Annotated in this window: 50 protein-coding genes and 1 pseudogene (2 of these 51 running past the window's edge); 34 read left to right on the top strand and 17 right to left on the bottom strand. The window is 64.5% G+C overall.

The genetic code is table 11. The features are described 5' to 3' along the window. The 4 genes from ABIA42_RS20810 to ABIA42_RS20795 form a co-directional block, all read right to left on the bottom strand. Positions 1–779: the 5' portion of a branched-chain amino acid ABC transporter permease gene (locus ABIA42_RS20810; RefSeq protein WP_194392925.1), read on the bottom strand. The gene continues 295 nt to the left of window position 1, outside the view; the window shows 779 of its 1,074 coding nt (coding positions 1–779); its start codon is at positions 777–779; its stop codon lies off the left edge, out of view. Positions 780–782: 3 nt separating this feature from the next. After that, on the bottom strand, positions 783–1,676 hold the full coding sequence (locus ABIA42_RS20805; protein ID WP_028181436.1) for a branched-chain amino acid ABC transporter permease: 894 nt from the start codon (positions 1,674–1,676) through the stop codon (positions 783–785). A gap of 220 nt (positions 1,677–1,896) precedes the next feature. Then, complete coding sequence (locus ABIA42_RS20800) at positions 1,897–3,828, bottom strand: long-chain fatty acid--CoA ligase (protein ID WP_370121748.1); 1,932 nt, start codon at positions 3,826–3,828, stop codon at positions 1,897–1,899. Then, a complete protein-coding gene (locus tag ABIA42_RS20795; protein ID WP_370121751.1) occupies positions 3,825–4,646 on the bottom strand; it encodes an ABC transporter ATP-binding protein in 822 nt (273 codons plus the stop codon). The genes ABIA42_RS20800 and ABIA42_RS20795 overlap by 4 nt, the downstream gene beginning before the upstream one ends. A 335-nt stretch (positions 4,647–4,981) precedes the next feature. Here ABIA42_RS20795 and ABIA42_RS20790 point away from each other — a divergent pair, with 335 nt between their 5' ends. Further along, positions 4,982–5,656, top strand: coding sequence for a Crp/Fnr family transcriptional regulator (locus tag ABIA42_RS20790; protein WP_028181433.1), 675 nt, complete (start codon positions 4,982–4,984; stop codon positions 5,654–5,656). 12 nt (positions 5,657–5,668) lie between these two features. Here the strand turns inward: ABIA42_RS20790 and ABIA42_RS20785 are convergent, their stop codons facing one another. Together ABIA42_RS20785 and ABIA42_RS20780 are read right to left on the bottom strand one after the other, a co-directional pair. Continuing rightward, positions 5,669–6,931 (bottom strand): MFS transporter, encoded by a 1,263-nt coding sequence (locus ABIA42_RS20785; protein ID WP_370121755.1) that lies wholly within the window; start codon positions 6,929–6,931, stop codon positions 5,669–5,671. 124 nt (positions 6,932–7,055) lie between these two features. Beyond that, positions 7,056–7,898 (bottom strand): uroporphyrinogen-III synthase, encoded by an 843-nt coding sequence (locus tag ABIA42_RS20780; protein WP_370121758.1) that lies wholly within the window; start codon positions 7,896–7,898, stop codon positions 7,056–7,058. A 137-nt stretch (positions 7,899–8,035) separates the two neighbouring features. Here ABIA42_RS20780 and purU point away from each other — a divergent pair, with 137 nt between their 5' ends. Then, the gene (gene purU / locus ABIA42_RS20775) at positions 8,036–8,899 is read left to right on the top strand and encodes a formyltetrahydrofolate deformylase (protein ID WP_172785327.1); all 864 of its coding nucleotides are present in this window, start codon (positions 8,036–8,038) and stop codon (positions 8,897–8,899) included. 70 nt (positions 8,900–8,969) lie between these two features. Here the strand turns inward: purU and ABIA42_RS20770 are convergent, their stop codons facing one another. Then, positions 8,970–9,254, bottom strand: coding sequence for a hypothetical protein (locus ABIA42_RS20770; RefSeq protein WP_370121761.1), 285 nt, complete (start codon positions 9,252–9,254; stop codon positions 8,970–8,972). Positions 9,255–9,774: 520 nt separating this feature from the next. Between ABIA42_RS20770 and ABIA42_RS20765 the strand changes: the two genes are divergently transcribed. The 6 genes from ABIA42_RS20765 to ABIA42_RS20740 all read left to right on the top strand — a co-directional run bounded on the left by ABIA42_RS20765 (position 9,775) and on the right by ABIA42_RS20740 (position 15,735). Next, complete coding sequence (locus ABIA42_RS20765) at positions 9,775–10,965, top strand: ABC transporter substrate-binding protein (RefSeq protein ID WP_370121764.1); 1,191 nt, start codon at positions 9,775–9,777, stop codon at positions 10,963–10,965. A 211-nt stretch (positions 10,966–11,176) separates the two neighbouring features. Further along, complete coding sequence (locus ABIA42_RS20760; protein ID WP_370121767.1) at positions 11,177–12,046, top strand: branched-chain amino acid ABC transporter permease; 870 nt, start codon at positions 11,177–11,179, stop codon at positions 12,044–12,046. An 8-nt stretch (positions 12,047–12,054) separates the two neighbouring features. Further along, positions 12,055–13,083 (top strand): branched-chain amino acid ABC transporter permease, encoded by a 1,029-nt coding sequence (locus tag ABIA42_RS20755; RefSeq protein WP_370121770.1) that lies wholly within the window; start codon positions 12,055–12,057, stop codon positions 13,081–13,083. Next, the gene (locus ABIA42_RS20750) at positions 13,080–13,835 is read left to right on the top strand and encodes an ABC transporter ATP-binding protein (RefSeq protein ID WP_271533302.1); all 756 of its coding nucleotides are present in this window, start codon (positions 13,080–13,082) and stop codon (positions 13,833–13,835) included. The genes ABIA42_RS20755 and ABIA42_RS20750 overlap by 4 nt, the downstream gene beginning before the upstream one ends. Next, positions 13,828–14,544 carry an ABC transporter ATP-binding protein gene (locus ABIA42_RS20745; RefSeq protein ID WP_035674426.1) on the top strand — a complete coding sequence of 239 codons (717 nt, stop codon included), beginning with the start codon at positions 13,828–13,830 and terminating at the stop codon, positions 14,542–14,544. Before ABIA42_RS20750 ends, ABIA42_RS20745 begins: the two co-directional genes overlap by 8 nt. A gap of 72 nt (positions 14,545–14,616) precedes the next feature. Further along, on the top strand, positions 14,617–15,735 hold the full coding sequence (locus tag ABIA42_RS20740; RefSeq protein ID WP_028180559.1) for a cobalamin-independent methionine synthase II family protein: 1,119 nt from the start codon (positions 14,617–14,619) through the stop codon (positions 15,733–15,735). Positions 15,736–15,913: 178 nt separating this feature from the next. Here the strand turns inward: ABIA42_RS20740 and ABIA42_RS20735 are convergent. Further along, positions 15,914–16,104: pseudogene (locus ABIA42_RS20735) on the bottom strand (caspase family protein); the annotation flags it as partial. Positions 16,105–16,221: 117 nt separating this feature from the next. Here ABIA42_RS20735 and ABIA42_RS20730 point away from each other — a divergent pair. The 4 genes from ABIA42_RS20730 to ABIA42_RS20715 all read left to right on the top strand — a co-directional run bounded on the left by ABIA42_RS20730 (position 16,222) and on the right by ABIA42_RS20715 (position 21,951). Continuing rightward, the gene (locus ABIA42_RS20730) at positions 16,222–17,577 is read left to right on the top strand and encodes a hypothetical protein (protein WP_271533725.1); all 1,356 of its coding nucleotides are present in this window, start codon (positions 16,222–16,224) and stop codon (positions 17,575–17,577) included. Between the two features lie 60 nt (positions 17,578–17,637). After that, on the top strand, positions 17,638–18,834 hold the full coding sequence (metK, locus tag ABIA42_RS20725) for a methionine adenosyltransferase (RefSeq protein ID WP_271533296.1): 1,197 nt from the start codon (positions 17,638–17,640) through the stop codon (positions 18,832–18,834). A 74-nt stretch (positions 18,835–18,908) separates the two neighbouring features. Continuing rightward, entirely contained in the window at positions 18,909–20,330 is a 1,422-nt protein-coding gene (ahcY, locus tag ABIA42_RS20720) for an adenosylhomocysteinase (protein WP_370121776.1), read from the top strand. A gap of 160 nt (positions 20,331–20,490) precedes the next feature. After that, positions 20,491–21,951, top strand: coding sequence for a flavin-containing monooxygenase (locus tag ABIA42_RS20715; protein ID WP_370121779.1), 1,461 nt, complete (start codon positions 20,491–20,493; stop codon positions 21,949–21,951). Positions 21,952–21,969: 18 nt separating this feature from the next. Here the strand turns inward: ABIA42_RS20715 and ABIA42_RS20710 are convergent, their stop codons facing one another. Genes ABIA42_RS20710 through ABIA42_RS20700 form a run of 3 tightly spaced genes read right to left on the bottom strand, consistent with a single transcriptional unit; the run spans position 21,970 to position 24,193 of the window. Further along, positions 21,970–23,199: a YbfB/YjiJ family MFS transporter gene (locus ABIA42_RS20710; RefSeq protein WP_370121782.1), complete on the bottom strand. Its 1,230-nt coding sequence runs from the start codon at positions 23,197–23,199 to the stop codon at positions 21,970–21,972. Positions 23,200–23,229: 30 nt separating this feature from the next. Beyond that, complete coding sequence (locus ABIA42_RS20705; RefSeq protein ID WP_370121785.1) at positions 23,230–23,466, bottom strand: 4-oxalocrotonate tautomerase family protein; 237 nt, start codon at positions 23,464–23,466, stop codon at positions 23,230–23,232. Positions 23,467–23,482: 16 nt separating this feature from the next. After that, entirely contained in the window at positions 23,483–24,193 is a 711-nt protein-coding gene (locus tag ABIA42_RS20700; RefSeq protein WP_370121788.1) for an SDR family NAD(P)-dependent oxidoreductase, read from the bottom strand. Between the two features lie 213 nt (positions 24,194–24,406). Here ABIA42_RS20700 and ABIA42_RS20695 point away from each other — a divergent pair, with 213 nt between their 5' ends. The 4 genes from ABIA42_RS20695 (at position 24,407) to ABIA42_RS20680 (ending at position 27,176) form a co-directional block, all read left to right on the top strand. After that, positions 24,407–25,330, top strand: coding sequence for a LysR family transcriptional regulator (locus ABIA42_RS20695; RefSeq protein WP_370121791.1), 924 nt, complete (start codon positions 24,407–24,409; stop codon positions 25,328–25,330). Between the two features lie 146 nt (positions 25,331–25,476). After that, positions 25,477–25,632: a hypothetical protein gene (locus tag ABIA42_RS20690; RefSeq protein ID WP_014493894.1), complete on the top strand. Its 156-nt coding sequence runs from the start codon at positions 25,477–25,479 to the stop codon at positions 25,630–25,632. A 143-nt stretch (positions 25,633–25,775) separates the two neighbouring features. After that, positions 25,776–26,705 carry an aspartyl/asparaginyl beta-hydroxylase domain-containing protein gene (locus ABIA42_RS20685; protein WP_271533284.1) on the top strand — a complete coding sequence of 310 codons (930 nt, stop codon included), beginning with the start codon at positions 25,776–25,778 and terminating at the stop codon, positions 26,703–26,705. A 12-nt stretch (positions 26,706–26,717) separates the two neighbouring features. Beyond that, complete coding sequence (locus ABIA42_RS20680) at positions 26,718–27,176, top strand: nuclear transport factor 2 family protein (RefSeq protein ID WP_370121795.1); 459 nt, start codon at positions 26,718–26,720, stop codon at positions 27,174–27,176. A 55-nt stretch (positions 27,177–27,231) separates the two neighbouring features. On the opposite strand, the gene ABIA42_RS20675 is transcribed toward ABIA42_RS20680, so the two are convergent. Further along, positions 27,232–27,933 (bottom strand): fumarylacetoacetate hydrolase family protein, encoded by a 702-nt coding sequence (locus ABIA42_RS20675; RefSeq protein ID WP_370121798.1) that lies wholly within the window; start codon positions 27,931–27,933, stop codon positions 27,232–27,234. Between the two features lie 167 nt (positions 27,934–28,100). Between ABIA42_RS20675 and ABIA42_RS20670 the strand changes: the two genes are divergently transcribed. Continuing rightward, the gene (locus ABIA42_RS20670) at positions 28,101–29,246 is read left to right on the top strand and encodes a dipeptidase (protein WP_370121801.1); all 1,146 of its coding nucleotides are present in this window, start codon (positions 28,101–28,103) and stop codon (positions 29,244–29,246) included. 6 nt (positions 29,247–29,252) lie between these two features. On the opposite strand, the gene ABIA42_RS20665 is transcribed toward ABIA42_RS20670, so the two are convergent. Both ABIA42_RS20665 and galE read right to left on the bottom strand, forming a co-directional pair. Then, a complete protein-coding gene (locus ABIA42_RS20665; protein ID WP_370121804.1) occupies positions 29,253–31,061 on the bottom strand; it encodes an ABC transporter ATP-binding protein in 1,809 nt (602 codons plus the stop codon). Positions 31,062–31,179: 118 nt separating this feature from the next. Beyond that, entirely contained in the window at positions 31,180–32,193 is a 1,014-nt protein-coding gene (gene galE / locus ABIA42_RS20660; protein ID WP_370121806.1) for a UDP-glucose 4-epimerase GalE, read from the bottom strand. A gap of 126 nt (positions 32,194–32,319) precedes the next feature. Between galE and ABIA42_RS20655 the strand changes: the two genes are divergently transcribed. Further along, the gene (locus ABIA42_RS20655; protein WP_370121808.1) at positions 32,320–33,357 is read left to right on the top strand and encodes a glycosyltransferase family 4 protein; all 1,038 of its coding nucleotides are present in this window, start codon (positions 32,320–32,322) and stop codon (positions 33,355–33,357) included. Between the two features lie 495 nt (positions 33,358–33,852). Next, on the top strand, positions 33,853–35,403 hold the full coding sequence (locus ABIA42_RS20650; RefSeq protein ID WP_370121811.1) for a hypothetical protein: 1,551 nt from the start codon (positions 33,853–33,855) through the stop codon (positions 35,401–35,403). Positions 35,404–35,488: 85 nt separating this feature from the next. Here ABIA42_RS20650 and waaF read toward each other — a convergent pair whose 3' ends face one another. Continuing rightward, the gene (gene waaF / locus ABIA42_RS20645) at positions 35,489–36,562 is read right to left on the bottom strand and encodes a lipopolysaccharide heptosyltransferase II (RefSeq protein ID WP_370121813.1); all 1,074 of its coding nucleotides are present in this window, start codon (positions 36,560–36,562) and stop codon (positions 35,489–35,491) included. A gap of 161 nt (positions 36,563–36,723) precedes the next feature. Here waaF and rfaD point away from each other — a divergent pair, with 161 nt between their 5' ends. The 5 genes from rfaD (at position 36,724) to ABIA42_RS20620 (ending at position 43,511) form a co-directional block, all read left to right on the top strand. Further along, positions 36,724–37,704, top strand: coding sequence for an ADP-glyceromanno-heptose 6-epimerase (gene rfaD, locus ABIA42_RS20640; RefSeq protein ID WP_370121815.1), 981 nt, complete (start codon positions 36,724–36,726; stop codon positions 37,702–37,704). A gap of 11 nt (positions 37,705–37,715) precedes the next feature. Next, positions 37,716–39,200 carry a D-glycero-beta-D-manno-heptose-7-phosphate kinase gene (gene rfaE1 / locus ABIA42_RS20635; protein ID WP_370121818.1) on the top strand — a complete coding sequence of 495 codons (1,485 nt, stop codon included), beginning with the start codon at positions 37,716–37,718 and terminating at the stop codon, positions 39,198–39,200. After that, on the top strand, positions 39,197–40,483 hold the full coding sequence (locus ABIA42_RS20630) for an O-antigen ligase family protein (RefSeq protein ID WP_370121821.1): 1,287 nt from the start codon (positions 39,197–39,199) through the stop codon (positions 40,481–40,483). Before rfaE1 ends, ABIA42_RS20630 begins: the two co-directional genes overlap by 4 nt. An 84-nt stretch (positions 40,484–40,567) precedes the next feature. Further along, positions 40,568–42,481, top strand: a complete 1,914-nt coding sequence (locus ABIA42_RS20625; protein ID WP_370121824.1) for an SDR family NAD(P)-dependent oxidoreductase — start codon at positions 40,568–40,570, stop codon at positions 42,479–42,481. 82 nt (positions 42,482–42,563) lie between these two features. Then, positions 42,564–43,511, top strand: coding sequence for an NAD-dependent epimerase/dehydratase family protein (locus ABIA42_RS20620; RefSeq protein WP_370121826.1), 948 nt, complete (start codon positions 42,564–42,566; stop codon positions 43,509–43,511). Here the strand turns inward: ABIA42_RS20620 and ABIA42_RS20615 are convergent. Together ABIA42_RS20615 and ABIA42_RS20610 are read right to left on the bottom strand one after the other, a co-directional pair. Continuing rightward, positions 43,499–44,518, bottom strand: a complete 1,020-nt coding sequence (locus ABIA42_RS20615) for a glycosyltransferase family 4 protein (RefSeq protein WP_370121829.1) — start codon at positions 44,516–44,518, stop codon at positions 43,499–43,501. The genes ABIA42_RS20620 and ABIA42_RS20615 overlap by 13 nt on opposite strands. After that, a complete protein-coding gene (locus tag ABIA42_RS20610) occupies positions 44,515–45,474 on the bottom strand; it encodes a lysylphosphatidylglycerol synthase transmembrane domain-containing protein (protein WP_370121832.1) in 960 nt (319 codons plus the stop codon). Before ABIA42_RS20610 ends, ABIA42_RS20615 begins: the two co-directional genes overlap by 4 nt. Before the next feature lie 197 nt (positions 45,475–45,671). Between ABIA42_RS20610 and ABIA42_RS20605 the strand changes: the two genes are divergently transcribed. The 10 genes from ABIA42_RS20605 to ABIA42_RS20560 form a co-directional block, all read left to right on the top strand. After that, positions 45,672–46,661, top strand: a complete 990-nt coding sequence (locus ABIA42_RS20605; RefSeq protein ID WP_271533259.1) for an SDR family NAD(P)-dependent oxidoreductase — start codon at positions 45,672–45,674, stop codon at positions 46,659–46,661. Between the two features lie 7 nt (positions 46,662–46,668). After that, positions 46,669–48,081 carry a mannose-1-phosphate guanylyltransferase/mannose-6-phosphate isomerase gene (locus tag ABIA42_RS20600; RefSeq protein WP_271533257.1) on the top strand — a complete coding sequence of 471 codons (1,413 nt, stop codon included), beginning with the start codon at positions 46,669–46,671 and terminating at the stop codon, positions 48,079–48,081. Positions 48,082–48,264: 183 nt separating this feature from the next. After that, on the top strand, positions 48,265–49,269 hold the full coding sequence (locus ABIA42_RS20595) for a Gfo/Idh/MocA family oxidoreductase (RefSeq protein ID WP_370121836.1): 1,005 nt from the start codon (positions 48,265–48,267) through the stop codon (positions 49,267–49,269). Positions 49,270–49,320: 51 nt separating this feature from the next. After that, positions 49,321–50,472, top strand: coding sequence for a DegT/DnrJ/EryC1/StrS aminotransferase family protein (locus tag ABIA42_RS20590; protein WP_035718037.1), 1,152 nt, complete (start codon positions 49,321–49,323; stop codon positions 50,470–50,472). A gap of 85 nt (positions 50,473–50,557) precedes the next feature. Further along, a complete protein-coding gene (locus tag ABIA42_RS20585; RefSeq protein ID WP_370113545.1) occupies positions 50,558–51,571 on the top strand; it encodes an IS5 family transposase in 1,014 nt (337 codons plus the stop codon). Between the two features lie 299 nt (positions 51,572–51,870). Then, entirely contained in the window at positions 51,871–53,397 is a 1,527-nt protein-coding gene (murJ, locus tag ABIA42_RS20580; protein ID WP_370121838.1) for a murein biosynthesis integral membrane protein MurJ, read from the top strand. Between the two features lie 359 nt (positions 53,398–53,756). Then, a complete protein-coding gene (locus tag ABIA42_RS20575; RefSeq protein WP_370121841.1) occupies positions 53,757–54,032 on the top strand; it encodes a DUF1127 domain-containing protein in 276 nt (91 codons plus the stop codon). A gap of 52 nt (positions 54,033–54,084) precedes the next feature. Beyond that, positions 54,085–54,456, top strand: coding sequence for an N-acetyltransferase family protein (locus tag ABIA42_RS20570; protein ID WP_370121843.1), 372 nt, complete (start codon positions 54,085–54,087; stop codon positions 54,454–54,456). A 48-nt stretch (positions 54,457–54,504) separates the two neighbouring features. Next, entirely contained in the window at positions 54,505–55,731 is a 1,227-nt protein-coding gene (locus ABIA42_RS20565) for an IS256 family transposase (RefSeq protein ID WP_370112649.1), read from the top strand. Positions 55,732–56,139: 408 nt separating this feature from the next. Then, positions 56,140–56,593, top strand: the start of a protein-coding gene (locus ABIA42_RS20560; RefSeq protein ID WP_370121846.1) for a xanthine dehydrogenase family protein molybdopterin-binding subunit. Its footprint extends 1,856 nt past the window's final position; 454 of the gene's 2,310 nt are visible here — the first part of the coding sequence; it begins with the start codon at positions 56,140–56,142; its stop codon lies off the right edge, out of view.

Genomic DNA, 56,593 nt, shown 5'->3' with positions numbered 1-56,593 from the left:
TCGATGCCGAAGCCCTCCTGCGACACCACGAGCTGGTAGTGCGCATAGAGCGCGCCGGCGATGCCGGCGAAGAAGGCGGCAAGCCCGAACGACAGCGTCCGGTACTTGGTGAGGTTGATGCCCATGATCTCGGCGGAGAGATAATGGTCGCGGATCGCTACCAGCGCGCGGCCGTCACGGGTGCGCATCAGATTGGTGACGAGGACGTAGCTCACGAGCACATAGGCCAGCACGACGTAGAAGTACTGTCGGTCGCCGCGCAGCGTATAGCCGAAGATCGAGAAAGGCGCGGCGCTCGCCGGCACCGAGCCGCCGGAGAACCATTCGGCGCGCGAGAAGAAGTCGAGCAGGATGTACTGCGCAGCCAGCGTCGCGATGACGAGGTAAAGACCTTTCAGTCGCGCCGCCGGAATGCCGAAGATCAGCCCGACCAGCGCAGTGACGATGCCGGCGAGCGGGATTGCGAAGAATACCGGGATCTGCGCGTTGTTGGAGATGTAGGCGGAGGTAAATGCGCCGAGCAGGAAGAAGGCGGCATGGCCGATCGAGATCTGGCCGGTGAAGCCGACCAGGATATTGAGCCCGAGCGCCGCGATCGAGAAGATGCCGATCTGGATCAGGATGCTGAGCCAATACCCGCTGAAGAATTGCGGCGCCAGACACAGCAGCAGCACGCCTGCGATGGCGAAGTTGCGGCTCGTCGCGGTCGGGAAGATCGTGGTGTCGGCCGCGTAGGAGGTGCGGAAGTCACCAGCGGGAATGAGGGCAGGGCCGGCCATGGGTCAGATCCGCTCGATGTCGTGGGTGCCGAACAGCCCGTAGGGCTTGATCATCAGCACGATGATGAGGACGTAGAACGGCGCGATCTCGTAGAGATTGCCCCAGTGCAGATACTCGCTGTCGACATATTGGGCGACGTTCTCGAGCAGTCCGATGATGATGCCGCCAAGCACGGCGCCGCCAACTGAATCCAGCCCGCCGAGGATCGCCGCCGGGAACACCTTGATGCCGTAGGCGGCAAGGCCCGAGGACACGCCGTTCACGACCGCGACGACGACGCCGGCGACCGCCGAGACCGTCGCCGAGATCGCCCAGGCCATCGCGAACACGCTCTTGACGGAGATGCCGAGCGACTGCGCGACCTGCTGGTTGAATGCGGTGGCGCGCATCGCCAGGCCATATTTGGAGGCGCGGAAGAACCAGGCCATGCCGATCATCATCGCGACCGAGACGACGAGGCTCATGACATAGACGGTCTGGATCTGGAGCCCGAACAGGCTGACGGATTGACTCTCGAACACGCGCGGGAACGGCTGCGGGTTGACGCCGAACATCCACTTCAGCGTTGCCTGCAACACCGTCGACAGGCCGATCGTCACCATGATCACCGAGATGATGGGCTCGCCGATCATCGGACGCAGGATGAGCACCTGGATCGCGATGCCGAACACGAACATGAACACCAGCGTGATCGGCATGCCGATCCAGAAGGGCACCTGGTATTTCGCCAGCAGCGCCCAGCACACCCAGGCGCCGACCAGCAGCAATTCCCCTTGCGCGAAATTGACGACCTGTGTCGCCTTGTAGATCAGGACAAACGACATCGCGACTACGCCGTAGAGTGTGCCGACGACGAGGCCGTTGACCAGGAGCTGGATGAGGAAGGCGGTGTTCATGCAGTGGTGCTCGCTGACAAATCCGGCGCGCGCTCACCCTCTCCCCTTGTGGGAGAGGGTGGCTTCGCGAAGCGAAGCCGGGTGAGGGGTTGTCTCGGCAGTGACGGTGTGGAGAGAGAACCCCTCACCCCAGTGAGGGTGTGGTTGATAGCGGCGATGCCCTCTCCCACAAGGGGGGAGGGCACAGCAACGCGCGTCGCGCTCGTGGCGGACAGGACGCTCACTCCGCCGCCTCCGCCATGTGGCCGTGGCCGCCGAGATCCACCACACGCAACGTGGTGCGCACCCGCTGCGTGGTGCCGTCCTGGAAGCGGATCACGGTGTCGACGGGAATATCCGAGACGCCGCGGTAGATGGCGTCGATGATGCCTTCGTATTTCTCGTTGATGACGCTGCGGCGGACCTTTCTGGTCCTCGTAAGCTCGCCATCGTCGGCATCGAGCTCCTTGTAGAGCAGCAGGAAGCGCGAGATGCGCTGGGCCGGCGGCAGCGTGGCGTTGACGGTCTCGACCTCCTTCTGCAGCAGCGCGTAAACCTCGGGACGCGAGGCGAGATCGCTGTAGGTCGTGAACGAGAGCCGGTTCTTTTCCGCCCATTTCGAGATGATGGAATAGCGGATGCAGATCATCGCCGCGAGTGCGTCGCGACCGGCGCCCAGCACCACGGCCTCCGCGATATAGGGCGAGAATTTCAGCTTGTTCTCGATGAATTGCGGCGAGAAGCGTTCGCCGCGCGAGGTCTCGGCGAGATCCTTGATGCGGTCGATGACGACGAGCTGCTGGTCGGCATTGAAATATCCGGCGTCGCCGGAGCACATCCAGCCGTCCTTGATGTCGGCGACGCTGGCCTCGGGATTCTTGTAGTAGCCGAGGAACATGTTGGGATGCCGCACCACGATCTCACCGACGCCGTGGACGTCGGCATTGTCGATGCGGATCTCGATGCTGTCGGCCATCGGCACGCCCGTCGTGTCGGGATCGACCTTGCCGTCGGGATGCAGCGTATAGGCCCCCAGCAGCTCGGTCTGGCCGTACAGCGTGCGCAGCGGCACGCCCATGGCTTGGAAGAATTTGAAGGTTTCGGGGCCGAGCGCTGCGCCGCCGGTCGCGGCCGACCGCAGGCGGGTGAAGCCGAGGCGGTCGCGCAGCGCTCGGAACAGGATCGCGTCGGCAAAGGCCGAGCGCTTGCCCTGTTCGAGCGCGGCGAGACCCGACTTCATGCCGATGTCGAACAGGCGCTGCTTGAAGGGCGTCGCATCCATCACCTTGGCGCGGACGTCGGCAGCGATCGATTCCCAAACACGTGGGGCAAAGAGCACGAAGGTCGGCGCGATCTCGCGCAGATCGTTCATCATCGTGTCGGGCTCTTCGACGAAGTTGATCTTCATCCGGCACAAGAGGCCTTTGCCGAGCACGTAGACCTGCTCCATGATCCAGGGCAGCGGCAGCACCGAGACGTATTCGTCATCGGGTCCCTTCGGATCGAAGGCGAGATACGTCGCGCAATGGCCCAGCACGCGCCCGGCCGCGAGCATCGCGAGTTTCGGATGCGAGGTAGTACCTGACGTCGTGCAGAGGATCGCGACGTCCTCGCCCTTGGTGGCATCGACCAGCCTGTCGTAGAGCTCCGGCTCCCGCGCAGCACGTGCCCGGCCGAGCTCGGCAAACTTCTCCGCCGACATCAGCCTCGGGTCGTCATATTTCCGCATCCCGCGCGGGTCGGAATAGATGATGTGCTTCAGCTTGGGCGCGCGCTCGGCAAGGGTGAGAAGCTTGTCGACCTGCTCCTCGTCCTCGGCAAAGACGAGCTGCGCCTCGCCATAGTTGAGAAGATAGGAGGCCTCCTCGTCCAGCACGTCGCGATAGAGCCCGAGGCTCAGTCCACCGATCGCGTGGGTCGCGACTTCCGCCGCGATCCAGTCCGGCCGGTTGTCGCCGATGATGCCGATGACATCACCGCGAGCAAGGCCGAGCTCGACCAGGCCAAGCGCGAAATCGCGCACCCGTGCCTGGTAGTCGTTCCAGGTAAAAATGCGCCAGAGCCCGAGATCCTTCTCGCGCAATGCGATCTCGTTGCCGTGCTCCTTCGCGTTGAGCCGGAGCATTTTCGGATAAGTGTCGGCCTGCGCGACGCGGCCAGCATAATCCATCATGCCGCGCTCTCCTGCGCCGGCGGTGCGTCGTCGGGATCGACCAGCACCTCGTCCTCCTCGCCGAGATAGGCGCGCCTGACGTGGGGATCGGCGAGCACGGTGGCCGGATCGCCTTCGGCGATCTTCTTGCCGAAATCCAGCACCATGACGCGATGGGAGATGTCCATCACCACGCCCATGTCGTGCTCGATCATCACCACCGTCATCCCGAACTCCTCGTTGAGATCGACGATGTAGCGGGCCATGTCCTCCTTCTCCTCGAAGTTCATGCCGGCCATGGGTTCGTCGAGGAGGATGAGACGCGGCTCCAGCGCCATGGCTCGGGCGAGCTCGACGCGCTTGCGCAGGCCGTAGGAGAGCGTGCCCGCGGTCGCCTTGCGCACCGACTGCAGGTCGAGGAAGTCGATGATCTCCTCGACCTTGCGGCGGTGCTCGAGCTCCTCCTTGCGCGCGCCGGTGAGCCAATACAGCGAGCCCGTGAGGAAGTTGTTCTTCAGGAGGTGATGGCGGCCGACCATGATGTTGTCGAGCACGCTCATATGGTGGAACAGCGCCAGGTTCTGGAAGGTGCGACCGATGCCTAGCGAGGCGCGGGCGTTCGGCGTCAAACCGGTGATGTCGCGGCCTTGGTAGAAGAGCTGGCCTTCGGTCGGCTTGTAGCGACCGGAAATACAGTTCACGATCGAGGTCTTGCCGGCGCCGTTGGGGCCGATGATCGAGAACAGCTCGCCCTCCCTGATGGCGAAGCCGACGTCGGTCAGCGCTCGAACACCGCCGAATCGCAAGGACACGCCGCGCACTTCAAGACTGGTAGCCACCAAACGAATCCCTCCCGGTCATGGCGCATTCTAGCGGCGCTCTTCGTCCGTTCTGTCGAGCGATCCTAGTACGGCGGTGACGGTGAGGCCATGCATCAGATGGTCTCGACCGGAGCCGCGCACTCTCGTTCCCGTTTGGGATCGAAAGCCGTATCGCCCGAGGTGGTTCTCAATAGGGGAAAGCGCTATTTTGAAATGTCTCCCGGCTGACAATTCTGCGACAAAGTTTGCGGGCCGGCAGCGACGTTCCTCTTTGGTCGAATGGCGGTCGATACCATCATGTTGCAATGCAGCAGAAAGTGGAGTGACGAAATCGTGCGGCTGGCCGCCAGATCATGATTTCAGAAGATCATCTGAAGCGCGTCGCCGCCTGGTCGCGCGAGCTCACGCAAGCGGAGATCGAGGTCGCGCGTGCCGGAATCACGGAGCGGTCCTACGGCACCGGCGAAACCGTGTTCATGCGCGGTGACATTTTTGCCTATTGGGCCGGCATGGTGAGCGGCCTGGCCCGCATGGGCGGGGTCTCGCGCGACGGCAAGGAGACCAGCCTTGCCGGTCTGACGGCAGGGGCCTGGTTCGGCGAGGGCAGCGTGCTCAAGAACGAGCCGCGCCGCTATGACGTGGTCGCGCTGCGCGACAGCCGCGTCGCACTGATGGAGCGCAGTGCCTTCATGTGGCTGTTCGAGAACAGCGTCGGCTTCAACCGCTTTCTGGTGCGCCAGCTCAACGAGCGGCTCGGCCAGTTCATCGGCATGCTCGAGGTCAACCGCACCCTGGATGCCACCGCGCGCCTCGCCCGCAGCATTGCTTCGCTGTTCAACCCGATCCTCTATCCCGAATCGACCACGCATCTGGAGATCACGCAGGAGGAGATCGGGGCGCTTTCCGGCATGTCCCGCCAGAACGCCAACCGCGCGCTGAACCGGCTTGAGAAAGAGGGGCTGCTGCGGCTGGAATATGGCGGCGTCACCATCCTCGATATCGAGCGGCTGCGCGGGTACGGGGATTAGGGCGGATATTCGTCACCGCGCATTGGCGGGGGCGTGGACAGGCCAGAGGTCGGCGCGCCAACGCACAGCGATCGCCAGCATCGCGAAGAAGCCCGCGGCGGCATAGAGCGAGCCCGTCGCGGAATAGCCGATGATATCGATCAGGCTGCCGGCTGCGAGCAGTCCGATCGGCAAGCCATAGATGACCATCATGCGCACGCCCATGACGCGGCCTCGCAGATGCGCGCTCGCGGTGCGCATCAGAATGACGGCGGCCGAGATCATCGACATGCTCTGGGCGATGCCGGCGAGAACGAGGCAGGCCATCGCCACCGGCATGGTCCTGACCTCGACGAATACCAGCAGCATGGCGTACCAGGCCAGCGTCGCTCCGATCAGAAGCCGGGCAATGCGCACGCCGCTGACCAGGCTGAGCGTGATGGAGCCGATCAGCGAGCCGACGGCGAAGCTCGCCGAGAGATAACCGAGGCCGGTCTGGTCGGTATGAAAGATCTCCCGCGCGATGTAGGGCAACAATCCGCCCGTGAAGGGAAATGCGGTGAGATTGGCCAGGAAGGCGACGCACAGCGCCGCGCGCATTCCCGGGCCGTTCCAGGCATAGACGATGCCTTCCTTCAGGTCGCCCAGCAACCTCGAAACGGCGTGGCCGTTCGCCGGGAGATTGCTCGTGGTGACCGACCTTTCCGGCCGTGTCAGGCAGAGCATCAGAAGCGCAGCCACGAGGTAGAGTCCGGCAATTGCCACGTACACGAGCCCAATGCCAAGGACGGCGAACAGCCCGGCGCCAGTCAACGCCCCGGCGATGCGGGCGCTGTCCTGGGTCGTGCGCGCAACGCTGATGGCGCCGACCAGCTGCTCAGCCGGCATGATCTCGGCAAGCAGCGCGCCGCGGACGCCGAGATCCGAAGGGCGGATCAGGCCCATGATCGCGACGATCATCATGACGCTCAGCGGCGACAGGTGACCGGTCAGCGCCAGGACCATGATGGTCGACGACAGCGCCGTATAGGCAAGACGCATTGCGACCAGGAGATCGCAATGGCCCACGCGGTCGCCGATCATGCCGAACACGGGCGCGACCAGTGTTCCGACGAACTGGAGTGAAGCAAGCACGGTGAGCAACAGCACCGAGCCGGTTTCGACGATGATGTACCAGCCGAGCACCAGCGTCTCGACCTCGAAGGCCCAGGAGGTGAGCAGGTCGGACGGCCACTGGAAACGATAATTGCGGATGCGGAATGGCGCGAGCGCCGAAGGTCGTGCGGTGGCGCTCACGACGCGATGACGCGTGTCACGGCGATTCCCTTGCCCTTGTTGCTTCTTCTTGCGGTCGCGCAAGCTAGCGCTGGCGATGCCGGTGTCAATCGCGGCTGCCGCAGGCCGCCCCCGCGCTCGGCTCTTAGCTCGCTGAGGCTCTCGGCTTCCGCTCCGCCAGCGCCGCGGCCATCGCCGAGATCAGCGGACGCATGAAATACGCTTCATCCGCCGGCGAGACGTCCGTGCGCAGACCGTGCGCGGCGAGTTCACCGGAGACCGCCGGCCCCACCGAGGCGATCAACGTCCGTTCGAGGCCTGTACGCAGTTTCGCTTCGGCGCCATGCGCTTTCGCGGCCTCCATCAGGCGGCGGACCTGGCCGAGATTGGTCAGCGCGATGGAATCGATCCGCCCGGAGGCCATGTCGTCGATGGCGGCGACGATGTTCGCATCCGCTGCCTTGGAATCGTAGACATAGGGCAGCACGGTATCGACGGCGGCGCCTTGCGCGGCCAGCGCGCCGGTCAGCGCGCCATGGTCCTTGTCCGGATAGAGCTGGAGACCGAGGCGTCGTCCTTTCAGGTCGAGCCTGGCCAGCATCTCGATCACGCCCTCGGTGGTCGGCTTCTCCGTGGTCTGCTGTGCCTCGAGACCGATCTCGCGCAGCGCCTTGCCGGGCTTCGGGCCCCGGGTGAATTTTCGCGCTTTGGCGAGTGCCGCGACAAGGGCGGTGTCGAGCCCGCGGGCGCCGGCGAGTTTCATGATCCGACGCAGGCCTTCGCCCGTCATCAGCACGAGATCGTCGAAGGGCCCGTCGATGGCACGGCGGATCCAGGCCTCCACCGGAGCCGGGTCCGGCGCGTCATGGATGGTGAACATCGGGCACTGCACGACCTCGGCGCCTTGCTCGACCAGAAGCTTCGAAAACTGCGCCTCCTCCCGCGTTTCCAGAATTAAGATGCGGTAGCCGTTCAAGCGGTCGGCCATGGATATGCTCCGGTCATGGATTGCAATCGTCCGTTCATCCTGACTCTGCGCCCGGGATTGGCGCAAGGGCGGGGTCGGTGCTAGAGCAGGGCGCAAATTGCGGATAGTTCCGCTGCACAAACCTTCATCAAGAGCCAATGCCCGACCATCAATATGTCCTGACCCTGTCCTGTCCGGATCGCCCCGGCATCGTCTCGGCGGTGTCGACGTTCCTTGCCCACAACGGACAGAACATCCTCGACGCCCAGCAGTTCGACGACGTCGAGACCAAGAAGTTCTTCATGCGAGTGGTGTTCACCGCGGCCGATCTCGCTGTGGAATTGTCGGCGCTGCAGACCGGCTTTGCCGCGATCGCGGAGCGTTTCGGCATGGAGTGGCAGATGCGCGACCGCGCCGCACATCGCAAGGTGATGCTGCTGGTCTCCAAGTCCGACCATTGCCTGGTCGACATCCTCTACCGCTGGCGCACCGGCGAATTGCCGATGGTCCCGACCGCGATCGTCTCCAACCATCCGCGCGAGGTCTATGCCGGGCTCGATTTCGGCGGCATCCCGTTCCACCATCTGCCTGTCACCAAGGAGACCAAGCGCGAGCAGGAAGCGCAGATCATGGACCTCGTCGGCAAGACGAAGACCGATCTGGTGGTGCTCGCCCGCTACATGCAGATTTTGTCGGACGATCTGTCGGCAAAGCTGTCGGGGCGCTGCATCAACATCCACCACTCGTTCCTGCCGGGCTTCAAGGGCGCCAAGCCCTATCACCAGGCCCATGAGCGCGGCGTCAAGCTGATCGGCGCGACCGCGCATTACGTGACGCGCGACCTCGACGAGGGCCCGATCATCGATCAGGACGTCGAGCGCATCAGTCATCGCGACACGCCGGAAGATCTGGTCCGGAAGGGCCGCGACATCGAGCGCCGCGTGCTGGCACGGGCCATCCGCTACCATCTCGACGATCGCGTCATCCTCAACGGCCGCAAGACGGTGGTGTTCGTGGATTAGCGAATGGGGAGTGGCGAGTAGCGAATGGACAAGGGGAATATTCGCCACTCCCTATTCGCCATTCGCCCCGTTAGCGCACCGCGCTCCCCGATGTCGTCCCCGTTGCACCCTTCTGGGCCTGCTCTTCCTTCTCGCGATCCGCGGCCGGCAGCAGGCGCTTGCGTTCGCGTTCCTTCATGTAGGCATCGTATTGCGGCGTGCCCGGTCGCGGCGGAGCATCGGCGGGCAGGCCGCCGGCCCATTGCGGGACGTAGTCGCCCATGCCGGCGGAGAGTTTTTCGTTGACCGTCCCGCAGCCGGACAGCCCCGCGGCGAGCGCAACGAGGACGAGGACGGAACGAAAAGTCTTGGGCATGGCGTGCGCGTTCGGTCATTGGACGCCAGCTCGGGCCGGCGCGAATAGGAGTAGCCTTCAACAAGGTAAAATAGACTTATTCGAGGTAGGTAATTTGCTACCGAATTTTGCTTGGGCGAGGCGCGGGGATGTACAGATTCTGCAAAAGAAAGACGAAATCCTCCATGCACGCGATCCATTGCATTTCTAGACTTGGTGCGAGGCTCGCGACAACATGGCTTGGTCCGCGGGCAGGGGTTTTCGTTGACAAGTCCATTTTGTTTGTACATTCGTACAAATGAAAGCGGTTAGAAGCGGGTGGCTCGAGCTGCTCCGACGCAACCGTAGCACCGCGTCCGGTCGATCGGTCTTCGGAACACTCGGGTTGCGCCGAAGGGCCGCCGAACGTCCGATTGACAAGCAGGGCGCGAAAGACGCCCATGTGGCGCCCGAGAGCGCTCGCGCGCGGTCTATGATCAAGGCAAGGGCCGGGCACTCGGTCCAGGGCACAAGAGTCAGGAATGAAGGGGAGGGACATCTGATGTTCGAACGCAAACAACTGTCGCGCAAGGCGACTTGGGCCGCTGCCGTTGCGGCCATTGCAGGCCTTGCCGGCCTCGCGCCAGCCAAGGCCACGGATAGCGTCAAGATCGGTCTGATCCTGCCGATGACCGGCGGCCAGGCCTCGACCGGCAAGCAGATCGAGAACGCGATCAAGCTCTACATGCAGCAGAAGGGCGATACCGTCGCCGGCAAGAAGATCGAGATCATCCTCAAGGACGATGCTGCGATCCCGGACAAGACCAAGACCGCCGCGCAGGAGCTGATCGTCAACGACAAGGTCAATTTCATCGCCGGCTTCGGCGTGACGCCGGCCGCGCTTGCTGCCGCGCCGCTCGCCACGCAGGCCAAGATTCCGGAAGTCGTGATGGCAGCCGGCACTTCCATCATCACCGAGCGCTCGCCCTATATCGTGCGTACCAGCTTCACGCTGGCGCAGTCCTCGACCATCATCGGCGATTGGGCGGTGAAGAACGGCATCAAGAAGGTCGCGACGCTGACTTCGGACTACGCGCCGGGCAACGACGCGCTCAACTTCTTCAAGCAGCATTTCACGGCCGGCGGCGGTGAGGTGGTCGAAGAGGTCAAGGTGCCGCTGCAAAACCCTGACTTCGCGCCGTTCCTCCAGCGCATGAAGGACGCCAAGCCCGACGCGATCTTCGTATTCGTGCCGGCGGGCCAGGGCGGCAACTTCATGAAACAGTATGCCGAGCGCGGCCTCGACAAGGCCGGCATCAAGGTGATCGGGCCCGGCGACGTCACCGACGACGACCTGCTCAACAACATGGGCGATGCCGTGCTCGGCACCGTCACCGCGCACCTCTATTCCGCGGCGCATCCCTCGCAGATGAACAAGGATTTCGTCGCAGCCTACAAGAAGGCCTTCGGCAACCGTCCGGGCTTCATGGCCGTGGGCGGCTATGACGGTATCCACCTGATCTACGAGGCGCTCAAGAAGACCGGCGGCGACACCGACGGCACCAAGCTTGTCGAGGCCATGAAGGGGATGAAGTGGGAAAGCCCGCGCGGCCCGATCTCGATCGATCCGGAGACCCGTGACATCGTGCAGAACATCTACATCCGCAAGGTCGAGAAGGTCGACGGCGAGCTCTACAACGTCGAGTTCGCGACCTTCGAAGCCGTCAAGGACCTCGGCAAGACCAAGAAGTGACGCGCGAAAGCGCGTCATCCCGGGCCTCTCTCGGCATGCTCGCCTTACCTCTCCCGTTTGCGGGAGAGGTCGGCGCGAAGCGCCGGGTGAGGGCTCTCTCCTCTGGGGGAGTCTTCGTTGTTGAAGCACCCTCTCCCCAACCCTCTCCCGCAAGCGGGAGAGGGAGTGCAGCACGGCCCTTGGCCACACTTGAGATGACCCTCGACTGCTGATGACCGCAATCCTCACCAACCTGTTCGACGGCGTTGCCTACGGCATGCTGCTGTTCGTGCTCGCCTGCGGGCTCGCGGTCACGCTGGGCCTGATGAACTTCGTCAATCTCGCCCACGGCGCCTTCGCCATGGCCGGCGGCTATGTCTGCATGGTGCTGGTCAACCGGATGGGCTGGCCGTTCTTCGCCGCCCTGCCGCTCGCTTTCGTTTCTTCGGCTGCAATCGGCATCGCGCTCGAGCGCACGCTGTACCGCCACCTCTATGCGCGCAGCCATCTCGACCAGGTTCTGTTCACGATCGGCCTGACCTTCATGTCGGTGGCGGCCGTGGACTACATCCAGGGCTCCTCGCGCGTCTTCATCAATTTGCCGGCCGCGCTCCAGGGCCAGTTCGACCTGTTTGGCGTCGGCATCGGCCGCTACCGGCTGATGATCATCGTGATCTGCGGCCTGCTCACCATCGCGCTTCAGATGGTGCTGGCCAAGACGCGCTTCGGCAGCCGGCTGCGCGCCGCGGTCGATGACCCGCGCGCCGCCAGCGGCCTCGGCATCAACGTGCCGCAGGTGTTCGCCTTCACGTTCGCATTCGGATGCGGGCTCGCTGGCCTCGGCGGCGCGCTCAGCGCCGAGATCCTCGGCCTCGACCCGTATTTTCCGCTGAAGTTCATGATCTACTTCCTGATCGTGGTCACCGTGGGCGGCTCCTCTTCGATCACCGGCCCGTTCCTGGCCTCGCTCCTGCTCGGCATCGGCGACGTCGCCGGCAAATATTACGTGCCGAAGATGGGACCGTTCGTGATCTACACCATGATGATCGTGATCCTGATCTGGCGCCCGAACGGCCTGTTCGGCCGCACGGCTGCGCGTTGAGTTCGCCGATGAGCGCCGCCTCCGACGTCGGTTATCACGCCCAGCGCCAGGCGCGTTGGCACTATGGCGAAATCGCCTTCTGGCTGATCGTGCTGGCCTGCGGTTTCGCCTTTCCCTCGCGCTATCTGATCATGACCGACATCCTGCGGCTGGCGCTGTTCACGATGTCGCTCGATCTCATCCTCGGCTACGCCGGCATCGTCTCGCTCGGCCACGCCGCCTTCTTCGGGGTCGGCGCCTATGCCGCGGGACTGCTTGCCTTGCACGGCATCGTCACCGAGCCCGTGCTGGCACTGATCGTCGCCGGCCTTGCCGCGATGGTGCTCGGCTTTGCCACCAGCTTCCTGGTGATCCGCGGCGTCGATCTGACGCGCCTGATGGTCACGCTCGGAATCGCGCTGCTGCTGGAAGCGCTCGCCGAGCGCTTCTCCAACATCACCGGCGGCACCGACGGCCTGCAGGGCATCGAGATGCAGCCGATCTTCGGCGAGATCCCGTTCGACATGTTCGGCAAGACCGGCTTCTTCTATTCGCTGGCTGTCCTTTTTCTGCTGTTCCTATTCGCCCGCCGCGTCGTGCACTCGCCGTTCGGCCTGTCGCTGCGGGCGATCAAGAACAATCCGCTTCGGGCGGCCGCCATCGGCATTCCGGTCAACCGCCGCCTGATCGCGATCTACACACTGGCTGCGTTCTATGCCGGCATCGCGGGCGCACTGTTCACCCAGACCACCGCGATCGCCTCGCTCGATGTGTTCGCCTTCGAGCGCTCGGCCGATCTGATGCTGGTGCTCGTCATCGGTGGCACCGGCTATCTCTATGGCGGGCTGATCGGCGCGGTGGTGTTCCGCATGCTCCAGGAATTGTTCTCCACCATCACGCCGCAATACTGGCAGTTCTGGATCGGCCTCGTGCTGGTCGTGATCGTGCTGGTCGGCCGCCAGCGGCTGCATCGCTGGGTGCTGTATGTGCCGAATCTGGTGATCAAGCAGATCGCCGGGCGCAAGGCCGTGGTCGCCGTGCCGGAGAGCGACGCATGACCATTGCGCTCGAAACGAAGAATCTCGAAAAGCAGTTCGGCGGCCTGCGCGTCACCCGCGATTTGTCCTTGAGGATCGAGCAGGGCGCCCGCCACGCGCTGATCGGCCCGAACGGTGCCGGCAAGACCACCGTCATCAACCAGCTCACCGGGGTGCTCAAGCCGAACTCCGGCCGCATCCTGCTCGAAGGCCAGGACATCACTGATCTGCCGGTGCACAAGCGCGTGCTGCGCGGCCTGTCGCGCACCTTCCAGATCAACCAGCTCTATCCCGACCTGACTCCGCTCGAGACCATTGGCCTTGCCGTTTCCGAACGTCTCGGCCATGGCGGCGACTGGTGGCGACGGATGGGCACGCGCAATGACGTCAACGACGAGATCGCCGAACTGCTGGCGCGCTTCCACCTGCTCGACGTCATGAACGAGCAGACCGTGACGCTGCCCTACGGCAAGCAGCGCCTGCTCGAGATCGCGGTGGCGATCGCCGCCAAACCCCGCGTGCTGCTGCTCGATGAGCCCGCCGCCGGCGTGCCCGAGAGCGAGCGCCATGACATTCTCGCCGTCGTCGGCGCGCTGCCGCGCGACGTCACCGTGCTTCTGATCGAGCACGACATGGATCTCGTGTTCTCCTTTGCCGACCGCATCTCGGTGCTGGTCTCGGGCGCGCTGCTCACCGAGGGGCCGCCCGAGCAGGTCGCGCGCGATCCGCAGGTGAAGGCTGTCTATCTCGGCGAGGAGGCGGTCAATGTCTGACCTGCTCGCGATCGATTCCCTGCGCGCCGGCTATGGCGAGGCGGTGGTCCTGCCCAACATGTCCCTGCGCCTCGCCGAGGGCCAGGTACTTGCGCTGCTCGGCCGCAACGGCACCGGCAAGACCACGCTGATCAACTCCATCGTCGGCGTCACCCGCCGCTTCTCCGGCTCGATCGCGCTCGCCGGCGCCGACGTCACGACGCTGCGTCCCGACCAGCGGGCCCGTGCCGGCATCGGCTGGGTGCCGCAGGAGCGCAACATCTTCCGCTCGCTGACGGTGGAAGAGAACATGACGGCGGTGGCGCAGCCCGGCCCCTGGACCGTCGAGAAGGTCTACGAGATGTTCCCGCGGCTGAAGGAGCGGCGAAGCAATTTCGGCAACCAGCTCTCCGGCGGCGAGCAGCAGATGCTGGCGATCGGCCGCGCGCTGACCCTCAATCCGAAGGTCCTGCTGCTGGACGAGCCGACCGAGGGCCTCGCCCCCATCATCGTCGAGGAGCTGCTCAAGGCGATCGGGACCATCACCCGGGCGGGCGGCATCTGCTCGATCATCGTCGAGCAAAATGCCCAAAAGATTCTGGGGCTCGCCGATCGCGTTGTGATATTGGAACGCGGAACGATCGTCCACGACGCCCCGAGTGCCGCGCTGAAGGCCGACCCCTCGGTCCTGGAACGCCACCTCGGCGTCGCAGGGGCGGCGGTCCACTGATTTCTTCGCTTCTCCCCTCTTGCGGGGAGCAGGAGTACAACGAGCGCTGACTGAATTTCGGGAGAAACAAAAATGCAGCGAACCAGAGCCCCCTTCCGCGCCGACGAGGTCGGCAGTCTCCTGCGTCCGGCCAAGATCAAGGAGGCGCGCGCCAGGCTCGAGAAGGGCGAGATCTCGGCCGACGATCTGCGCAAGATCGAGGATTTGGAGATCGAGAAGGTCGTGCACAAGCAGGCCTCGATCGGCCTGAAGCTCGCGACCGACGGCGAATTCCGCCGCTCCTGGTGGCATTTCGACTTCCTGGCCAAGCTCACCGGCTGCGAGCTGTTCCACCCCGACACCGGCATCCAGTTCGCGGGCGTGCAGACCCGCCACGATGCGGTCCGCGTCATCGGCAAACTCGACTTCCCCGACAACCACCCGATGCTGGATCACTTCCGCTTCCTGAAGAAGTACGCCGACCAGGCCCACGTCACCGCCAAGATGACGATCCCTTCGCCTGCGGTGCTCCACTTCCGCGGCGGCCGCAAGTCGATCTCCAAGGACGTCTATCCCGATCTCGATGCGTTCTACGAGGATCTCGGCAAGACCTACCGCAAGGCGGTGAAAGCCTTCTATGACGCCGGCTGCCGCTATCTCCAGTTCGACGATACTGTCTGGGCCTATCTCTGCTCGCAGGACGAACTGCAGAAGGCGCGTGAGCGCGGCGACAATCCCGACGGTCTCCAGCAGATCTATGCGCGGATCATCAACTACGCGCTGGCCGAGAAGCCAGCCGACATGGTGGTGACGACGCATGTCTGCCGCGGTAATTTCCGCTCCACCTGGATCTCCTCGGGCGGCTACGAGCCGGTCGCCGAGACCATGCTCGCCGGCACCAATTACGACGGCTACTTCCTCGAATACGACAGCGACCGCGCCGGCGGCTTCGAGCCGCTGCGCTTCCTCCCCAAGGGCAACAAGGTCGTCGTGGTCGGCGTCATCACCTCGAAGTTCGGTGAGCTCGAGAAGAAGGACGACATCAAGCGCCGCCTGGAGGAAGCCGCCAAGTTCGCCCCGCTGGAGCAACTCGCACTCTCGCCCCAATGCGGCTTTGCCTCGACGGAAGAGGGCAACGTCCTCTCCGAGGAGGAGCAATGGGCCAAGCTCAGCCTTGCGGTCGAGATCGCGAAGGAAGTGTGGGGCCAGTAAGTCTCCGCAGCTAAGGCTCACGCGTGTCCCGTACGCGCAGCAACGCTCTTGCGTTGCTGCGCGTACGGGACCCATGCTGCTCGACTTGCTCTTTCGGAGATATGGGCCCCGGCTCTGCAGCGCACCGCTGAAGAAGCGCTGCGCTGCGTCCGGGGCACGAGAGCATCTCACCTCTCCGCCCCAGCAGCGGCAAGTTCGACCACGGCACCTGATTGTGCTTCGTGGCCGACACCAACCTCAGCCCGCACCCGCCTCAGCATCTCCTGCGCCTCCACGCCCGGCGTGCCGACATGGCGCGAGAGCGGCGGAGCACCGCGAGCTCGCGCCTTCGCCGTCGGGTGGGACCTCGCCTGGCGCGGTCGCGTAGCCCATCAGCGGCGGCTCGCCGCGGACGGATCGAGGCGCCGGACGTATGCGCTATTCCCCGAGTGGGCAGAATTTGCTAAGACACGGAACCCAACCTGCCTGCCCACTGTGTCCCACCCCATGAAGAACGACGAAATCCTGAGCCAGATCACGGAGTTCTGCCGCAAGGCGGACATGGCGGAATCGACGTTCGGCCGGCGCGCGGTGAATGATGGGAAGCTCGTGCATCGCCTGCGCGAGGGAAAACGCATCACCATCGACACGCTGGAGCGGATCCAGGCCTATATGGCCGCATCGATCGTCGGCGGCATGCCGCCGCCGCGGGGACTTCAGGTCCCGCCCGAAAAGCGCGATCCACGCGGCAATTTCCGGTTCTTCGAGAACCGCCAGAAATACCTGCTGTTCGTCCACACCTGCAGCGAAAAGCGAGTGATCGCAGACAGGGTCGCGCTGGAACTGGCCTCCATCCATCCGCGCCCGCCGGCCTTGCGCCTGTTCGATGCCGGCGTCGGCGACGGCACGGTGCTGGCGCGGGTGTTGCGCGCAACGCATCAGCGCTTTCCGCACATGCCGTTCTATGTCGCCGGCAAGGAGCTCAGTCTGGAGGACCTGCGCCTGACGCTGGAAAAGGTGCCGGATCGCATTTTCGAGCATCCGGCATCGGTATTCGTCTTCACCAACATGTTTTACGCGGAGGCGCCCTGGCTCACGCCGGCATCGCCGGCTGCAGCGGCCGCTACCGTCTGGCACGAGGTGCCGCTCCGCGGCGCTTCGTCGGGCGAGTTCGAGCAGCAGATCGCGGAGCTGAGGCCGTTCCTGGAGCAGAACTGGCGCGCCGCGATCAGCCCCCGCACCGCCATGCCGCTCTACGAGCGGCCCGTCGTCCTCGTGCTCTATCGCGAGGACCACAGGTTTCTTCTGGATGCGACCATTCCGCGGCCGGGCCAGGCCGAGGCCAATTTCGACCTCGTCATCGCTTCCCAGCCCTACCGGGCCCTGTCCTCGGTCAATTTCCGGGCCAAACGCATCATTGCCCCCCTGGCGCGGGCGCTTCGACCGGGGGGGCGGCTGATCGGAATCCACTCCCATGGCCAGGATCCGGGCATGGAAATGATCCAGGCGATCTGGCCTGGAGAAAACCCTTTCTCAGTGAGCCGTCATGAGCTATTGCGCGCAATTAAGTATGAACTTGGATCGGTGGGCCGCGACTTAAATTTTAATGCCTACGCGGACAACCGTTCGATCTTCAGGTATGATATGGAAGCTCTGCCCAACGAGGTCACGGGCACTATCGGAACCTCGACGGCCTTTGCAGCGTGGAATGCGGCAGTGTATGTCGCTCAGATTGAGGACGACCGGTTGACGGAAATGACTCAAAACAGCCGCACCCTGGACGCCGCCAGGGACGTGCTGCGAAAGTACAATGGGCTCTGGTTTCTCGACGAATCCTACGTCATCTCGCGCCGGCGTGATTGACATCATTAAAGGTAAACATCGCAAACGCCCGCCGGCTAGCGGCGGAACAAGGGGTTACTGATGCGCGCGTCCTATCTCTTCACCAGCGAGTCCGTGTCCGAGGGCCATCCGGACAAGGTCTGTGACCGGATCTCCGACGAGATCGTCGACCTGTTCTATCGTGAAGGGCCGAAGGCGGGCATCGATCCGTGGGACATCCGCGCCGCCTGCGAGACGCTCGCGACCACCAACAAGGTGGTGATCGCCGGCGAGACCCGCGGTCCGAAGTCGGTGACCAACGAGCAGATCGAGAGCGTCGTCCGGGGCGCGATCAAGGACATCGGCTACGAGCAGGAGGGCTTTCACTGGAAGACCTGCGACATCGAAATCCTCCTGCATCCGCAGTCGGCCGACATCGCTCAGGGCGTGGACGCGCTTCAGCCGGGCGAGGTCAAGGAAGAAGGCGCGGGCGACCAGGGCATCATGTTCGGTTACGCTACCAACGAGACGCCCGATCTGATGCCGGCGCCGATCTTCTACGCCCACAAGATCCTGCGCCTGATCTCCGAAGCCCGTCACTCCGGCAAGGAGAAGGTGCTGGGCCCGGATTCCAAGAGCCAGGTCACCGTGCAGTACGAGAACGGCAAGCCGGTCGGCGTGCGCGAGATCGTGGTGTCGCACCAGCATCTGGTCGAGGATATCTCGTCCAAGCAGATCCGCGACATCGTCGAGCCCTATGTGCGCGAGGCGCTGCCGAACGACTGGATCACGCCAAAGACGATCTGGCACATCAACCCGACCGGCAAGTTCTTCATCGGCGGTCCTGATGGTGACACCGGTCTCACCGGCCGCAAGATCATCGTCGACACCTATGGTGGCGCGGCCCCGCATGGCGGCGGCGCGTTCTCCGGCAAGGATCCGACCAAGGTCGACCGTTCGGCTGCGTATGCGGCGCGCTACGTCGCCAAGAACATCGTCGCCGCCGGTCTCGCCGACCGGTGCACGCTCCAGCTCGCCTACGCCATCGGCGTGGCGCGTCCGCTGTCGATCTACATCGACACCCACGGCACCGGTAAGGTGTCGGAGGACCAGCTCGAGAAGGCGGCGGCGCAGGCGATGGATCTCACGCCGCGCGGCATCCGCAGCCATCTCGACCTCAACCGTCCGATCTACGCTCGTACCTCGGCCTACGGTCATTTCGGCCGCACGCCCGACAACGAGGGCGGCTTCTCCTGGGAGAAGACCGACCTCGTCGAGCAGCTCAAGCGCGCGCTCTAATTCTCTTGTGTCATTCCGGGTTCGCTTGTTTCGCGAGCGCCCCGGAATGACCAGCCAACAAACAGGAACCCCCTATGAACGCGAAGCCCGGCTTCACCGATTACATCGTCAAGGACATTTCGCTCGCCGATTTCGGCCGCAAGGAGATCTCGCTCGCCGAGACCGAGATGCCCGGCCTGATGGCCACCCGCGAGGAGTACGGGCCGAAGCAGCCGCTGAAGGGCGCGCGCATCGCCGGCTCGCTTCACATGACGATCCAGACCGCGGTGCTGATCGAGACGCTGGCAGCGCTCGGCGCAGACATCCGCTGGGTCTCCTGCAACATTTATTCGACGCAGGACCACGCCGCGGCCGCGATCGCCGCCGCCGGCATTCCCGTGTTCGCAGTCAAGGGCGAGACGCTGACCGAATACTGGGACTACACCGCAAAGCTGTTCGACTGGCATGGTGGCGGCACGCCGAACATGATCCTCGATGATGGCGGCGATGCCACCATGCTGGTGCATGCCGGCGTCCGCGCCGAGAAGGGCGACACCGCTTTCCTCGACAAGCCGGGTTCGGAGGAAGAGGAGATCTTCTACGCGCTGGTCAAGCGCCTGCTGAAAGAGAAGCCGAAGGGCTATTTCGGCGAGATCGCCAAGAACATCAAGGGCGTCTCCGAAGAGACCACCACGGGCGTGCATCGCCTCTACGAGATGGCCAACAAGGGTACGCTCCTGTTCCCCGCCATCAACGTCAACGACAGCGTCACCAAGTCAAAGTTCGACAACCTCTATGGCTGCCGTGAATCGCTGGTCGACGGCATCCGCCGTGGTACCGACGTGATGCTGTCGGGCAAGGTGGCGATGGTCGCGGGCTTCGGCGACGTCGGCAAGGGCTCGGCGGCCTCGCTGCGTCAGGCCGGCTGCCGCGTCATGGTGTCGGAAGTCGATCCGATCTGCGCGCTGCAGGCTGCGATGGAGGGCTACGAGGTCGTGACCATGGAAGACGCCGCGCCTCGCGCCGACATCTTCGTCACCGCCACGGGCAACAAGGACATCATCACCATCGAGCACATGCGCGCGATGAAGGATCGCGCCATCGTCTGCAACATCGGTCACTTCGACAACGAGATCCAGATCGCGGCGCTCCGCAATCTGAAGTGGACCAACATCAAGCCGCAGGTCGACGAGATCGAGTTTCCCGACAAGCACCGCATCATCATGCTGTCGGAAGGCCGCCTCGTGAACCTCGGCAACGCCATGGGCCATCCGTCCTTCGTGATGTCGGCGTCCTTCACCAACCAGACGCTGGCGCAGATCGAGCTGTTCGCCAACAACAAGGACGGCAAGTACGACAAGAAGGTCTACGTGCTGCCGAAGACGCTCGACGAGAAGGTCGCCCGCCTGCACCTCGCCAAGATCGGCGTCAAGCTCACCGAGCTGCGCAAGGACCAGGCCGACTACATCGGCGTCAAGCAGGAAGGTCCGTACAAGTCGGATCACTACCGGTACTGATCTGCCGGTTCGATCGATGTCGACGCGAAGCCCCGGAGCGATCCGGGGCTTCGTTGTTTTCGGCGCATGGAATTCGGCTCGCTTTTCAGTTGCTGCACGGCCGATTGCCGATTGACGGCCAGCAGCGGCGGGCGGACACTCGCCGGCGGCGGAGGAAACCATGCAACCAGAACATGTCGACGTCCTTATCGTCGGTGCGGGCCTGTCCGGCATCGGCGCGGGCTATCATCTGCAGGCCAGGTGTCCGAGCAAGAGCTACGTCATCCTCGAGGGCCGCGACTGCATCGGCGGCACCTGGGACCTGTTCCGCTATCCCGGCATCCGCTCCGACAGCGACATGTTCACCCTCGGCTACTCCTTCAAGCCGTGGACCGATCCGAAGGCGATCGCGGACGGGCCGCAGATCCTGAATTATGTGCGCGAGACCGCGGCCGAGAACGGCATCGACAGGCACATCCGTTTCCGCCATCGCGTCAAGCGCGCGGCCTGGTCGACACCGGACGCGCGCTGGACGGTGGAAGCCGAGCGCATCTCGGGCGAGGGCGCGACCGAGCTCGTGCGGTTCACCTGCAATTTCTTATTTCTGTGCTCGGGCTACTACAAATACGAAGCGGGCTACACGCCGGAGTTCAAGGGCACCGCGGAATTCGCCGGCCGCATCGTGCATCCCCAGAAATGGACCGAGGACATCGACTACGCGGGCAAGCGCGTCGTCGTGATCGGCTCGGGCGCCACTGCGGTGACCCTCGTGCCGGAGCTGGCCAAGAAGGCGGCGCAGGTCACCATGCTCCAGCGTTCGCCGACCTATGTGGTGTCGCGCCCGGCGCAGGATCCTCTCGCCAACAAATTGCGCCGCAATTTGCCGGCGCAGCTCGCCTATCATCTGATCCGCTGGCGCAACGTGATGTGGGGGATGTTCTTCTTCCAGCTCAGCCGGCGCCGGCCCGCCAAGGTCAGGGACCTCATCCTGAAGGGCGTCCGCATGGCGCTCGGCCCTGACTACGACGTCGCGACCCATTTCACGCCGCGCTACAATCCCTGGGACCAGCGGCTATGCCTTGTTCCCGACGGCGATCTGTTCAAGGCGATACGCGAGCAGCGCGCCTCCGTCGTCACCAGCGAGATCGATACGTTCACACGCGACGGCATCCGTCTGAAGGACGGCCGCGAGCTTGCAGCCGACATCATCGTGACGGCGACCGGGCTGGTGCTCCAGGTCGTCGGCGGTCTCGAGGTCAGCGTCGACGGCCGCGCCGTCGATTTCGCCAATACGCTGACCTACAAAGGCATGATGTATGCTGACGTGCCCAACATGGCCTCGGCGTTCGGCTACACCAATGCATCCTGGACGCTGAAATGCGATCTCACCTGCGAGTATGTCTGCCGGCTCATCAATTACATGGACCGGCATAATTTCCGCCAGTGCATGCCGCACAATGACGACCCCGAGATTACAGCGCAACCCTCGCTCGATTTCACTTCGGGCTACGTGCAGCGCTCGGTCGCAAAACTGCCAAAGCAGGGTTCCAAGCGGCCGTGGCGGCTGCACCAGAACTACGCGCTCGACATCGTCTCCCTGCGCTTCGGCCGGATCGACGACGGTGTGATGCAATATTCCTGATCGCGCCGCCGCTCGCCTCTATGCCTTGCGCGTGGTGAGCGCGAACCCGAGATCGATCGCGAGTGCCAGCACCACGGCGCCGCCGCCGAGGCCGAACAGCGCCAGATAGTCGCCGCCCGTCTGGGCGTAGATCCAGGAGAAGCCGTAAGCGGCGGCCGCCTGGAACATTGCAAAGCTGGTGGTGGCATGGCTCCATATCGCGCCCTGCTGCTGGCTGGAGTGAGGCACGAGCTCATGGATGCGGCCCAGGACCAGCGGCACGATGCCCGGCGTGAAGCCGCCGACCACGACGCTCGACACAATCAATGAAACCGGCGCGGTGCTGACGGTTGGCAGCAGCACGGCTGCCGCCTCGATCAGGAAGGCCGCGCGCAGCGCGGGGCCGAAACCTGAGCGGTCACCGAGATGACCAGTGACCAGAGGGCCGACGATCGCGCCGAGGCCGTACAGCACCCAATAGCGCGATCCCGCGGCAATACCCTGGCCGAGGCCGCGCGCCACGAAGTCGACGATGAACACCATGTGCGGCACCAGCGCCACCGCATTGAGGCCGTACTGGACCAGTAGCGCGCGGGCGGCCGGCAAGGCGCGATGGGGCTTGGCTTGATGCGAAGGCGCAGCATCGGCCTTGGTTTCAGCAGGCCAGTTCCACCAACTCGCGAGCGTGAGCAGGGCGGAGAGCACGCCGAGACCATACCAGCTCTGCTGCAAACCCTGTTGCAGCAACAATGGCACCAGCGTGCCCGATGCCGCTACGCCGAGGCCGACGCCGGCGAAGATCACACCACCGACGATGCCGCGCCGCGCGGCCGAGGTATGCGGTAGAATGACGGACGCCGCCAGCACCATGATGATGCCGCCGGCGAGACCGGCCAGGAAGCGCCACGCGAAGAACCAGCTGAACGACAACGGAGCCGAGCTGGCGAAGAAGGAGACGGTGGCGAGCAGCATCATCGCCCGTAGTGCGCGGACCGCGCCGATGCGGGTGGCAAGCGCTCGTGCTGCGAGCGCGCCGGCGAGATAGCCGGCGAGGTTCGCAGCGCCGAGATAGACGACGTCGGATGCGCTGAACCATTTTGCGGCGATCAAAGCCGGGATCAGGGGCGTGTAGGAAAAGCGAGCGAGGCCAAGCCCGACCAGCGATGCGGACAAACCCGCCACGGCGTATCGCCAGGTCGTTCGTGAGGACGAGCCCGGCCGCGGTTGCGGACGGGTCTCGACGTGTCGCTTCGTGTCTGCGCTGGTCATGTCATCCTCCTGCGCACAAAGGTGCGCGGATCATCCTGTCTGGGCGGCGCGGCGACGCCTGAATTCCTGCACCGGCAGGCCGCCCCAGCCCCAATTGTCGGTGTCCACTTCCTCGATCACCACAAAGGTGGAATCGAGCGGTTTGCCGAGCACATCGAGCAGCAGCTGGCTCGAACCCTTGATCAGCGCGGCCTTCTCCTCCGCCGTGAGCGACGCCGCTCCCGGCGTCGTTCCCTCGCGGGTCACTTGAATGGTGACGATGGGCATCGTGCCTCTCCTCGTCTCAATGTCCGGCGCTCTGGCCGCCGTCGACATGCAGGATCTCGCCGGTGACGAAGGAGGCTCCCTCGAGATAGAGGACGGCATCGACGATGTCGGACATCTCGCCCATGTGACCGACCGGGTGCAGCGCACTGAGCTGCGCATGCGTCGTGACCGGATGCATGGGCGACTTGATGATGCCGGGTGAGACCGCGTTCACGCGGATGCCGCGCTTGGCGTACTCGATCGCGAGCGATTTGGTCGCAGCGTTCAGCCCGCCCTTGCTCAGCGAGGCCAGCACAGATGGCACGTTGGAATTGGCCTGATCCGCCAGCGTGGTCGTGATCTGCACCACGTGGCCGGACCCTTGCTTCTCCATCTCGGCGATGGCGAGTTGCGTGATGTTGAAGAAGCCCGCGACGTTCGTTCCCATCACCGCCGCATAGTCCTCGGCCGTGTATTGCGTGAACGGCTTTGCGACGAAGATGCCGGCGTTGTTGACCAGCGTGTCGACCCGGCCGAAGCGGGCGATCGCCTGCGAGACTACGCGCTCGGCAGTGGAACGGTCGGCGATGTCGCCGGGAACGGCCAGGACATCATCGTCGCCCGACGGCTTGATGGAGCGCGCCGTGGCGACGACGCGATAATTGCGATCGCGAAAACCCTGGACCAGGGCGGCGCCGATACCCTGCGATGCACCGGTGACGATGGCGACCTTCTGCTCGATACCCATGACGGGCTCCTGTTGTTGGCTTTGAGACCTGCGCCAGCAGCGGCTGGCTTGCGTGCTGAGGTACGCCGCGGCGGCCCGGTCGCGAATAGCCGCCGTCCGGCACACACTCTTTCGCCGCGCGAACGAATGCGGGGCCGGCGCCCGGCGGTAGTTGTCGAGGTTGCGGCGAACGCCTAGCCTGCGAGCGGAAGCTCAGAGCAAGACGGGAAGGGAATGGATCGTCTGGATGCGATGAAAGTGTTCGTCCTGGCCGTGGACGAAGGCAGCTTGGCCGCCGCAGGACGCAAACTCGGCCGCTCGCCGGCGGCGGTGAGCCGGGCCATCGCCTTTCTGGAAGAACGCGTCGGCGCCGAGCTGCTGCACCGGACCACGCGCTCGATCAAGCTGAGCGAGGAGGGGGAGCGCTACGCCGCGATCTGCCGCCGTGTGCTCGCCGAGCTCGAGGAAGCCGACGATATCGCGGCCGGACCGCGCACGGCGCCGCGCGGCCTGCTCACGGTCACCGCTCCCGTGGTCTCGGGGGAGATGGTCTTGCGGCCGATCCTGGATGCGTTTCTCGATGCCTATCCCACCGTGTCGGCAAAGCTCCTGCTGTTCGATCGCGCGGTCAATCTGATCGAGGAGGGCATGGACGTCGCGCTTCGCATCGGTCCCTTGGCGGATTCGGCGATGATTGCCATGCGGGTCGGAGAGATCAGCCGTGTCGTGGTGGCAGCGCCGCGCTATCTGAAGCAGCATCCGCGCGTCGCCGAGCCCGGCGATCTCGCCAAGCACCAGATCGTCGCCATGGCGCATCTGCCCAATTCCTGGACCTTCGCCCCGCAGGCGGGTTCATCGGTGCCGCGCTCGGTGCAGTTCACCCCGCGGCTCGTTGTCAACAGCACCTATGCGGCAGTGGCCTCTGCCGTCGCCGGGCGCGGCTTGGCGCGGATGTATTCGTACCAGGTTGCCGAGCAGGTCGCGCGCGGCGAGCTCGAGATCGTGCTGGCCGGCGACGAGGACCCGGAGATGCCCGCGCATTTGATCTGCCCGCAGGGCCGGCTCTCGGTGCCGAAGGTGCGGGCCTTCACCGACTTCGCGGTGCCCCGGCTGAAGAAGCAGTTTGCGCTGCTGAAGAAGAGCATCAAGGTGCGCTGAGCCGCTTCGCGCCCCCGCAATGCGTTGTTTTGCGTATACGGCGGCGCGGCTGAATCGGCGAGGGTTCCAAAACGGTTAACGCCGATTTAACGGATGAGTCCTAGCCTGTCTCGGCCGGGGTTACTCGCAAAGCCGAGGTGAGCCCAATGGAAGCCCAGAAGATCGCGGTCGACGCCGTCGTCGCGCTGACCGATTGCGACCGCGACGCCGTTATCGCCTTCATCCGCCGACTCTACCTGGCCGGCGTCACCGATCCCAAGCGCCTGACTTTCAAGGGGTTGCAGGCGCTGTCGCGGGCTTGATTCGGACGGTTTCGGCCCTTTCCACCCAAGCTCCGTCCGAACGCTCCCCCCAGCGTGATTGCAACCCAGCGGTGAATATCTTGTCGCCCGGGCCCGGCCGGAGTAGATGACGTCCCCGGCTGGGTCACTCGGGAACTGGGGAAATGCTGAAACCGCTTTTTGCGCCGCAACTTGTCATTCTTTATGTACTGGCGGCCTCGACGATTTACGTTCACTTCCGCGGCAAGCAGCGGCTGCGCTTCGCGCGCCAGCTCGGCGATCACTCGACCTATCTCGCGCCCTACAACGTGCTGATGTACGCCGGCTCGGCCGTGCCGAACAAGCCGGTGATCCCGGTCGATCAGTTTCCCGAGCTGAAGCCCCTGAGCGAGAACTGGGAGACCATCCGCGACGAGGCGGTGCGCCTGTTCGACGAAGGTTTCATTCGCGCCGCCGCGAAGAACAACGATTGGGGCTTCTACTCGTTCTTCAAGAGCGGTTGGAAGCGGTTTTACCTGAAATGGTACGACGACTTCCTGCCCTCGGCACGCACGCTGTGCCCGAAGACGGTGGAGCTCTTGAACTCGATCCCGAGCGTGCACGGCGCGATGTTCGCGATGCTGCCCCCGGGCGGCAAGCTCGGTGCCCACCGCGATCCCTTCGCGGGCTCACTGCGCTACCATCTCGGCTTGGTCACCCCGAACTCGAACAAGTGTCGGATTGTCGTTGACGGCGTCGAATGCGTCTGGCGCGATGGCGAGGCCTTCATGTTCGACGAGACCTTCATCCACAGCGCCGAGAATGCCACCGACGTCAACCGCATCATCCTGTTCTGCGACGTCGAGCGCCCGATGAAGTTCGGCTTCATGACCGCGATCAACCGCTGGGTCAGCCATCACATCGTCAAGGCGTCGGCGACCCAGAACGTCGATGGCGAGAATGTCGGCGTGCTCAACAAGGTGTTCGGCAAGCTCTACGAGATCCATCTCGCCAGCCGCAAGGTCAAGGAGTGGAACCGCAACGTCTACTACACGCTGAAATACTCGCTGACGGCGCTGATCCTCGGCCTCATCGTGATGTCGGCGTTACGGTGAATGATCCGGCCAATGGCCTCCTTGCCGATTGCTGACGCGGAGATCACGCAGTTCTTCCGCAACTGGCTGGAGACCTTCGCGGGCTATGTCCGCGAGGTCGACTACGCTTCGGCGCGGCCGCTTTTCCATCCGGACGTGCTCGCCTTCGGCACGCACAACGATGTCATTCCCGGCCTTGATCAGTGGGTCTCGACGCAGTGGGACAACGTCTGGCCGAAGACGACCGATTTCCGCTTTGTTATCGAGCAGACTTCCGTTCTGGTGTCTGCCGATGGCACGATGGCGACTGTGATCGCGCCGTGGATGAGCACGGGCTATCATCCCGATGGCAGCGCGTTTGCGCGGCCCGGCCGCGCCACGATGGTGTTTTCCAGGAATGGCGCTGACTGGCTGTGCGTGCATTCGCACATGTCGCTCAATCGCGGTGTGCCGCAGACGAGCCATGCCAACCGGCCGGTGAAGGCCCGGTGAAAACAAAAAAGCCCCGGATGGATCCGGGGCCTTTCGATGTCCGGACGTGTGCAGCCTATTCCGGCTGTCCGATGCTCACCTTCAGCGTGCCGACGCCGTCGACGCCGCATTCCAGCTTGTCGCCGGGTTGGAGCTGCGACACGCCGGCGGGCGTGCCGGTCATGATGATGTCGCCGGCGGCGAGCTTCACCTGCTGCGAGAGTTGCCAGATGATTTCGGGCACGTTCCAGATCAACTCGGTGAGGTCGCCCTTCTGCGCTTCCTTGCCGTTGACCGTCAGCCAGATGTTGCCCTTGGAAGGATGACCGATTTTCGAGGCCGGCTGCACCGCGGAGCAGGGCGCCGAATAGTCGAACGACTTGCCGATCTCCCAGGGACGCTCCTTCTTGCGCGAGGCGATCTGGAGGTCACGGCGGGTGAGATCGATGCCGACGGCGTAGCCGTAGACGTGGTCCAGCGCCTTGTCCGCGGGGATGTTGAGGCCGCCGCTCTTCATCGCGACGATCAGTTCGACCTCGTGATGCAGGTCCTTGGTCAGCGGCGGATAGGGAATGGTGGCGCCATCGGGCACCAGCATGTCGGCGTGCTTGGCGAAGAAGAACGGCGGGGCGCGCTCGTCATTGCCCATCTCGCGGATGTGCTCGAGATAATTGCGGCCGACGCACCAGATGCGGCGCACCGGATAACGGCCGCTCTCCCCGACGACGGGAAGCGAAGCCTGCGGCGGAAGCGGGATGACGTAGGAGGCGGCGTTCATGAAAGATCTCGGCGGGTTGCAAAGAAAGGGCGCTGCCGTATTTACTCGGTTGCAGGGGGCGAGGCTAGTGGTGCCGATCGGAAAAAGAGCACCACCCGCGCCGTCGCCGACCGGGCACGAATGCTAGTGAGGGGACCGTGAAGAAATGGATATTGGCGAGCGCTGCCGTGGTCGCGGTCGTGCTGATCGGTCTTGCCGTTCGCTTCTTCATGGTCGCGCCGGCACGCATCGAACAGGGGCAGAACCGGATCGTTCCAGTCGCGTTGAACGTGACGCTGGCAGCGCAAGGCCTGCATGCAACGCTTGATGTCGCCGACATGCATGCCGACAGCCTCCTCTGGAAGCGCGACCTGTTAGAGCGATCCGATCGCGGACATGTGGATGTTCCACGCCTCGCCGAAGGGCACTACGCGCTCCAGGTGTTCTCGTCTGTGACCAAATCGCCGAAAGGCCAGAACTACAAGGCCAATGGCGCCGATAGCGATACGATCACCTCGTTGGCCATCGTCGATCTGCAGCCGATCAGAACCTGGAATTCACTATTGCAGCGCTCGCTCTGGCATGCCGAGAAGCTGCGGGACTTCGCCGCGAGGTCGGGCGGCCGCCTCCGGCTAATCACGACGCCCGCGGAAGTCGACCGACTGCTCGCGGACAGGAAGGACGGAGTCGCCGCTGTGGGCGGAATGCTTTCAATTGAGGGGCTGCAAGATCTCGAGGGGCGCATCGAAAACCTCGATGTCCTCTACGCTGCGGGATTCCGCATGGCCGGCCTTGCGCATTTCTTCGACAATGACGTGGCTGGGTCAATGCACGGCATGCAGAAAGGCGGGCTGACACCACTCGGTCGGCAGGTTGTGCAGCGTATGGAGGCGCTTGGGATGATTGTCGATCTGGCGCATTCCAGCCATACGACGGTGGCCGAGGTGCTTGCGATGGCGAAGCGACCCGTGGTCTCCAGCCATGGCGGCGTGCAGGCGACCTGCAAGGTCAACCGAAACCTATCCGATGAGGAGATCAAGGGTATCGCGAAGACCGGTGGCGTGATTGGAATCGGTTACTGGGAAGGTGCGATCTGCTCGACCAAGCCGGAGGCTGCAGCGCGAGCGATTGCCCATGTGCGTGATCTCGTGGGCATCGATCACGTCGGTCTCGGCTCGGACTTCGACGGCTCGACCACGACGGGCTTTGACGCAAGCCAAGTCGCAGCGGTTACGCAGGCCATGCTCAGTTCAGGCTTCTCCCCGGAGGATATCCGCAAGGTGATGGGCGGCAACGTCCTGCGCGTGATCCGCGCGGGGCTGGCGCCGTCCTGATTGGGGTCAGGAGTTGGCGGAGTAGGCCAGCACGGGCGCAGCCTCTGTGTCCCGATGCTGCAACCGGAAGAACGAGGCATAGCGCCCGCCGCGGCGGAGCAGCTCGTCATGCCGGCCCTGCTCGACGATCTCGCCGCCCTCGACCACCAGGATGGCGTCGGCGTGCATGATGGTGTGCAGGCGGTGCGCGATCACGATGGTGGTGCGGTTCCGGCAGAGGTGCTCGATCGCCTCCTGCACCTGCCGCTCGGATTCAGAATCGAGCGCGGCGGTGGCTTCGTCCAACAGGATGATCGGCGCGTTCTTGATCAGCGCGCGCGCCACCGCGATGCGCTGGCGCTGGCCGCCGGAGAGCTGCGTGCCGTGCTCGCCGACCGGCGTGTCGTAGCCGAGCGGGAAGCCCATGATGAAATCATGCGCGCAGGCGGCCTTGGCGGCGTCGACGATCTCGTCCTCGCTCGCGCCCGGCCGGCCGAAGGCGATGTTGCTGCGGACGGTGTCGCGGAACAGATAGACGTCCTGGCCGACATAGGCGGTCTGTGCCCGCAGCGATTTGCGCGAGACCGCGCCGATCGACTGGCCGTCGATCACGATGTCGCCTTGCGTCACCTCGTAGAAGCGCAAGAGCAGCGCCAGCACGGTCGACTTGCCGCCGCCGGAGGGACCGACCAGCGCGGTGACCTTGCCGGGCTCGGCCGTGAAGCTCATGCGGTTGAGCACGGTCTCGCCGTCGCGATAGGAGAAGCTGACGTCGCGCAGCTCGATGCGGGCATCTGACAGCTTCAGCGACGGCTTGTCGTCGTCGGACCGCTCGCTCGCCGGGCTGTCGACGACTTCGAGCAGCATGCGCGCACCGACCAGCTGGCTGTTGAGGTCGATGTTGAGCCGCGCTAGCCGCTTGGCCGGCTCGGTCGCCATCAGGAACGCGGTCATGAAGGAGAAGAACGCGCCGGGCGTGGCGTTGAGCGCGACCACGGCATAGCCGCCGTACATCAGGCAGCCGGCGACCGCGAAGCCGCCGAGCATTTCCATCAGCGGGTTGGAGCGGTTGGCGACGCGGGCCATCTTGTTGGCGTTGCGCTCGACGACCGCGATGTTCTCGTCGATCCGCTTCTGCATGGTCTCTTCGAGCGTGAACGCCTTGACGGTGCGGATGCCTTGCAGCGATTCCTGCATCGTCTCCATGATGTCGGCGGTGCCGGTGAACTGGTTGAAGGCGAGGCCCTTGATGCGCTTGACCAGCTTGCGCAGCACCAGCATTGCCGGCGGCACCGCGACGAGGCCGATGAACGACATCAGCGGATCCTGCCATACCATCACGCCGATCATTGCGAGCAGCATCAGGAGGTCGCGCCCGATGGCATTGACCAGCATGTTGAGCACGTCGGTGATGGATTTGGCGCCCGCCGTCAGCCGGGCCAGGAATTCGGACGAATGCCGCTCGGAGAAGAAGCCGACGCTCTCGCGCATCAGCTTGGCGAACAGCTGGCGCTGGTTGGTGGCAAGAATCGCGTTGCTGATCTTGGTCAGGATCACCATGTGGCCGTAGGTCGCCACGCCCTTGATGAACAGCAACGCGACGGTCAGCCCAGAGAACATCGCGATGCCCGGGATGTTCTTGTCGACATAGGCTTGGTTGATGACCTGGCCGAGCACATAGGTCGCGCCTGCGGTCGCGCCTGCGGCAAGCGCCATCAGCGCGAAGGCGACGAGGTAGCGCCGCCAGTAGACGATGCCCTGTTCCGTGACCAGGCGGCGAATCAGGACCGCTGCCGCGTAGGGATCGTCGGTGATTTTCTTCGGAAACTGGGCCATCCGGTGTCCATTGACGGCGCGGGACAAAACCTGCCCGCGCGTCAGGGATCGATGGGCCTCTGTGCCCGCTCAAGCCGGGTTTTTCAAGCCCAATTAAGGGCTTGCGCTTGGGATGATTCTAGGCCGAGACCGCGTGGTGGAGCTCGCCGTGGCGTTCGCGGAACAGCTTGTCCTCCCACGCCAGGGCGTGCGCCGCAATGGTCTCGAGATCGTCATATTGCGGCCGCCAGTCGAGCAGGCCGCGGATGCGGCTGGTGTCTGCGACCATGGTCATGATGTCGCCGGGCCGGCGCGGGGCGTACTGCACGGCGAAGCTGCGGCCGGAAACCCGCCGCACCGCGTCGATGGTCTCCAGCACCGAATAGCCGCGGCCGTAGCCGCAATTCAGCGTCGTCGAGGCGCCGCCGTTGCGCAGGTAGGCGAGCGCCGACCGGTGGGCCTGCGAGAGGTCCGTGACGTGGATGAAGTCGCGGATACAGCTGCCGTCCGGGGTCGGATAGTCGGTGCCGAACACGTCGATCTTGGCGCGCTGGCCGGTCGCGGCTTCCACCGCGATCTTGAGCAGATGCGTGGCGCCGACGGTGGCGAGCCCAATGCGCGCCTGCGGGTCGGCGCCGGCGACGTTGAAGTAACGCAACGTCACGTATTGGATGCCGTAGGCGGCGGCGACGTCGTGCAGCATGATCTCGGTCATCAGCTTCGACGAGCCGTAGGGCGACAGCGGCCGCGTCGGCGCGTGCTCGGGCACCGGCACCTGGTCCGGATTGCCGTAGACGGCTGCGGTCGAGGAGAAGATGAAGCGACCGATGCCGCGCTTGACCGCGACGTTGAGCAGGTTGCGCGCGGTCGTGAAGTTGTTGCGGTAGTAGCCGAGCGGATCGCGCATCGAATCCGGCACGACGACCGAGCCCGCGAAATGGATGATGCTCTCGACGTCGTGCTGGGCGATCACGCCTTCGAGCAGGTTTTCATCGCCGGCATCGCCGATGAACAGCGGCACGCCTTCGGGCAGGTAAGCGGAGAAACCGGTGGAGAGATCGTCGATCACGACGACGTCCTCGCCGGCTTCCGCCAGCGCCAGGACCGTGTGACTTCCGATGTAGCCGGCGCCGCCGGTGACTAGCACAGTCATGATCTCACCCGTCTTCGATCAACGCGCAAGGCTAGCGCTTGCGTGGTGAAGAGGGGGTATCGGCGCGGCTGAACTGGTCACTATGCTTAATGTTGCGTATAGGGACTTTGCTAAATGGAGTCTGACGTGGCGAGTTTCCCCGGCGATCTCGACGTGATCGTGCCAAATCTGCACAGGCGCTATTCCGGGGTCACCGCGACCAACCGGATGGTGGCGCCGCGGCTGGCGAAACTATACCGCGCGGCCTGGTTCGGCTCGGACGCGCCGGACGGGATCGCGCGGCTGAGCATTGCCGATTTTCTGAAGTTGTGGCGCCGCAAGCGGCCCATGATCTGGCATGCGCGCCGCAACAACGAGATGATGGCAGGCGTCGTGTTGCGCGCGCTCGGCTGGCCGCTGAAACTCGTGTTCACCTCGGCGGCGCAGCGGCATCACAGCTGGATCACGCGCTGGCTGATCCGGCGCATGGACGCGATCATCGCAACGAGCGACATCTCGGCCTCGTTCCTGAAGGTGAAGGCGACGGTGATTCCGCACGGCGTCGACACCGACGTCTATGCGCCGCCGACCGATCGCGCTGCGGCGTTCGCGGAAGCCGCGCTGCCGGGCCGCTACGCCATCGGCTGCTTCGGCCGCGTGCGCGCGCAGAAGGGCACCGATCTGTTCGTCGATGCGATGTGCCGCCTCTTGCCGCGCTATCCGGATTTCACGGCCGTGATCGTCGGGCAGGTCACGCCCGAGCAGATGCCCTTTGCCAATGACCTGAAGAAGCGGATCGAAGCAGCCAACCTGCAATCGCGCATCGTCATCACAGGCGAGCTGCCGATCGAAGCGGTGCAGCGCTGGTATCAGCGGTTGACAATCTACGCCTTCACCTCACGCAACGAAGGTTTTGGATTGACGCTGATCGAGGCGATGGCGGCGGGAAGTGCGCTCGTCGCCGCACGCGCCGGCGCGGCTGAGCTGGTGGTCGAGGATGGTGTCACCGGCGTGCTGGTTCCGACCGGCGATGCTGATGCGCTCGCCGCGGCGGTCGAGCCGTTGATGCGCGATGTGGCTGCGGCGACTGCCATGGGCGAGCGCGGGCGGGCGCGGGTGCTCGAGAAGTTCAGCCTCGATGCCGAAGCGGCGCGGATCGGCGAGGTCTATCGGCCGCTGCTTTGAACTTCCGTTTTGGCCGCCGAGATAAAAAACTCGCAAAACAACCCCATGCACAGTAGCCGGGGATAATGGGATCAATGGCTTACACGTACGGCGACGCCATTGCTGATTTTACGAAGTCGGCTTTGACCCGTCGGGCAAAACAGTGCTAGGTTGGCATCGTCCCAAAATGCCCGACTACCCGTAGCTGCGGGCCCCGCAGTCCGCGCGCTGTGGCGAATGGACCGCTCACCATTTGATCGAGTCGGCGTCTCGCAGCGCTGTTTCTTTTGGCGTTCTGACGCACGAAAGTGACTTCGAGCTCGTCGCCGTTGACGCGGTCGAGCCGGCACCTGCGATACGGTAAACGTTACAGTTCAGCTACGCGCATGCGAGCAATTGCACGGTTTCACGCAAAAATTGGGCATCGGGCGCATTAGAGGTTGACGACATCTGCGGATGCTACCTAATTGCGCGCAGCGACCGCGAAGATGGATGCCGTTGCGCGAGCGAAGCCAAATGCCAGACCGCATGTCTCCTTCTGATCGCTTCAATGCGCTGTCCTTGGTGCCACCCTTCGTCGGCATTTCCTTCCTTGCCCTGATTGGACTGACATTGATCGCGCTCATCCCAGGGATGATCACGCTCGGCCTGTTGCTGTTCATCCTCCCGGGGCAGATACTGATCGCAGCTCCCACGTTGCTTTATTACTCTCTCGCTGCACTCCCCGGATATCTGCTGGCGCGGTTCTTTGGAAGCAACCTGCTTGGCGCCACGGTTGTGGCGGCGGTGCTCGCCGCGGCTGCGTTGCTGCCTCATTACCGCAGCCAAAGCCAGCTCGAGAAACTGCTCGCGACAGATATCACGGGTCCGGTGCCATCGTCATTCCAGCCGCGCTCCTTTGAGCTTCCGTATCCCGAGCAGGACAATTACTGGACGAATTGGCGGCAACCCGAAAGCCACGATCCAACCCCTCCGCCGCCCTGCGCGGATCTTTGCCAGCAGTTGCTGTTCAAGGGGCATATCGACCACGTCATTATCCGGGACCATAACGCGCGTGGCGCCCGGATGATCAGCACCGAGACCCAAAAGAGAGGGCCTGACGGCTCGATGCAGCGAATGGTCGAAGTCACATGGCTGCCGCGTTGGAGGAGATTTCACCTCGAACATCGCGAGAGCTGTCCCGAGACGCTGAGCCTCATCGCGGCTGAATTCGTTCATGAGGTCGTCGGCGGCCGATGCTTGATGGAAGACACCGTCGATCAGCGCGAAGCCGATGTCCTCGTGTCATTGTCCAAACCCCTCGATGAACAGGACGCCGATGGCCAGTTTCGTCCCGATCTGAATATCGCGTTCGCCAACATTGAATCCGCCCCGATCACCATCACGATTGCCGAGCAGCATGACGGCAACCTGATCCCGGCCGAGATCAGGACGGCGCTGCACGCGAGCAATGCGCGCGTTCCGTTCTATTTCACGACGAGACGATGTGGCGGAGGTGAAATTCCCAATCTGTGCCTCGCCGCGGCGACCGAACTTTTTGCAAACAGCCGCGCGGATCCGTTCGAGATGATTAATCGCCGTTATGGCTTCCCGGTGGTGCCGGGATCTAAGCCGGCCCGTCTGTCTTCCGCGCCCACATCGGAGAATGACCGGGCCACAGTGAATGCCATCCTGAGACAGGACTACGGAGCTGCATTGATTCCAACGACTCAGTCGAAACTCGTCGCAAGTTTCCTCAGTGCAAGGCTCACGAACGGACAACTTAATCAGGACGATATCGAGCTGATCCGGTTGGCGCTGAAGCAGCACGCCTTTGCCGCATCGATCGAGACCGACAAGCTGCCCTCAGACACCTATCAGGCCCTGAAGCCGCTGCTGCCCGACATGTTCAAGCGGATCGCCCATAGCGCCGAGGGGCAGCAGGAGATGGTGCAGTCGCTGAACGTGATGCTCGGGCACTATCCAGCCGAGGATACGAACCCGTACTCGTCCGCGCTCTGCCAGGATTCCAAAAACGCCCGTTTGCGTGTCTGCTATCAGCGGGAATTTCGCACGCGCACGAAGTGATCCCTGCGGCTCTGCCGCCATGCGTGGCGACGGTTTCGCAAGGTCGTGTCAACGTCACAAGCAAGCGAGCGCCGGATTTAAGGGGTTAACTTTGGCGCTTGTGCGCCCCGGCCTCACCCAGCACTCTCTCCGCAATCCCCACCACCTCCGATGCCGCGAGATCCCGCATGCAGCGGTGGTCGTTCATCTTGCAAATCGTGCTCTGGCAGGGCTGGCAGGGCAGCATTTCCTTGTCCTGCACCACTGTTGCCGCAAGGCTGTTGAGGGGGGCCCAGAGGTAGGGGCTGGTGGGGCCGAAGATGCCCAAGGTGGGCGTGTCCAGGGCGGCGGCGATGTGCATCAGGCCGGAATCGTTGGAGATGGCGACGCCGGCGGCGGCCATGGCGAGGACGCCGTTGCGCAGATCGGTGCCGGTAAGGTCCCGGACCCCCGGGCCGCCCGCGGCGACGATCGCTTGGGCCAGACCCTTTTCGGCGGGGCCGCCGACCACCCAGACCTCCAGGCCACGCTCGACCAGTAGCCGGGCAGCCTCGGGGTAGTAGGTCCAGCGTTTTGAGACCCCGACCGAGCCTGGGGCGAGCGCCACGGCGGCTCCGGCGCTGAGGCCGTTGGCCTCGCGCCAGCGGACGATCTCATCGGCCGGGACCCGCAGTTGCGGCACCGGCCATTCCGGAGGCAGGGGGGCGCCGTCGGGCTGGGCCAGGGCGGCGTTCTTGTCGATGAAGCGGGGCAGTTTCTTCTCGCCCCAGCGCCAGCGGTTGATCAGACCGAACCGAAACTCGCCGACGAAGCCGACCCGTTCAGGGATACCGGCCAGCGCCGGCGCGATCGCCGCCTTCCAGGTCCGGGGCAGTACCAAGGCGGTGCCGTAGTTCCGCTCGCGCAGGAGCTTTGCCAGGCCGAGTTGCCGGGCCACGGCGAGCCGGCCGCGCGGCAGGTCCCAGACGATGCCAGCGCGCACGCCGGGCATGTAGTCGATCAGCGGGGCGCACAGCGACGTGGTCAGGAGATCGACCGGCCGGTTCGGCCAGCGCTCCTTCAGGACCCGCACGACGGTATGATTCCGCACGAAATCGCCGATCCACATGTAGGGAATGATCAGGATCGGGCGGGTGTCGCTCCGGTCTGCATCTCCAACAAATTGCGAATCGATATTCATTCGTTAATAGGACCGAAGGCGTGCTGATGTTGGCGGTTCGGTAGCCGCTCCCGGCCGGCAGGTAAAGCCGGCAGAAGCGACGATCCCAAAACCGCTTACACTTTGGCGGATCATGCGCTACGGCAGGACCGGGCATTAAGAAAATCGGGCAGGTGGTTGGAATGTTGCTGGTGACCGGCGGGGCCGGTTTTATCGGATCGAATGTCGTGGCCGCGCTGAACGAGGCCGGCCACAGCGACGTCGTGGTCTGCGACCTGCTCGGCACCGAGGGCAAGTGGCGCAACCTCGCCAAGCGGCAGCTTGTGGATATCGTTCCCCCGGCCGAGCTGCCCGACTGGCTGACGGGCCGCAAGCTCGACGCCATGATTCATCTCGGGGCGATCTCCGCGACCACCGCGACCGACGGCGACCTCGTGTTCGAGACCAATTTCCGCCTGTCGATGCGCCTGCTGGACTGGTGCACGATGCACGCGGTGCCGTTCATCTATGCATCCTCGGCGGCGACCTATGGCGACGGCGAGGCCGGCTTTGGCGACGACGCTTCGTTACCGGCACTGAAAACATTGCGGCCGATGAATCTCTACGGCTGGAGCAAGCACATGTTCGATCTCGCGGTCGCCGGGCGCGTGGCGAACGGCGATCCGCTGCCGCCGCAATGGGCCGGGCTGAAATTCTTCAACGTGTTCGGCCCCAACGAATACCACAAGGGCTCGATGATGAGCGTGCTGGCGCGGCGCTTCGACGACGTCAAGGCGGGCCGCGTCGTGCAGCTGTTCAAGTCGCATCGCGAGGGCATCGAAGACGGCGACCAGCGCCGCGACTTCATCTATGTCGACGACGTCGTGCGCGTCGTCATGTGGCTGCTGGGGACGCCGTCGGTGTCCGGCCTGTTCAACGTCGGCACCGGCAAGGCACGCAGCTTCAGGGATCTGATGCTGGCTGCCTACGCCGCGCTCGGCACCAGGCCCAACATCGAATACATCGACATGCCCGAGAGCATCCGCGACAGCTACCAGTACTTCACCCAGAGCGAGGTCGATCGCCTCTGCCGCGCCGGCTATAACGGCGGCTTCACGACGCTCGAGGACGCGGTCAAAGCCTATGTCGGGGATTATCTCGACCGGCCCGACCGCTTCCGCTGAGGCCTCCAATCATGGCGACCCCCATTCTCGATTTTGACGCCCTCGCGCAAACGATCTCAGGCCGCACGGTGCTTTGCATCGGCGACATCATGCTGGACGAGTTCGTCTATGGCGAGGTGTCGCGGATCTCGCCGGAAGCGCCGACGCCGGTCATTGCCGCCCAGCGCAGCGAGATTCACATCGGCGGCGCCGGCAACGTCGCGCGCAATGTCGCTTCGCTCGGCGCGCGCTGCATCTTCGTCGGCCTCGTCGGCGAGGACGATGCGGGCGGGCGGCTGGCATCGGCGCTGGGTGAGCAAGCCGGTATCGAAAGCGTGCTGGTGTGCGATCCCTCGCGGCCGACCACGCGAAAAGTCCGCTTCGTCTCCGAGCATTTTTCCACGCACATGCTGCGCGCGGATTGGGAGCAGGCGGCGCCTGCTTCCGATGACATCGAAACGAAACTGATCGACGCGATCCTGCCGCAGATCGCGCGCGCCGACATCGTGCTTTTGTCTGACTACGCCAAGGGCGTGCTGACCGCGCGCGTGATCCGCCACACCATCGACGCCGCGCGAAAGCTCGGCAAGCCCGTGGTGGTCGATCCCAAGAGCCTGAACTGGGCGATCTATCGCGGCGCCACGCTGCTCACGCCCAATCGCAAGGAATTCTCGGAGGCGACCCGCAGCCGTGCCGAGACGGTGCAGAGCATCGTCGAGGCCAGCGAAGACGTGATGCGGCTCGCCGACTGCGAGGCGATCCTGGTCACGCAGGGCGAGCACGGCATGACGCTGGTGCCGCGCAATGGCGCGGCCGTGCACGTTCCGGCCTTCCCGGTGAAGGTGCGCGACGTCTCCGGCGCCGGTGACACCGTCGCCGCCGCGCTCGCAGTATCGCTTGCGGCCGGCGCGGACTGGGATACGGCGCTGCGCGTGGCCAATGCCGCCGCCGCCGTCGCCGTCGGCAAGCAGGGCACCGCCAGCGTGAGCGCGGCCGAGCTGCGCCGAAAGATCCTGCCGCATGCCACTCTCGCGGCCGAGGAGAAGATCGTGCTCGATCCGGCTGCGCTCGATGCCCAGCTCGCCGACTGGAAGAGGCAGGGCCAGCGCGTCGGCTTCACCAATGGCTGTTTCGACATCCTTCATCCCGGTCACGTCAAGGTGCTGACCGCGGCGCGTGCCGCCTGTGATCGCCTGATCGTGGGGCTCAACAGCGACGCCTCGGTGCGGCGGCTGAAGGGCGCCGATCGTCCGGTGCAGGACGAGCGCGCGCGTGCCGAGGTGCTCGCCGCGTTGGAGGCCGTCGATCTCGTCGTCATCTTCGCGGAGGACACCCCGATCGACCTGATCACCAGGATCAAGCCCGGCGTGCTGGTGAAGGGCGGCGACTACACCCGCGAGCAGGTCGTCGGCCACGAGGTCGTCGAGGCCGCGGGCGGAACGGTCGTGCTGGTCGACATCCTCCAGGGCTTCAGCACGACGGCGCTGGTTCATCGCGCCCGGGGAGGGAGCAAGTGACGGCGCTTGCCCGGGAGACCCCCGGCGAGGTGTTGCGGCGGCGCCTGCGCAGTCCGGCGGCCTGGCGCGAGACAGTCGACCTGTTTGCGATCCTGACCGCGGCCTCGCTGCCCTGGTCGACGTCGCTTGCCGGGATCTTCAACGCGCTGATGCTGCTCTGCATGGTGCCGTTCCTCGACGTCCGCGCCTTCCTGCAATCGCTGAAGCGTCCGATCTGTGTGGCGCCGATCGCGCTGGTGCTGCTCGCGCTGGTCGGGACGCTATGGTCGGATGCTGCCTGGGGCGCGCGCTTCTATGCGGTCAACCCAACCGTCAAGCTGCTCGTGCTGCCGGTCCTGCTCTATCATTTCGAGCGCTCGCAGCGCGGCCAGTGGGTCTTCGTCGCCTTCCTGGTGTCCTGCGCCCTGTTGTCGGTGATGTCCTGGCTGGTCGCCTTCTATCCGAACCTCACGCTCAAGACCGACCCCATGGAGCGCGGCATTTTCGTCAAGAACTACATCGACCAGAGCCAGGAATTCACGCTCTGCGCCGTCGCGCTCGCCTATCCGATCGTGATGCTGCTGCGGGAGAAGCGATATTGGCTCGCCGGGCTGCTCACGGCGCTTGCGCTCAGCTTTTTCGTCAACATGGCCTTCGTGGTGGTGTCGCGCACCGCGCTCGTCACCATTCCGATCATGTTCGGCGTGTTCGCGTTCCTTCACCTCAGGTGGCGCAGCATCGCGATCGTCGCCGCCGCGCTGCTCGCCGGCGCCTTTCTCGCCTGGCAGGTCTCTCCACACTTGCGCCATACTGCCGAGAGGTTTACGGACGACTACACGCGCTATATGGAAAGGGGCGAGCCGACCTCGCTGGGCCTGCGGCTCGAATTCTGGCGAAAGTCGCTCAGCTTCTTCGCGAAGGCGCCGATCATAGGACACGGCACGGGCTCGACGCGTGGATTGTTCGAGCGCGTCGCGACGCCCGGCAGTCAGCACAAGGCGTCAGCCGAAGTGATCGGCAACCCCCACAATCAGACGCTGAATGTTGCCGTGCAATGGGGCTTCATCGGCGTCGCCGTTCTCTACACGATCTGGATCCTGCATCTGTTGTTGTTTCGCGGCGACGGGCTTGCCAATTGGATCGGGCTCCTGGTCGTGGTGCAGAACGTCTTCACCTCGCTGTTCAACTCGCATCTGTTCGATTTCCACGAGGGTTGGATGTACGTCATCGGCGTCGGCGTTGCCGGCGGCATGGTGATCCGGGCACAACAGGCCGAGGCGACGATGGGGGAAGCTGGTTCCTGAGCGGTCGCGCGGCTGGCAAGTCTTGCCCAGATGGGGTATCAGCGCGGTCAGGTTGCATCTAACTGGGTATTCATCGGTCGGCGGATGACGCGTCTTTCGCATCTTACCTCGCGCAATTTCCTGATCGCGCTCCACGACCTGCTGGCGACCACGGCCGCGCTTTTTGCCGCCTTCTATCTGCGATTCGAGGGTGGCGAAGACTTCTTCGAGCGCTTGCCGCTGCTGTTCCAGATCCTGCCCTATTTTCTGGCCTTCAGCGTGGTCGTGTTCTTCGTCTTGAACCTGACCACGACGAAGTGGCGCTTCATCTCGCTGCCGGATGCGCTGAACATCGTCCGCGCGGCGACCGTGCTCACCGTCGCGCTGCTCGTGCTCGACTACATCTTCGTCGCTCCCAACGTCCGCGGCGCCTTTTTCCTCGGCAAGGTGACGATCGTTCTCTACTGGTTCCTGGAGATCACCTTCCTCAGCGCGCTGCGCATGGCCTATCGCTACTTCCGCTATACGCGGGTACGGCGTCACGCGAAGGGCAGCGATGCCGCCCCGACGCTGCTGATCGGCCGCGCCGCGGATGCGGAGGTGCTGCTGCGCGGCATCGAGAGCGGGGCCATCAAGCACATCTGGCCCGTTGGCGTATTGTCGCCCTCGATGGCGGATCGCGGCCAGTTTATCCGTAACCTGCCGGTGCTGGGCGGCATCGACGACGTCGAGGACGTCATCGCGGACTTCGCCAAGCGCAACAAGGCGATCGCGCGCCTCATCATGACACCGTCGGCATTCGAGCCGGAAGCACACCCGGAATCGATCCTGATGCGGGCGCGCAAGCTGGGAGTGATCGTCAACCGCATGCCCTCGTTGGAGAGCGGCGACACGCCGCGGCTCACCGCGGTCGCGGTCGAGGACCTCCTGCTTCGGCCAAGCGAGACGATCGACTATGGGCGCCTGGAAGCGCTGATCAGGGGCAAGGCCGTGATCGTCACCGGCGGCGGCGGCTCGATTGGTGCAGAGATCTGCGAGCGCGTCGTCGCCTTCGGCGCCGCGCGGCTCCTCATCGCGGAAAACTCCGAGCCGGCGCTCTACGCGATCACGGAAGCGCTCGCCGCGCGGGGGGCGGCAGCCGAGATCGAAGGGCGGATCGCCGACATTCGCGACCGCGAGCGCATCATGCGCCTGATGGCGGAGTTCAAGCCGGACATCGTGTTCCACGCCGCGGCGCTCAAGCACGTTCCGATCCTCGAACGCGACTGGAGCGAAGGCGTCAAGACCAACATCTTCGGCTCGATCAACGTTGCGGATGCCGCCGTGGCGGCCGGCGCCGGGGCGATGGTGATGATCTCGACCGACAAGGCGATCGAGCCGGTGTCGATGCTCGGCCTGACCAAGCGCTTTGCGGAGATGTACTGCCAGGCGCTCGATCACGAGCTCGCCGCAGGCAGCGGCGGCGCCAAGCCGCCGATGCGGTTGATCTCGGTCCGGTTCGGCAACGTGCTGGCCTCGAACGGCTCGGTGGTGCCGAAGTTCAAGGCGCAGATCGAGGCCGGCGGCCCGGTGACGGTGACGCATCCCGACATGGTCCGCTACTTCATGACCATCCGCGAGGCCTGCGATCTCGTCATCACCGCGGCCACGCATGCGCTCGGAACGCAGCGCCCTGACGTCTCGGTCTACGTGCTCAACATGGGCCAGCCGGTAAAAATCGTCGATCTCGCCGAGCGCATGATCCGCCTTTCCGGACTGCAGCCGGGCTACGACATCGAGATCGTGTTCACCGGCATGCGGCCAGGCGAGCGGCTGCACGAGATCCTGTTCGCCTCCGAGGAGCCGACCCGCGAGATCGGTGTTCCCGGCATCATGGCCGCGCAGCCGAACGAGCCGCCGATGCAGACGCTGCGCAAATGGATTGCTGCGCTGGAGCAGGCGATCGCCCGCGACGATCGCGCCACCATCAGGACCATCCTGAAGGATGCGGTGCCCGAATTCGGGTCCACAGCGGCCTGACCATGCAGCCTCGAGGCAAGATCGTCGCCTGTGCCGCTCCGGTCGGCGGATTGTCGGGCAACGCGATTCTGGTGGAGCAACGATGAGCGAGACCAAGCCGCTCGCGCTGGTGACGGGGGCGAGCGGCTTCCTCGGCCGCCATATCGTGCCTGCGCTGACGCGGGCGGGCTGGTCGGTCCGCCGCGCGGTGCGCCGCGCGGATGGGACCGACGGCGAGGTTCCGATCGGATCGATCGGCCCCGAAACAGACTGGCAGGCCGCGCTTGAAGGCGTCGACGCCGTCGTCCATCTCGCCGCGCGCGTGCACTACAAGAACGAGGAACACGCGGTCCAGCTGTACCGCGACGTCAATGTCGACGGCACACTGCATCTGGCGCGCTCTGCGGCGACGGCCGGCGTGCGCCAGTTCATCTTCATCAGCACCGTTCTCGTTCACGGCCGCACCAATGAAGGCCGTGCGCCGTTCCGCGAGAGCGATGTTCCGACGCCGCGTGGCCTCTATGGCACATCCAAGGCGGAGGCCGAGGCGGGCTTGAGGACGCTGGCGCGCGACAGCGGAATGAAGATCTCGGTGATCAGGCCGCCGCTCATCTATGGCGCGGGGGCCAAGGGCAATTTCGCGCTGCTGGCACGGGCGGTGAGGCTGGGACTGCCGCTGCCGTTCGCGGCAATCCGCAATCGCCGCAACTTTCTCTCCGTGCAGAACCTGTCGTCGTTCATCCTGCATCGGCTCGGCCATCCCGACCCGGGGAGCAATTTCGAGATCTTCCTGTTGGCCGATCGGGAGCGGGTCTCGACGCCTGAATTCATCGCATGTCTGGCGCGAGCCTCCGGCAAGAGCACCCGGCTGTTCCGCATGCCGCCAAAGCTGCTCGGCGCGGTCCTCCGCATGATGGGCCGGCAGGATATGCATGATGGCCTGATCGGCTCGCTCGAGCTGGACATTTCGAAGGCGATCGCAACCGGCTGGCAGCCGCAGGTCACCCTCAAGGAGGGCTTGCGCCTGGCGGTCTCGGATCAGGAGCCCTGAGGCCGGGAGAAACGGCGCAGCACGAATCCGACCGCGCCCGCGCCAGCGAACAGTGAGACGATCGTGATCGTCGTCGAACCGGCGTGAACGGTGGCGATGGCGAGCAATGCCAGCACGAGATTGAGCGCGAATACCTCGCCGACCACCCGCTTCACCGTGAACCCGTTGTCGGTTGCACGCTGATAAAAGTGCGTGCGGTGTGCCGACCAGAATGGTTCGCGCCTGATGATGCGTCGGAACAGCGTGATGGTGGAATCCGCAAGATAATAGGCGGGCAACAGCAGCGCTGCGGCCGTCTGCCCCCGGAAGGCGAGCTCCAGCAGGCACCAGCCGAGCAAGAGGCCGATCGGCAGGCTGCCGACGTCGCCCAGAAAGACCCTTGCGACCGGACGGTTGAACGGCGCAAAGCCGAGCATGGCGCCGCACAGCGCGGCGGCGATCAGCACGGCCGGCCACGAGAAATCCCCGAGCCATCCGAGCAACAGCAGCGCCGCGGTGACCGGCACGACTTCCGCCACCGTCATCAGGTCGAGCCCGTCCATGAAGTTGACGAGGTTCACGAACCAGACTCCGGCAAGGACGATGAGGCCGCGCTCCAGAGCAAGCGGCAGTGCCGGCACGATGCGCGCGGTCTCCGGCGCGGTGAACACCACTGCGCCGACGCAGGCTGCCTGCAGCACCAGCCGCACGATCACCGGCAGCGACTTTATGTCGTCGGCAAACCCGACCAGCGCGATCAGCACCGTCGCGCCGATCAGTACCGGCGGGATAGCGACGTTCGCCCAGACGGCCCAGAGCGAGGCGACGATCAGGGTCGCGGCGATCACCGCGATGCCCGCGCCCTGCGGGGTCGGGATGCGATGTGAGGACCGCGCGTTCGGTCGCGCCAGTGCGTAGCGCTGGAGCAGGGGACGGCTGGTCCAGGTGACGAGAGCCGAGATCAGCGCGGCGATCGCAACAGCAAGCAGCACGGGCGCGCCGGCGAGCGCTTCGGTGGCCGAGCTCACTCCGGCACTCCGATCGGGGCCGAGCCTTGCGCGGCCTTCTCCGCGCTGAGGATCCAGACCAGGCCGCCGACTGCGCCGACGATGAAATACACGGCGCCGAACAGCAGCGAGACGTTGACGCCCTCGTTGGCGGCAAGTCCCGCGAAGCCGAACGCAAGGCTCATCGTGGCTTCGCGCACGCCCCAGCCCGCGATCGAGATCGGCATCATCGTGATCAGCATCACCGGCGGCACCAGCAGAAAGACGTCGCTGAAGCGAACCGGGGCTGCAATCGACCGCACGACGCACCAGGCGATGACGACGGCCAGCACGTGAACGAGGACCGACAGGATTGCGACGATCGGCCCGCGGGTGCGGCTGAAGATCACGCGATTGGCGATCACGGCGCAGGCGTGGATGTGATGCGTGGCCCACCAGGTCTTCAGCCAGGGCCATTTCAGCATGCCGAAAATCAGAAAGCCGAGGCCGCCCGCGAGCGCCAGCAGGTCGATGAGCAGCAGGGCCGAGCGCCCGTGCGGATCGGTGATGAGGGTGTAGCTCCAGGGCAGGCTGGCGACGATGAGAACCGCGAGCGCGATCAGGCCGATCGCGCGGTCGACGAAGATCGAGTAGGTCGCCGCACGCCATCCGGCGCCGGCGCGCGCGACCAGCCAGAGCCGGACCGCATCGCCGCCGATCGCCGACGGCAGGGTCTGGTTGAAGAACGAGCCGATCACGTTGTAGCGCATGGCGCGGCCGAGCTCGAGCGGCGCGCCGCAGACGGCGCTGATCTGGCGCCAGCGCAGCACGCCGACGAAGATCTGCAGGAACGCGAGCGCGATCGCGACGCCGATCCAGAACAGGCTGGTGACGGTGAAGCGCGAAAACAATTCGGACAGGTCGACCTTGCGCAGCGCCAGATAGAGCAGCGCCGCGGAAATCATGATCTTGGCCGTCGACAACAGGATTCGGCGCATCTCGCCCGCATGGACAGGGTTTGCGAAGATTTGAGGCAACCCGACGCGAGGCGCCGAATTCGGCCGCTTTGGTATGGTCTTGGCGCCGATCTTGCAATAGCCGTCGTTGGGGTGTTGTGAGGGCAGCGGCAAGCCTATTGCGACCCGATCGAGCTGGCGGCTAAACAGGACCGGGCTAGGGATCCCCAGGGAACAGGATGACGGATCAGGCGATTTTGGTCACGGGTGCCGCCGGATTCATCGGCTTTCACGTCGCCCGGCAGCTCCTGGGCGAAGGCCGTCCCGTCGTCGGGCTCGACAATCTCAACAGCTATTACGATCCGGCGCTGAAGAAAGCGCGCCTGGCGCTGCTCAGGGACGATTCCCGCTTCTCCTTCGTCGAGGCCGACCTCGCCGACCGCGAGGCGATGGCGGCGCTGTTTGCCCAACATCGTTTTGCCAAAGTCGTGCACATGGCGGCGCAGGCCGGCGTGCGCTACTCGATCGAGCAGCCGCACGCCTATGCCGATTCCAATCTCCAGGGCTTTCTCAACGTACTGGAGGGCTGCCGCAACAACGGCTGTCGTCATCTCGTCTACGCCTCGTCATCCTCCGTTTACGGCGCCAACACAAAACTGCCATTTGCGGTTGCGGACCGCACCGATCATCCCGTGAGCTTCTATGCCGCGACCAAGAAGGCGAACGAGGTAATGGCGCAGTCCTACAGCCATCTCTACCGCCTGCCGGTCACGGGGCTGCGCTTCTTTACCATTTACGGCCCGTGGGGCCGGCCCGACATGGCCATGTTTCTGTTCGCGAACGCCATCATGGCGGGCAAGCCGATCCGGCTCTTTAACCATGGCAAGATGCGTCGTGACTTCACCTATATCGATGACGTGACCCGCGTCGTATCGAAGCTGATCGATCTTGTGCCTGCGGACGATCCGGCTGCCGCAAATGCGCCGTTTAAGCTCTACAATGTCGGCAACCACCATCCGGAGGAGCTGATGCACGTCGTCGGTCTTCTGGAGCGGGAGCTGGGCCGGACGGCGATCAAAGAATTGCTGCCGATGCAGCCGGGAGATGTGCGGGAAACGTTCGCGGATGTCGAGGATTTGATGCGCGACACCGGCTTTGCACCGTCAACGCCGATCGAGCATGGGGTCCATAATTTCGTCACCTGGTATCGGGACTACTTCAAGGTTTGAGATCACGATGGACAAACGCATAATCCCCCTCATCATGTGCGGCGGTGCCGGCACGCGGCTGTGGCCCGCTTCGCGCGAGGTTCGCCCCAAGCAATTCCTGCCGCTGTTCGGCACGCGCTCGACCTTCCAGGACACGCTGCTGCGCGTGTCCGATCCCTCGCTGTTCGATCGTCCGATCGTCATCACCAATGCGTCGTATCGCTTCATGGTGCTGGAGCAGCTCGCCGAGATCGGCATCGAGGCGGACGTGATCCTCGAGCCGATGCGGCGCGATTCCGGCCCCGCGATCGCGGCGGGCGCGGTGTTCGCGCAGAATCGCGACAGTGAAGCGATCGTGCTCGCGCTCGCCGCCGACCACGTGGTGCAGGACAATGCCGCCTTCGTCGCGGCCTGCCGCGAGGGCCTCACCGCCGCGAGGGCCGGGCGCATCGTCACCTTCGGCGTCAAGCCGGAGCGGCCGGCGACCGAATACGGCTACATCAATCCGGGTGAGGTGATTTCCGGCGAAGTGCATGCGGTTACGCGCTTCGTCGAGAAGCCGGACGCGGTGAAGGCGTCCGACTACGTCAATTCGGGCTATCTCTGGAACAGCGGCAACTTCATGTTCCCGGCCGCAGTGCTGCTCGACGAATATCGCAAGGTCGATGCCGGAAGCGTCGAGGCCGTCACGAGCGCCGTCAACAATGCCGGCCGCGATCTCGGCTTCGTCACGCTGGAGCCGGAGGCGTTCGGCGCGGCGAAGGCGATATCGATCGACTATGCGGTGATGGAGAAGACCGCGCGCGCGGCCGTGGTGCCGGTGTCGTGCGGCTGGTCCGACGTCGGCTCCTGGCTCGCGGTGTGGGAGCTCTCGGAGAAGGATGCGCAAGGCAACGCGGCGCATGGCACCGCCGTGTTCGAGGACTCCCGCAACTGCAACGTCACCACCGATTCCGCGCTGGTCGCGCTCGAAGGCGTCGACGATCTCGTCGTGGTCGCCACCGCGGACGCGATCCTGGTCTCGCGCCAGAAGGATGCCAACGGCCTGAAGCGCCTGGTGACCAAGCTGAAGGCGGTCGCGCCGAAGGTCACCGAGGAGCATCTGAAGGTGCACCGGCCCTGGGGCAGCTATCAGTCCGTCGACAATGGCGAGCGCCACCAGGTCAAGCGCATCGTGGTGAAGCCGGGCGGGCGGCTGTCGCTGCAGAAGCACCATCATCGCGCCGAGCACTGGATCGTGGTGCGGGGCACGGCCCAGGTCACCGTCAACGAGGCCGTGAAGACGGTGCATGAGAACGAGTCGATCTACATTCCGATGGGCGCCGTCCACCGGATGGAGAACCCCGGCAAGATCCAGCTGGAGCTGATCGAGGTCCAGACCGGCTCTTATCTCGGGGAAGACGACATCATCCGGATTGAAGACGACTATCAAAGGTCGTAACCAGCAAGCTCCGAATCACGCGACCCGGGCCGGGAAGACGGTATCTTTTGCGCTTAAGGCCCGGGGAACGTGTAACTTTTTGAATCAAATCGTGTCCGGGGTCCCAAGTGCGCATTCGCCACAAATGTGGCGGCCGTGCTAGGAGAGGCGCCGGGGATTTGGGTTGAATCGGGGTTTGCTCAGATGAGTTCCAAAGGATCTGCACCGGCGAAGGCCGGCTTGCGCGTCGGCGTCATTGGCGCCGGCGTGATGGGCAGCAACCACGCGCGCGTGCTTGCGGGTCTACCCGGCGTCAGCCTCGTCGGCGTCGTCGATCCCTCGGCGGCACATCGCGCGCGGGCAACGGAGCTTGCCGGTTGCGAAAGCTTCGAGACGCTCGACCAGCTCCTCGCCGAAGGCGTCGACGCCGTGACCATCGCCGCGCCCACCCATCTGCATCACGAGGTCGCGCTCGCCTGCATCGCCAAGAACATCCACGTGCTGGTCGAGAAGCCGATCGCATCCACGGTGTCAGAGGGCCGCGAGATCGTCGCCGCGGCACAGAAGGCCGGCGTGACGCTGATGGTCGGCCATGTCGAGCGCTTCAATCCGGCGGTCGCCGCGGTCAAGCAGGCCATCGCGGGCGAGGACATTCTCTCCATCGCCATCACGCGCGTCGGCCCGTTCCCCCCGCGCATGTCCAATGTCGGCGTCGTCATCGATCTTGCCGTGCACGACATCGATCTGATCCGCTGGTTCACCGAATCCGACATCGTCGAGGTGCAGCCGCAATTGTCGAGCGCCGTCGCCGAGCGCGAGGACATCGCGCTCCTGCAGTTCCGCACCGCCAACGGCGTGCTCGCCCACATCAACACCAACTGGCTGACGCCGTTCAAGGCGCGCAGCGTCACGGTCGCCACCCGCGGCAAATACGTGATGGGCGATCTGCTCACGCGCCAGGTCACCGAGTGCTTCGGCTTCAAGCCCGACGGCAGCTACTCGATGCGGCATCTGCCGGTCGGCCACGATGAGCCGCTGCGCGCCGAGCTGATCGCATTCCTCAAGGCGGTGCGCCATGGCGATACGCCGGCCGTCACGGGCGATGAAGGCGTCGCCAGCCTCGAGATCGCCACGCAATGTCTCGAAACGCCGTCGCGGCCTGCGGCGACGGCGCCTGTCCGCAAGGCTCCGCGCCGCGTCGCCGGCTGATCCTTTTCCATGTCGACCGCTCAAACGTCACAAGGCGCCAAGAACCAGACTATGAACCAGCATCTGCGTTCCGATCCCATTCCCTTCATCGACGTCGGCGCGCAGCGGCGCCGGCTCGGGGCCTCGCTCGATGCAGCCGTCAAGCGCGTGCTCGACCATTGCCAGTTCGTCAACGGACCCGAGGTCTTCGAGCTCGAGAAGCAGCTCGCGGCCTATTGCGGCGCCAAGCACGTGATCGGCTGCGCCAGCGGCACCGACGCGATCCTGATGGTGATGATGGCGAAGAATGTCGGGCCCGGCGATGCCGTGCTGTGTCCATCCTTCACCTTCATCGCGACCGCCTCGCCGGTGGCGCGGACCGGCGCGACGCCTGTTTATGTCGACGTGGACGAGGCGACCTTCAACATGAGCCCGGAGTCGCTGAAGCGCGGCATCGCGACCGCCCGCAAGGCCGGCCTCAAGCCCGTCGCGGTGATTCCGGTCGACCTGTTCGGCCAGCCGGCCGATCACGATTCCATCGCCGAGATCGCCAAGGCCGAGGGCCTGTTTGTGCTCGACGACGCCGCGCAGGCGTTTGGCGCGAGCTACAAGGGCCGCAAGCTCGGCACGCTCGCGCATGCCACGGCGACCAGCTTCTTCCCGGCAAAACCGCTCGGCTGCTTCGGCGACGGCGGCGCGATCTTCACCGATGACGACGAGCTCGCGGCCACGCTGCGCAGCATCCGCGTGCACGGGCAGGGCATGGACAAATACGACAATGTCCGTCTCGGCCTGACCGGCCGGATCGACACCATGCAGGCCGCGGTCCTGATCGAGAAGCTGAAGATCTTTGACGACGAGATCGCCGCCCGCAACAAGGTCGCGGAGCGCTATGAGCGCGGTCTGTCCAATGTGGTCACCGTGCCGCGCCTCAGCCCCGGCAATACTTCGGTCTGGGCGCAGTACACCATCCGTCTGCCCGAGGGTACCGACCGCGACGGCTTTGCCGCCGCGCTGAAGGCCCAGGGCGTGCCGACCGCGATCTACTACGGCAAGTCGATGCATCAGCAGACCGCCTACAAGCATTATCCGGTCGCGGAAGGCGGGCTGCCGGGTTGCGAGAGCCTGTCGCAGGACGTCATCAGCCTGCCGATGCACGCCTATGTGACCGAAGCCGACCAGGAGCGAATCATCGCCGCCGTCCGCGGCGCGCTCGCGGGGTGATTTTGCTTCACCTCTCCCGCTTGCGAGAGCTTTGCATAAAGCACGAATCTGCAATTCTCTCGGCTTGATTGGTAGGGGGCTGGGGATGGCATATCGGCAGGTTGGACAACCGAGCTTCGCGGACGCGCTGGTGTCGCGGCGAGGGAAAGGCAATCGGGTGCTGAGGCGGGTTGGCGAACTGGTCGATTGGGCGGCAGTGGCGCGCGTGCTGGGCGGTCTGCCGGAACCGGAGCGGGGCGCGCCGGCCTATCCGCGGCTGGTGATGTTCAAGGCGCTGCTGCTGCAGCAATGGTACGGGCTGTCCGATCCTGAGCTTGAAGAGGCGCTGGATGATCGCGCCTCGTTCCGCGATTTCTGCGGCTTTGTGCTGGGCGACGAGACCCCCGACCACGCAACGATCTGGCGCTTCCGCGACGCTTTGCAGCGGGCCGGCCTGGACGAGACGCTGTTCGGTGAGATCCTGCGCCAGATCGAGGCGCATGGGCTGGTGCTGCGGCGGGGCACACTGATCGATGCGAGCCTGATCCCGGCGGCGGTGAAGCCGCCAAAGCCGCCAGAGGACCCGCAGCCGCCCGGCCCGGACGGCCGGGCGCCGAGCAAACTGGTCAACAGCAAGCGCGATCCGGATGCGCGCTGGACCAAGAAGGGCGGCAAACGATACTTCGGCTACAAGGCGCATGTCGGCATCGACAAGGGCTCGGCCATCATCCGCCGCAACAAGCTGACCGATGCTGCGGTCAACGACACGGTGCCCGCCGACGAGTTGATCTGTGGTGATGAGAAGGCGGTCTACGCCGACCAGGCCTATGACAAGCACGAGCGCCGCAGCGGCCTCCGTGCGCGAGGCATCAAGCCGCGGCTGATGTTTCGGCCCAACAAGCATCATCCGTTGACCGAGCGGCAGAAGCGCTTCAACGACGCTGTGGGAAAGCGCCGCGCACCGGTCGAGCAGGTCTTCGCGCGCCTCAAGGGCAGCTACCGCTGGGCGCGCGCCCGCTATCTCGGCTTGGCGCGCAACCAGACGCGTCTGCGCCTGATCTGCCTCGCCATGAATCTCAAACGATGGGCAGTGCTGTCTCCTGCGGGAGCTGCGGCATGACCGCCGCCGCCCAACGCCATCGGTTGGCCGCGAAAACCCAACCATTCAACGCCCGCGCGCCGTCCGACCCCGCGCAAAAAAAGCCCGACATCGGGAACCAGTCCCTTACATCCAATTATGCAAAGCTCTCGCTTGCGGGAGAGGTCGCGCCGAAGGCGCGGGTGAGGGCTCTCTCCTCTGGGGGAGTCTTCGTTGCTGAGACACCCTCTCCCCAACCCTCCCCCGCAAGCGGGGGAGGGAGCACACCTCCGTCACGGTTTGCACCTAGACCTGATCGCGCCATGCTCTAAAACAGGCGCATGCTCGGACGCATCTTCACGGTTGGTGGCTACACGCTGCTCTCGCGGGTGACGGGATTTGCCCGCGACATCATGCTCGCGGCGATCCTCGGCGCCGGCCCTGTCGCCGATGCCTTTTTCGTGGCGCTGCGGCTGCCCAATCATTTCCGCGCGATCTTCGCTGAGGGCGCCTTCAACGCGGCCTGGGTGCCGGCCTATGCCCATGTCCATGGCGAGAAGGGGGAGGCGGCGGCAAGCCTGTTCGCCGACCGCATCTTCACGCTGCTCCTGGCCTCGCAGGTGGTGCTGCTGATCGTCGCCTGGCTGTTCATGCCGCAGGCCATGAGCATCCTCGCACCGGGCTTCGGTGACGACGCCGAGCAGCGCAAGCTCGCGATCGAGCTGACCCGGATCACCTTTCCCTATCTGCTCCTGATCACGCTGGTGACGCTCTACGGCGGCATGCTCAACGTGATGCAGCGCTTTGCCAGCGCGGCGGCGGCCTCGATCTTCCTCAATGTCGCGATGATGATGACGCTGGCGCTCGCCGCCTGGTTTCCGACCGCGGGCCATGCTGCCGCCTGGGGCGTGCTCATCTCCGGCTTCCTGCAATATTTCCTGCTCGCGGGCGATCTCGCCCGCCATGGCGGCCTGCCGCGTTTCGCACCGCTGAAGCTCGACGAAGACGTCCGCGGCTTCTTCAAGGCGCTTGGACCGGCGACGCTGGGCTCGATGGGCACGCAGGTCGCGCTGTTCGCCGACACCATCATCGCGACCTTTCTCCCCGCGGGGGCGCTGTCGGCGCTCTATTATGCCGACCGTCTCAACCAGCTGCCGATCGGGGTCATCGGCATCGCCATCGGCACGGTGCTGTTGCCGGAGATGTCGCGGCGGATTACCGCCAACGACCATGACGGCGCGATGAGGGCGCAGCGTCGCGCCTTCGATTTCACGCTGCTGTTCTCGATACCGTTCGTGGCGGCCTTCCTCACCGTGCCCGACGAGATCATGCGTGCGCTGTTCGCCCGCGGCGCCTTCTCGAAGGCCGATGCCGTCGCCGCCGGCGGCACGCTCGCGGCCTATGCCATCGGCCTTATTCCTTTCGTGCTGATCCGCAGTGCGGTCGCGACCTTCTATGCGCGCAAGGATACGGCGACGCCGGTTCGCGCCTCGCTGACCGGCATCGCCGTCAACGTCGCACTGAAGGTCGCCCTGATGGGATCGCTCGCCCAGATTGGCCTCGCGCTCGCAACCGCCGTCGGCGTCTGGACCAACCTCCTGCTCGTGCTGTTCTTCGCGGTGCGGCGAGGCTTTCTCGTGCTGGACCGCGCCTGGCTCGTGTCGCTCGCCAAGTTCCTCGTGACCGGACTGATCCTCGCCGCCGCGTTCTGGCTGATCGCGCATTTCGGCGGTGCGTATCTTGGCTCGATGCGCTTCCACGATGAGTTGACTCTGGTCCTGCTCGCCGTCGGCGGCACCATCGTCTACGCGCTCGCGATCCTCATCCTGTTCGGCCGTAATTGGTTGGTCTCCCTGGTGCGCGGCTAAAGCATGATCCGGAAAAGTGCGTAGCGGTTTTCCGAAAAGATCATGCTTAAACAACAACCTAAAGCGCGATGACGATTCATCCTGTCGCATCGCGCTTTAGGCGCGCAGGGCGCTCGCTTCCAGGGTGCAACCGACATTCGCACATCTCTTGATTTTGTGCGATTGCCGTGGTATGAGCGACGCATGATCAAATCGTCGCGCACCCTCAACCGCAACCACATCACCCGCTTCGGCTGGGCGGTGGGAGGAGTCGTGCGCTAGGATTTCGACGACGACATCTTTTCACCAGGCCCCGCCGGCATCGGACGGGGCCTTTTCTTTGGCCACGTTCCCTGCCGGCTCAACAGCAGGAGCATCCGATGCCACCCCAACAGACGACCACCACAGTCGCGACGGAGCGCGATGTCGCGAGACGTCGCCTCGACCTCTCCATCGTCTTGAGCGTGCTCAGGCAATACTGGCGGGCGTTTCAGGAGCGGCGGCCGCACTCACGGGTCAGCTTGCACGACCTGAGCGACAGGGAGCTGGTGGACATCGGCCTGACGCGTGGCGAGATCGACTGCATCGCGCCTGAACGTGCGCTCGAGAGGTTGAGAGACAATGCGAGGGCTCTGTGGGGCCGTGGTGGGATGTGAGAAGGCCAGCAATCCCTGCCGACCTTCGCTGCGACAAGGAGAGGAGGCGATCATGACATCGCATGCGGCGCGTGCCCAGGCAGACGTGGAAATCCGACGATTGACTGTCGATGATTTCGATCTCTTCCGCGAGATTCGCGCGGAGGCGCTTCGGACGCACCCTCAGACGTTTGGTTCTGCTGAAGAGGACGAGGGCGGAGAGGCGATGCTGGCGGCTTATCGCCATTGGCTGAGTGGAGCGATCCTCGGCGCCTTTGTGCGCGGAAATCTGATCGGAGTGGCGGGCTTCTACGTGTCGCCAGCTCGTCGATCGCAGCACAGGGGTCACATCTTCACGGTTTACGTGAGGGAAAATGGCCGAGGCAAAGGATTCGGAGATCGACTCATCAAGGAGCTTCTTGCCCATGCCGGAGGGTGTCAGTAACTCGGTGTAAGATGGTTTCTGTGAGTTTACCTTTGACAGGAGACTCACATGGCTACGGATTTTTCACCTGAGATTTTGGACCAGCTTCTTGCCGGGGGCAGCCTCAAGCCAGAAGACTTAGCCGGCGAAGACGGGCTTTTCAGACGACTGAAGAAGGCGCTTCTGGAGCGCGCACTGGGTGCGGAGCTGACCCACCACCTTGGCTATGAGAAGGGCGACCCGGCGGGCCGCGGGTCGGGCAACAGCCGCAACGGCACAAGCAGCAAAGCGCTGTTGACGGACGACGGCGAGATCGAGATCGAGGTGCCGCGCGACCGCGCCGGCACGTTCGAACCGGTGATCGTCGCGAAGGGCCAGACCCGCTTCGACGGCTTCGACGAGAAGATCATCAGTCTCTACGGGCGGGGCATGACGGTACGGGAGATCCAGGGCCATCTGGCCGAGCTCTACGGCACCGAGGTGTCCTCCGATCTGATCAGCAAGGTCACCGACGCGATTCTCGACGAGGTCCGCGAATGGCAGAGCCGGCCGCTGGAAGCGATCTATCCGGTGGTCTTCTTCGACGCGCTCAGGGTCAAGATTCGCGATGAGGGGATGGTCAAGAACAAGGCAGTCTACGTCGTGCTGGGCATCACTGCATCGGGCGAGAAAGACGTGCTCGGGCTTTGGATCGAGCAAACCGAAGGCGCCAAATTCTGGCTCAAGGTCATGAACGATCTGAGGAACCGCGGCGTCGCCGACATCCTGATCGCCGTCGTCGACGGTCTGAAGGGCTTTCCCGAGGCGATCAACAGCGTCTTTCCCAAGGCGATGGTCCAGACCTGCATCGTGCATTTGATCCGCAACAGCCTATCCTTCGTGTCCTGGAAGGATCGCAAGGCGATCCTTCCCTCGATCAAGGCGATCTATCATGCCGAGAATGCCGACGCCGCTCTGCTCAGGCTCGAGGACTTCGAAGCCGAGTGGGGCAAGCGCTATCCCGCGATCGGGGCGGCCTGGCGCCGGGCGTGGGAGCACGTCATTCCGTTCTTCGCCTTCGCGCCGGAGATACGCAAAATGATCTATACCACCAACGCGGTCGAGGCGCTGAACCGTTCGCTGCGCAAGATCATCAAAACACGCGGCAGCTTCCCCAACGACGAGGCGGCGATGAAGCTGCTTTACCTCGCCATCAGAAATGCCGGCATCCATTGGCGACGACCGGTTGCATGGACGGCCGCAATGGGCCAGTTTGCCATCCAGTTCGGCGAGCGCTTTGCAGGCTCAGCGGACTGACCCCATGGGGTCAGTCCGCTGACCCCGCAAACCCCTCACAGAGACGCTCTTACACAAAACTTCTGACACTCCCCCATGCCGAGGCACGCGTCGAGCAGGTACACCTTGAGGTCCTGCTCGAAGCAACCGCTGCAATCAGGACCTACAAGCGCAACGGGTTCGAGGTCTACGGCACGGATCCCTGTGCCGTCCGCATAGGTGATGTCACGTATGATAAATATCTTATGGTCAGGAAATTCAGCCATTGACACGGGTTTGGCGCGGCTGAGCGTCATGGTTGCCCGAGAGCCGCCGAGGGCGGCTTCGAATCATCGGCCTTGACGGGCGCGCCCGCCTAAACCCGTTTGCCTTGCCAGTTTTTCCACGGCAATATGGTCCGCAAAACCACCATGAGAACGGGAAAACAAAATGGCGGCTCCCATCAAGTTCGGCGTTGGCCAAAGCGTGCTGCGCAAGGAGGATGACGCGTTCATCCGCGGCAAGGGCCGCTATACCGACGATTACGCGCCGCAGGCCGCACTTCGCTGCTTGATGCTGCGCTCGCCGCATGCGCATGCCAAATACACCATAGATGCAAGCCGCGCCCGCGGGCTCCCCGGTGTCGCGCTGATCCTGACCGCCGAGGACGTTGCGGATCTCGGCAATCTGCCGTGCCTGTTCAACCTCGAGACCGATCCGTTCACCGGCCCGCCTTACCCGATCCTCGCCAAGGACGAGGTCCGGCATGTCGGCGATGCCATCGCCTTCGTCATCGCCGAGACCATCGACCAGGCCCGTGACGCCATCGAGGCGATCGAGGTCAAATGGAGCCCGCTGCCGGCGGTGACCGGTGTCGTCAACGCCGTGAAGAAGGGCGCAGCCC

This window comes from Bradyrhizobium sp. USDA 327 (assembly GCF_041262065.1).
Lineage (GTDB): Bacteria > Pseudomonadota > Alphaproteobacteria > Rhizobiales > Xanthobacteraceae > Bradyrhizobium > Bradyrhizobium liaoningense.
Note: the sequence above shows the minus strand (reverse complement) of the source record. Positions and strands in the feature narration are given on the sequence as shown.

What these genes read in the sequence shown, in the direction of transcription:
- ABIA42_RS20695 (WP_370121791.1), top strand. Translation starts at nt 24,407, where the DNA reads ATGGATCGTCTGGATGCGATGAAAGTGTTCGTCCTGGCCGTGGACGAA.
- ABIA42_RS20700 (WP_370121788.1), bottom strand. Translation starts at nt 24,193, where the DNA reads ATGGGTATCGAGCAGAAGGTCGCCATCGTCACCGGTGCATCGCAGGGT.
- ABIA42_RS20570 (WP_370121843.1), top strand. Translation starts at nt 54,085, where the DNA reads ATGACATCGCATGCGGCGCGTGCCCAGGCAGACGTGGAAATCCGACGA.
- ABIA42_RS20665 (WP_370121804.1), bottom strand. Translation starts at nt 31,061, where the DNA reads ATGGCCCAGTTTCCGAAGAAAATCACCGACGATCCCTACGCGGCAGCG.
- murJ (WP_370121838.1), top strand. Translation starts at nt 51,871, where the DNA reads ATGCTCGGACGCATCTTCACGGTTGGTGGCTACACGCTGCTCTCGCGG.
- ABIA42_RS20610 (WP_370121832.1), bottom strand. Translation starts at nt 45,474, where the DNA reads ATGCGCCGAATCCTGTTGTCGACGGCCAAGATCATGATTTCCGCGGCG.
- ABIA42_RS20585 (WP_370113545.1), top strand. Translation starts at nt 50,558, where the DNA reads ATGGCATATCGGCAGGTTGGACAACCGAGCTTCGCGGACGCGCTGGTG.
- ABIA42_RS20755 (WP_370121770.1), top strand. Translation starts at nt 12,055, where the DNA reads ATGAGCGCCGCCTCCGACGTCGGTTATCACGCCCAGCGCCAGGCGCGT.
- ABIA42_RS20740 (WP_028180559.1), top strand. Translation starts at nt 14,617, where the DNA reads ATGCAGCGAACCAGAGCCCCCTTCCGCGCCGACGAGGTCGGCAGTCTC.
- ABIA42_RS20620 (WP_370121826.1), top strand. Translation starts at nt 42,564, where the DNA reads ATGAGCGAGACCAAGCCGCTCGCGCTGGTGACGGGGGCGAGCGGCTTC.
- ABIA42_RS20805 (WP_028181436.1), bottom strand. Translation starts at nt 1,676, where the DNA reads ATGAACACCGCCTTCCTCATCCAGCTCCTGGTCAACGGCCTCGTCGTC.
- ABIA42_RS20750 (WP_271533302.1), top strand. Translation starts at nt 13,080, where the DNA reads ATGACCATTGCGCTCGAAACGAAGAATCTCGAAAAGCAGTTCGGCGGC.
- ABIA42_RS20680 (WP_370121795.1), top strand. Translation starts at nt 26,718, where the DNA reads ATGGCCTCCTTGCCGATTGCTGACGCGGAGATCACGCAGTTCTTCCGC.
- galE (WP_370121806.1), bottom strand. Translation starts at nt 32,193, where the DNA reads ATGACTGTGCTAGTCACCGGCGGCGCCGGCTACATCGGAAGTCACACG.
- ahcY (WP_370121776.1), top strand. Translation starts at nt 18,909, where the DNA reads ATGAACGCGAAGCCCGGCTTCACCGATTACATCGTCAAGGACATTTCG.
- ABIA42_RS20600 (WP_271533257.1), top strand. Translation starts at nt 46,669, where the DNA reads ATGGACAAACGCATAATCCCCCTCATCATGTGCGGCGGTGCCGGCACG.
- ABIA42_RS20685 (WP_271533284.1), top strand. Translation starts at nt 25,776, where the DNA reads ATGCTGAAACCGCTTTTTGCGCCGCAACTTGTCATTCTTTATGTACTG.
- ABIA42_RS20675 (WP_370121798.1), bottom strand. Translation starts at nt 27,933, where the DNA reads ATGAACGCCGCCTCCTACGTCATCCCGCTTCCGCCGCAGGCTTCGCTT.
- ABIA42_RS20705 (WP_370121785.1), bottom strand. Translation starts at nt 23,466, where the DNA reads ATGCCCATCGTCACCATTCAAGTGACCCGCGAGGGAACGACGCCGGGA.
- waaF (WP_370121813.1), bottom strand. Translation starts at nt 36,562, where the DNA reads ATGAATATCGATTCGCAATTTGTTGGAGATGCAGACCGGAGCGACACC.
- ABIA42_RS20765 (WP_370121764.1), top strand. Translation starts at nt 9,775, where the DNA reads ATGTTCGAACGCAAACAACTGTCGCGCAAGGCGACTTGGGCCGCTGCC.
- ABIA42_RS20605 (WP_271533259.1), top strand. Translation starts at nt 45,672, where the DNA reads ATGACGGATCAGGCGATTTTGGTCACGGGTGCCGCCGGATTCATCGGC.
- purU (WP_172785327.1), top strand. Translation starts at nt 8,036, where the DNA reads ATGCCCGACCATCAATATGTCCTGACCCTGTCCTGTCCGGATCGCCCC.
- metK (WP_271533296.1), top strand. Translation starts at nt 17,638, where the DNA reads ATGCGCGCGTCCTATCTCTTCACCAGCGAGTCCGTGTCCGAGGGCCAT.
- rfaE1 (WP_370121818.1), top strand. Translation starts at nt 37,716, where the DNA reads ATGGCGACCCCCATTCTCGATTTTGACGCCCTCGCGCAAACGATCTCA.
- ABIA42_RS20780 (WP_370121758.1), bottom strand. Translation starts at nt 7,898, where the DNA reads ATGGCCGACCGCTTGAACGGCTACCGCATCTTAATTCTGGAAACGCGG.
- ABIA42_RS20690 (WP_014493894.1), top strand. Translation starts at nt 25,477, where the DNA reads ATGGAAGCCCAGAAGATCGCGGTCGACGCCGTCGTCGCGCTGACCGAT.
- rfaD (WP_370121815.1), top strand. Translation starts at nt 36,724, where the DNA reads ATGTTGCTGGTGACCGGCGGGGCCGGTTTTATCGGATCGAATGTCGTG.
- ABIA42_RS20565 (WP_370112649.1), top strand. Translation starts at nt 54,505, where the DNA reads ATGGCTACGGATTTTTCACCTGAGATTTTGGACCAGCTTCTTGCCGGG.
- ABIA42_RS20575 (WP_370121841.1), top strand. Translation starts at nt 53,757, where the DNA reads ATGCCACCCCAACAGACGACCACCACAGTCGCGACGGAGCGCGATGTC.
- ABIA42_RS20715 (WP_370121779.1), top strand. Translation starts at nt 20,491, where the DNA reads ATGCAACCAGAACATGTCGACGTCCTTATCGTCGGTGCGGGCCTGTCC.
- ABIA42_RS20790 (WP_028181433.1), top strand. Translation starts at nt 4,982, where the DNA reads ATGATTTCAGAAGATCATCTGAAGCGCGTCGCCGCCTGGTCGCGCGAG.
- ABIA42_RS20595 (WP_370121836.1), top strand. Translation starts at nt 48,265, where the DNA reads ATGAGTTCCAAAGGATCTGCACCGGCGAAGGCCGGCTTGCGCGTCGGC.
- ABIA42_RS20625 (WP_370121824.1), top strand. Translation starts at nt 40,568, where the DNA reads ATGACGCGTCTTTCGCATCTTACCTCGCGCAATTTCCTGATCGCGCTC.
- ABIA42_RS20745 (WP_035674426.1), top strand. Translation starts at nt 13,828, where the DNA reads ATGTCTGACCTGCTCGCGATCGATTCCCTGCGCGCCGGCTATGGCGAG.
- ABIA42_RS20730 (WP_271533725.1), top strand. Translation starts at nt 16,222, where the DNA reads ATGAAGAACGACGAAATCCTGAGCCAGATCACGGAGTTCTGCCGCAAG.
- ABIA42_RS20800 (WP_370121748.1), bottom strand. Translation starts at nt 3,828, where the DNA reads ATGATGGATTATGCTGGCCGCGTCGCGCAGGCCGACACTTATCCGAAA.
- ABIA42_RS20760 (WP_370121767.1), top strand. Translation starts at nt 11,177, where the DNA reads ATGACCGCAATCCTCACCAACCTGTTCGACGGCGTTGCCTACGGCATG.
- ABIA42_RS20590 (WP_035718037.1), top strand. Translation starts at nt 49,321, where the DNA reads ATGAACCAGCATCTGCGTTCCGATCCCATTCCCTTCATCGACGTCGGC.
- ABIA42_RS20770 (WP_370121761.1), bottom strand. Translation starts at nt 9,254, where the DNA reads ATGCCCAAGACTTTTCGTTCCGTCCTCGTCCTCGTTGCGCTCGCCGCG.
- ABIA42_RS20710 (WP_370121782.1), bottom strand. Translation starts at nt 23,199, where the DNA reads ATGACCAGCGCAGACACGAAGCGACACGTCGAGACCCGTCCGCAACCG.
- ABIA42_RS20650 (WP_370121811.1), top strand. Translation starts at nt 33,853, where the DNA reads ATGCCAGACCGCATGTCTCCTTCTGATCGCTTCAATGCGCTGTCCTTG.